Raw genomic sequence first — 57671 nt, 5'->3', positions numbered from 1 at the left:
CGATACGTGCTGCCCAGATCGACAGCATATCGACCTCTTCGGACGTTGCGAGCTGGGTCGCCTGTGCGCCCGTCGCCCACTGAACACTGATATTCGGTTTGAGCGCAGACCATTTAGCCATCGCCCGGTCCATATCAACGGGATAAATCTTGTCCTTAGCCACGCCGTCGGCCATTAGGGCAATTTCCATATTCGTCGCTGGCGAATTACCCGAGATAGCGCGACTGCCGGGGAATTTTTCCGTGTCGAAGAAATCAGCCCAGTTTTGTGGTCCCTTGTCACCATAGACGTTCTTGTTATAGGCGAGGACCGACGTATAGGCGGTGACCCCTCCCCAGTATTTTGAGCGCAGGTGTTCCGGGATGCCAGCGGCATTGGGAAGTTTTGAATAATCGAGCGGAACCAGAAGCTCTTCTTTCCCCGCCAGATCACACAGACCGCCATAGAGCTCTGCCACATCGATGTCGACCGCATTTGCGCGTACCTTGGTGCGTATATCGCGGATACCACCAGCCAGAACATAATCAACAACCGTCATGCCATGGTCTTGCGGCAAGTGGTCGAGAATGGCTTTTCGCACACCTTCCTGATAAGCGCCGCCGTAGGACGCATAGCTGACCTTTTCTTCAGCCACAGCCGAACCGGCTACCATGGCAAGCACTGCACCCAGTATGAATGTCTTCTTCATTGTTCCTCCTCCCTATGCGGCTCCATAACCGCGTTTTTTTGTATGCAACAACCAGCAAGGGGCCTCCTCCAAAGCACCCTATTCGGTATTCCGCTGACCAAAGTCAGCTGGAAAATGCGTGTAACCCCCTTGTCATAGCAAGACGGCAATCGCTGACAATGCGCTCGATAAGCTCCTGACAGCTTGGTATATCCTTGATCAGCCCGAGCGTCTGACTTGCCCAGACCAGGCCGCTATCCAGTTCGCCGGTTGTCAATGCGTGACGACCTCGCTCTCCGGATACCAGCGGTCGAACGTCTGTAAACTCCGCACCGCCCGGTCGCCCCTCGATCGCCACGACTTCATCGGATATAGCATTCTTCAAAACACGCCCGGTGTTTCTGAAAGTTCGAAAGATCAGATTGGTGTCGCGTTCCCCGGCATGAACCAGCGCCTGTTTGATATTGTCGTGGATGGGGGCCTCTCTTGTGGCACAAAAGCGGGTACCCATGTTCACACCCTCGGCACCGAGCATAAAAGCTGCCGCCATGCCTTCGCCGGTGCCGATGCCACCCGAGGCGATCAATGGAATTTTCACCTGCGCGGCTGCGGCAGCAAAGAGAACCAACCCCCCAATATCATCTTCACCGGGATGTCCAGCCGCTTCGAAGCCATCGATGGAAATGGCGTCGACACCAGCCCGTTCGGCTGAAAGCGCGTGACGTACAGCCGTGCACTTGTGAACAACAACCGCACCGGCTGCCTTTATCTTCTCAATGAACTCTTTCGGACTGCGTCCAGCCGTCTCTATCACCTTGACCCCCGAATGCAGCGCGGCATCAAGATATTCTTCATATGGTGGGGGTGCTGTCGTTGGGAGAATGGTGAGATTGACTCCAAATGGCTTGTCGGTCATCTGGCGGCAGCGCGCGATCTCTTCGCTCAACGCTTTCGGGCTAGGCTGCGTCAGCGCCGTCAAGATACCAAGACCGCCCGCATTCGATACAGCTGATGCAAGCTCGGCCCGGCCAACCCATTGCATTCCACCTTGAATGATTGGGTATTTCGTTTTCAATAGCTCGGTTACTCGGGTCTTCACGCCTCACTCCCTGCCGCAAGTAAAACTGACGATCAAATACTGAAATTCGACGAGGATGAAGTCAAACAAAAAATTTGCTGAACGTCCAACTTTTTATTAACATACAGATATGCAACGATGTTTTTCATCGGAGCCCCAAAAAGAGGGCAAAATGGAGGGGAGTGACCTGAAACCGGGAAAGATCACGACATATCAAGGGCGTAGTATCAGTCACCGCTCAACATCGTCGAATTTGGCAACTCTCAACCTGCGCTCGAAAGCTCCGAATCTGGTTCCGTGGACAGATGATTTGAGAGCTGAGACGAGCCTCCGGGAGCGGCAATCTGTCGCCAGCATGGTGCATCGGCGTGCGTGAGGTAAGAACCACCACATCTGATCCTGATGTAATCGCTCTCCCGCACTGCGGGGACTTTACTTCCGTATATTTTCAGATCGCGTCCGACCTGGAGGAAGCGGCATGATACCGCTGCGTTTCCTCGGTGCTGCCCTTCTTTGTGTAAGCAGCTTGGCCTTTACCCTGAATGATACGACAACCAAATTTCTCATCAGCGACTATGATGTGTCATCGATCATTTTGATCCGCAGCCTGCTAGCCTTGCCGATTCTTTATCTGCTTCATGTCAGGTCAACTGGCCGAGGCACGATATGGTCGACCAGAATTGGGCTCCATGCGCTGCGGGGAGCTTTTGGCCTGATCGCCGCCTATTTGTACATCGCTTCCCTGCAAACTCTAACTGTGGCCGAGGCGACAGTCATTCTCTTCTTGACGCCTGTTATTATCACCGCGATGTCCCGTTTTCTGCTCAAAGAAGGCGTCGGCTTTCGTACATGGCTCTCGATCTGCTTCTGTTTCATCGGTGTCGTTGTGGCGATCAATCCACAGGCATCCAGCTTCAATTACGCTATGGGACTGGCGGGCACATCAAGCGTGTTTTACGCCATCAATGCTATTAGTTCGCGCTGGATCCCGTCGGAAGACAACTTGTGGACGATCTGCTTTTTTGGCGCATTCTTTTCAGCACTGTTTGTGGCCCCGTTAGCGCTTGAGCATTGGCGTGGACTACAGATCCCTCACCTTGCCCAGTTTGGCGCTGCGGCAGCATTCTCGAGCCTGGGCATCGGATTGAGCGCCGTAGCCTACCGAATGTCATCGCCTGCCCTCCTCGCCCCGTTCGGTTATTCGGGCTTGATCTGGTCGATCACGGTCACATGGCTGTTCTGGGGCATTCATCCGAGTTTCAACGCCATTCTCGGCACCCTCATTATTCTAGGCAGCGTCATACTGACTATCAAATCGGGCCCTATCGATCCGCAACCGCGTCTCCAGAATTGTACCAAGGGATCTACGTATGACGAACCCGATGCTTGACGACCTGAAAGCTTCGGCTTCGGAGCCGAAGGCCTCTTCGCTTCGCCCGTTGAAATGACGCTCTTTTTTTCGAGTGTTATTTTATCTCTCGGTTCTTCATGAATTTCTCCAATGAATACGAAAAATTGACCCCGGCGAAGAGCCGCCAATCCGGCCCTGTGCCTTTGCTTGCTACGGTCACCTGCGGCTCAACGAAGACATTCATTTTGACATCGTTCGTGAGATGAAACATCTTTCCGAGCCCCAGCCCCACCGGGATCGACCAATTGTCGCTTTCAAGGTTGAAGAACCAGCTCGCCGTGGATTGAAGATAGAAACCCTCTTTCAAATTGTAAAAAACAAAAGGCTGAAACTCGAGGCTCTTAACATCCTTGCGATCATTGTCGCCAGCGAAGCTCTGCTGGTATGTGGCAAGTCCTCCGACAAGACCCCAGTCTTGTGGGAAGACGGCGCCAGCTGCTGCTCCCGCAGTCCATTTCCCGTTGCCGAACCGATCCTCGCTCGCAGTGGGGACGCCAAGTACCGGCCCGACGCCCCATGCCCAGCCCCTCTGCTCGAATAACGCCACGTCGAAGATCACCAGATCTCCCCAGCCTGTCGTGTGGCCACCATCCAGTAATGTCGGTTCCGTGATTACCGGAATCGAAAACCGGACCAGATTGGGGATGTCACCGACCAAAAACGGAACCAGTCCGCGGAGGAAAAATGCATTCGCATTGCCTTCGAAAGGACCACCCAGATCCGGTACATAGAAGTTATGAAGATTGAGGGTAATCGCCGGGTTCAATGGATTGTTGGTGTCATTGAGATCATCGCTGGTTATTGGCTTTTTCGCCTCCTCGGCCTTCAGCACACCGCCGGAGATGGCGAGAAAAGCAACTGCAACTATTGGTACCAGTTTCATTAGACACCCCATTCAGGCACAAATTCATCATGAAAAACTGTCGGTGCTATGGATTCGAATTTGATTGCGTTGCGGATAACAATTCCGCATCGACCCTGTCCGTTTGTACGGAGAATTTCGCGCATATCTTGCTAAAACAGAAGTACGTAACTGTAAATTTGTCCGTCGTTACGGTTCTAGCGGTGAAATCATGTGTAATAGCACCAACAAGCAATGGGGCAATTTCTTTCTACTGCTGGCTATTTTTTCTGCTGCCGAGCACATAACAGCAGTCGGGCTCCAACTTGGTCTGGAACGAGCCTACGATCTCCATAGTTGAGAGGTTGATCTTGAAGCACTGGTTGCTGTCGACCGCAATGATAGCCGTGTTGGTGTGACTATCTATACAAGCAGCCGCCGGACGACCAGGAAGCTCGAGGAAATCCGTTTCCTCAAATGTATCCGCATTCACCGCCGAGACGCTGCGATTTTCGTAGTTGGCAACAAGCAGTCGGCCATCGGGCATGCCACAAATACGGGCCGGGTCGTCTCTCACCTTGGCTTCCCGCGTGACGGTCATCGTATCCGTCGCAATGGCCACGAGGGTATTTGAGACGCGGTTGCTGACAAAGAGCGTTTTTTCATCTTTGGTCAGGAACAGGCCCTCGGGCTTGACGCCCGGTGAAATGACAACAGGTGCGATGGAGGCATCTATCGGCGAAATTTTGCTGACTGTGTGGCTCAACAAGTTCATACAGAACGCCCAGCGACCGTCGCGGGTGAGCGCAAACAGATGGCTCTTCAGCCCACCCGTGGGGACACCACGGGTGGGAGCAGTCGCCGTGCGCGGTTCGTCGAAGCGTAGAATAACGGCGTCGGTCTCGCTCAAAACATGCAACCTGTCCTGTTCGTCCAAGCCGACGCCATGCAGACGACGGAACGGGCGGCAATCGATCGTCCGCTCCAGACGCCGGTTCGCAATATCAATGACGAAGACCGAGGAACCGCCAACATCATTTATGGCGGATGTCTTCACGCCATAGTGGCCGACATAAGCATATTCTTCCGCGGCATCTACGGTAAACTCGTGCGGATAATCCGGCAGCGCAATACTGTCCAAAAGTGTACCTACTTCAGTATCGTAGAAGCTGAGGCAATGGCTGCTCTTTTCGATGAGCAGCAGGGTCCGGCTGATATTGTTGGCATTGGGCAAAGTGAGCATCTCCGTCGAGATCATAGCAGATCGGGGTGGCGACGCCACCACCCCGACTTTGGTAAATACCGAGGCTTATTTTCCCCAGATTTTCTTGTACTCATCGCGATATCCGTTACCTGGATCGAAGACGTTCTTGTCGCCGCCGTCGAAGGCAATGTTATCCTTCGTTACAAGGTGGATACCCGGGATATAGCCCGACCAAGCCTGCTTGGCGAAAGCGCGATTGAGTTCGTCGACGACCTGCCAGCCCTGCATGGTCAGCGGTTCCGGCACGGTTGCGGCTTGGTACTGACCACTACGGATGCGCTGATAGGCAGATTCCGAACCATCGCCACCTGAAATATTGAACGGCGCGCCGCTACCTTCAATCCCTGCCGAACCGAGCGAGGATCCCATGAAATCGTAATAGAGGTCATTGATAGCCAGCGAATAGGTCCATTTGGCACCGAACTTCTGTAGCAGCGTGGTGGTTAGCTGCGGAACGCGGTTCGACGTGTCAGCGAGCGGTGTGTCTTGGAATTCCAGAACCTGGCATCCACTGCACTTCTTGATTTCTGCCTCCATGGCTCGACCCTTGGCGATGGCGATTGCGTAGGCAGAGTCGGCGAAGATCACCACTCCCGCCTTGCCATCAGAGTCGGCGATTGCCTTCATCGCGGCTATTTCAGCGACGTCCATCGCGTTTGTCGTGACGTTGACAAAGAGATGGGCGTCCGGCATCGGACCAGGAACCGGGCCTGCGTGCCAACCGGCGACGATGATGCCCTGAGTAGCCGCTCCTTCGAGGGCAGCCTTTTGCTGGACAGCATCACTGCCGCCAACGATAATAGCGTCAGGCTTCAGGGCTACGGCTTGGTTCAATGCGGCGGCTTGACCCGAAACCGTTCCTTGGCCATCGATGACACGGTAGTCCCAGCCAATCACACCCGCTGCTTCCTTTATACCATCGGAGACCCCAAGAATACCGCCGTTTCGCATGTCGCCCGCAACGTAAACAATGGTCTTGCGGCCCGTGGCCTTCGGTCCCGCTGTCGGACCATCCCACTTGTCAACACGCTTCGAGGCAGCAGCGACCTTTGCCTTCGCCTGGTCTACCAGCTCGTCGGCCCGTGCTATCGTATGGGTCATCATGGACCCGGCCAAAATGGCCGCAGTCGTAAAAAGTCTCGTCTTCATGCCCATGTTAGTCCCTCCCAGTTTGATAAATTATCACTTGTCTTTGGACTTGGTGGCCAGAGCAGGCGCCGTGGCCGATGTGGATCTGCGCCTCCTCTGCGCATACCCGGCAATGCAAATGGCGATCAGCAATGTGACGCCATTGAACAGTGGCTCGATGAAGAAGGCTCCGCCGAACTGCTGAATTCCCGAGATGCCAACGGCGAGAATAGTGACTCCCACCACGGTGCCCCACACATTAACGCGACCGGACTTGATCGTCGTCGATCCGAGAAATGCACCGACCAATGCTGGCAGCAAATATTCGAGACCGACACTTGCCTGACCAATCCGCAGCTTGGATGCCAAGATGACGCCTGCGACAGCCGAAAGAAGCCCCGAGGCGATAAAGGCACCCATCACATACCGCTGGACCGCAATACCGTTGAGAGCTGCGGCCCGGTTGCTTGCGCCGATCGCGTAGAGATAGCGGCCGATGGGCGTGTATTCGAAAAGCAGCCACAGGATGCAGGCCAATGCGAGCACATAGTAGCCGGTGATCGGCAGTCCGAGGAACCAGCTGTTGTTGATGGCATAAAAGCCCGATGGCAAATCACCGACCACCTGTCGGCCACCCGTGTGCCACAAGGCCAGCGCGTAGAGGATAGTGCCAGTACCAAGCGTGGCGATGAAGCTATCGATCTGTGCGACTTCGACCAGTATACCGTTAAGCATACCGACGAAAGCACCGAGGAACAAAACTATCAGAACGGCGACCGGCCATGAGAAGCCGAACTGAGTCTGCAAGCTGATGGCAAGAATATGCCAGAGGACAATGCCGTAACCGACTGTCAGGTCAATCTTACCCGTGACCATCGGGATCATTACTGCCAGCGACAAAATGGCGATAATCGCCTTATCACTAATGATCGAGCGGGCATTCAGCACGGTCGGAAACGTATCGGGCAGCGCAATCGAAAAAATGACGATGAGCAAAAGCGTCAGGATGACCAACCCATAAACGGGCAGCAGCTGCATGACCTTCTGGCCAAAGGATTTTCCCCGCAGATCATATTTCGTCGGCTCGACGGCATTGGATTTTATAGACTGCATGATAACCGCCTCCTCCCTTGATGGCGTTCGATTTAGTGGCGTGTGCGGTTTGACCCCGCAGAGGCGGAATGGATCAGGCGATCAATGTTGAGATCTTCGCCCGACAGTTCATCAACGATCGCACCTCGACTGAAGACAAGCGCGCGATGGCAGAGTTTCTCCACCTCCTCGAAATCGGTCGAGATGAGAATAATCCCCAAGCCTCGACGCAGCCCTTCCTTCATCAGTGCATAGATTTCCGCTTTCGCACCCACGTCGACGCCAGCGGTAGGCTCCTCGGCGATTAGCAAGCTGCATCCCATCGACAGCCAACGGCCGACGACGACTTTCTGCTGGTTGCCACCGGACAGTGCTTCGATCGGCAGATGCGGCATGTTGGGACGTAGTCCAACGCTGCGGCCAAGGGCTATCGCGTGATCGGCCTCGCGGCCCGGCGACATGACCGAGAACATCGCGCGACCGACCGAGCCGGGATTGACGAAAGCGTTCTCGCGAATGCTGAGCGCCGGAAAGATGGACTCTTCCGTCCTCTCACGCGCAATTAACCCCACACCGCTGGCAATTGCCGCGCGCGGATGCTCGGGCTTGTGTGCCGCGCCATTGAGCTGAACCTCGCCGTTGAAGGCATGGCTGCCAAAGATGGCCCGTCCGACATTTTCCTGGCCAGCACCACGCAAGCCCACCAGCCCCACAATCTCCCCTTGGCTGATTTCGAAATCGAGCGGGGCGCCGTTATCTATTCGCATCTCGCGAACCTTTAGCAGCTGCCTTCCCTCGGTCTTTTCAGCCTTTGAAAAGACTTTCTCCGGCGCCCGACCGACGATCATGTGAACGAGCTTATCGGCATCCATGGAGCTGACGAGACTGTCTCCCACCTTTTGCCCGTCGCGCAGCACCACCACGCGATCAGCGATCTGGAACACCTCGTCAAGCCGGTGCGAGACGAAGATCATTCCCATACCGCGGCTCCGCAACCGCTTAAGCGCGTCGAACAGGCGAAGAACCTCATCTGCAGGCAGGCTGGCCGTGGGTTCGTCGAGCACGAGAACATCCGCTTCGACGGCCAGCGCGCGGGCGATTGCAACCAGCGACTTCTCCGTCCGGCTCAGATCCTGAACGCGTCGATCCGGATCGATGTCGCTGCCGATGAGATTCAATGCGGAGCGGGCCACGCTCTCCGTGCCGGCCCAGGAAATGATGCCCGTCTTACGCGGGAACCCGACCGTCAGCGCGATATTCTCCGCCACGGTCATCCACTCCAGCAGACCGAGATCCTGATGGATGAAGGCAACGCGCTGCTTAGCCCCGCTTTTCGGCGGCGCATGGTGATAGCGCTTGCCGCGATACTGCACTTCACCCTCATCCGGTGTATAGACGCCCGCCAACACCTTGATCAGCGTAGATTTTCCCGCGCCGTTCTCACCGAGAAGCGCGAGGATTTCGCCGCTGCCGACGGTAAACGAGACCCCGCGAAGAGCCTGCACGCCACCGAACTGCTTCTTCACGTTTTCAAACCGGATCAACTCTTCCGGCGCTGCGAAATCCAGTGCTTCGGAAGAGCTCATGGCCGAATGCTTCCTTGCGTTGCCAACTCGATAGAATAAAGAGAGGTGCTAGCAGTAACGAAAAGTGTGGAGCGGTTGAGGCCGCCGAAGACGCAGTTCGAGACGACCTCGGGAACCATGATCTTGCCAAGACGGGTGCCATCGGGCGCAAACACCTGAATGCTGTCGGCAGAACTGGAAAAAACATTTCCGTTGATGTCGAGACGAAATCCGTCCGCGAGGCCCGGCTCAATGACGGCAAAGACACGGCCATTTTCGAGCCTGCAGCCATCAACAACGTCGAAGACGCGAATGTGGTGATTGCCGTCGCGATCGTGAGAACGCGAGGTATCCGAGATGTAAAGCAGCTTCTCATCAGGAGAAAAGGCCAGGCCGTTCGGCTTTTCGAAATCGTTGCGTGCAATCGTGATCACGCCGGTTTGCGGATCAAATCGGTACACGTGATTAGCGCCAATCTCGCTTTCGGCCAGTACCCCCTCATGATTGCTGATGATGCCGTAGGGCGGATCGGTGAACCAGATGGTGCCGTCGGATTTCACCACGACATCGTTTGGTGAATTCAATCTCTTTCCGTCATACCGATCTACCAGCGTGACAACGGTGCCATCTGCCTCCGTGCGGCTGATACGGCGTCCGCTGTGTTCGCAACTGACGAGCCGGCCTTCCCTGTCACGCGTATGGCCGTTTGTGTGATTGGAGGGTGAGCGGAAAACACTCGTCTCGCCGCCGGGCCTCCAGCGCAACATCCGGTTATTCGGGATGTCGCTCCACGTTACACTGCCATCTTCCCACGATACGGGCCCCTCACTCCAAACGGCGCCGGTCCAAAGCCGCTCGAGGCGCGCGCCGGGCTGCAAAAGGGGCGTCATGCGGGCATCTTCGATAATGATCTGTTCGTCCATGGCCTCTCTCCCTTCCATGGTCTTCAGTGATTTAGAAGATCGTCGTTCCAGAAGGTGGCCGGGAGCGCCCCGCCATTCTTGCCGCCAGCAGCAATGCTTCTTCACTGGCTCGTGGATTTGCAATACCTTTTTCGGCGATGTCGTAAGCAGTGCCGTGAGCTGGTGTACAAACCGGGAAAGGCAAACCGCCTAGCATCGTGACGCCGCGGTCGAAGCCCATCAGCTTCATGGCGATCTGACCCTGATCGTGATACATGGTCAGCACCGCGTGAAAACCCTCTTTCATTGCGCGGAGGAAAACAGTGTCAGCGGGGAAAGGGCCTTCCGTTGCCCAGCCCCTCTCCTGCGCTTCTGCGACTGCAGGCTCGATGATATCGATCTCCTCCATACCGAAGCTGCCACCATCCCCTGCATGTGGATTGAGCCCCGCCACAGCGATGCGCGGATTTTCAATTCCGGAGCGCTTAAGACAAGCAAAAGTCAGAGCGAGTTCCGATAGGATCGCATCTTTCGAAAGATGAGACGAGACCTCCGCCAACGGAATATGCGAGGTGACGCGCGCATTCCAGATATTCTCGAGCACATTGAATTCTCGCGCCTTACCGGTAAAGCCGATCTTTTCGGAAATGAACCGGATTTCGTCGTCATAACCGCTATAGGCATAACGCATTGCCTTCTTATTGAACGGTGTGAAACAGACCGCGTCAGCCTTGTTTTCGTTCGCGAGTTTAAGAGCCAGAGTAAAATTCGTCGAAGCAAACGTGCCGCCGGCAAGCGTTGCTTCGCCCACCGAAACGTCAGCTGGATCGAGATTGGCAAGATCAATGAAACCGGGCTTTGAGTAGTCGGCGGCGGGGATCGTTTCCACTGACGCCTCGCAAAGGTCGAGGGACAGACCCGCAAACCTTGCCCCTTTTTCCAGAATGCGACGATCACCGATGACAATGAGACGCGCAGCCGCATTGACCACCTCCGACGCGATCAGCTTGGCGGTCAGTTCAGGGCTCACGCCCGCCGGGTCGCCCATAGCGAGCGCGATTGTCGGCCTCTGCCGCAGATCAGTCATCATCTAATCTCTCCTCCCGATGCCGGAACAGACATATCTGCAATCATTTTTCCGGTCAAGTATTCTGTATGCAGAGTTCAGCATTTTACACGCCGTGTGTAAAGGACACTGTGGACATACGGTGTTTTAACGGCTATGGAAGGCGTTAAATGCCCACTTACGGAGAGATTTTTTGGCTGCAGTCAGCGATGAGGCCGGCGCAGATGCCGGGGAGAACCTCGAAAGCGGACGCATTTCGCGAGTTCCGCTTCACGATGCAATTGTGAATCGTCTGCGCGACATGATTGTCGAGGGTGAACTGAAGCCGGGCACGCGGATTCATGAAAGCCAGATTGGCATGCAGTTGGGCGTTTCACGCACTCCGCTGCGCGAAGCCATCAAGTTTCTGGCAAGCGAAGGCCTTGTTGAACTCGTGCCGAGCCGCGGCGCGATCGTTCGCGTGTTCGACAAGAAGGACGTGGAGGATATGTGGATCGTCCTCCGCTCCCTTGAGCGCCTTGCGGGCGAGCTTGCCTGCAAAAACGGATCGGACCGCGACATAGAGCATATCCGTCACCTGCATGATCAGATGCTGGAACATTATCAAGCAAAACGGCGTCTCGATTATTACAAACTCAACCAGGATATTCATACGGCAATCGTCAAGCTCGCGGACAATGAAACGCTTACCTACATGCACGGCACACTGCAAAGCCGATTGAAACGCATCCGCTTCATCGGACATGAAGGCCCGAACAACTGGGCGAATGCAGTGAGGGAGCACGAAGAGATGATTGCGGCTCTGGAAGCACGCGATGCTGCGGCCCTTGTCGAGTGTCTGGACCGGCATTTGGTGAACGGCTGGGAACGCGTTCAGGATATGATCTGAACGCTATGGTCTAGCGACTGGCGTCTGCGCCGCATGCGCGTGAATTGAAGTGCAAAGAAATAGCCCGTGGCAAGTTGCCGATATTGGTCAGTCGGCGAACGCCACCCAGCCGCGGAAAGACAAAGCGGCATAAAAGAGCGAGGGTTCGGCGAAGCCGGCCTCCAACAGCATCTTTTCTTCTTCAATTGGACTGAGCAACGTCAAGCGCTCTGCCATGGCTTTGGCCGATGCCGCCGCGCTCTCTGAATTTTGACCATCTGGCACAGCGAAAGCAGCTGAGCGCGCCAGCCATTTTTGCGGGTGACCATCAGGATTGGCATGATGCGCAATGACAAGTGCGCTACCTGCTTTCAGGCGTTGGCGTATTTCGATTAATGTCCGCAATCTCTCTGTGCGGTCGAGAAAATGCAGCGTAAGCAAACAAGTGGCCCCATCGAAACTATCAAGAGATAGCTGATCGACAGTACCTTCACAAAGCTCAATCTGGTCGGAATAAGGTTCCGTTACGTGCCGAGCAACATCCAACATGGCGGATGATGGATCGACACCGGTAAACTTCCAGTGAGGGCGCGCCTGCGCCATGGCGCTCAGCTCGAGACCGCCTCCGGCACCGACCACCAGAATGTGAGCGTCAGGCTTTGCCCGCTCAGACAATAGGAATGTGGTCATCCGGTGCAAGTCCGTCAGCCCAGGCACTTTCTTGGGCGTTTGTTCCGTATAAGAGGCTACGGTAGCCGGGTCGACGAAAGGGAGAAGACTGGATTTCACGTCGCCACCTCGGTGGAGCTTTCTTTGCATGGGCGGACGGTAATGTACAATTTGAAGTTCAACAACAGCTTTGATCTCATGTAACATCAACAATAACTGGAGATTTTTGCCTGTTCGGTTCGATAAACTCTGACCATGAACAGCAGACCGAGAGGCGGGCGTTTTGATTTGGCACTCTTTTTAACGCCTTATACGGGTTTCACATCTATTTGGCGGCACTTCCATCGTGATCAACATATTCCACAACCATCCCATCAGCGTGCTGGAAACGCATTTTTCGGCCCACGGGCGTCTGCTGAATTTGTTCCAATTGCACTGCGCCAATGCTCATCAGAACTTCAATTGCGTTTTCCAAACGATCAACTTTGACCGTTAAACGGGTCAATTCAAAAGGCGCACGTTTGTCGTAATGTCCCGCAATAATGAGCACCGATAGCTTCTGCGAACTTATTGCGACGAGTTCGAGCTCATTTCCTGGATCGACAAAGTGCAGGCTGACCTCGCCAGATAAAAGACTTCGATAAAAAGCGATTGTATTCTCCAACGCGGACGGATCAACAAAGACACGCAAGTAAGTTTCAAGGATCATAGCTTCTTCATCCAGCTGAATAGCTTTTGGTTTTATGAAAGCCTGTTTAGATGGTCTTCTGAATTTTCCCGACATCCACTAGATGTGAAACGCCGACGGTAACACCCGCTTTATACTACAGTTTGGGCCTTCCTCTGGTCCCGTCAAGCCAACTCTCGTAAAGGTGATGAACGCGACCCGGCACGGCAGCAAACAATGTCTTCGTGCAAGCTGTTTAGAAAATGCGCGCCACGGGCCTTCTACCGTTGAATATCGCTCGCTTTTATCAGCTGTATCGAATAGAATCATCCAGTGCCATCGACGCAACTTTCTCATAAAAATTGGAATAAACTATGGATAGTGCAGTGCTTTTTCTGCATGCACGAGGTCAATCGGCCGAAGAAATTCGCGCGTTGGACTGGAGCCGAAACCCGATTGGAGTGCCGGAAGGTTGGCCGATACCTCTGATCACAGCAGTGCAGATGATGTTGGCCTCGAAATTTCCCAAGGCGATCATCTGGGGGCCAGAGTTCACCACGATCTATAACGATGCTTTCAGGCCTATTCTCGGTGAAAAAGAGAACTGCATGGGAGCATCGTTTCGCGATATTTGGTCAGAGGTGTGGGATGAACTCCTGCCAATGGTCCAGAAAGCTTATGCTGGAGAGGCGACGTTTATCGAAGACTTCCCGCTGATCATTGACCGGCATGGTTACGATGAACAGTGTTACTTCACTTTCTGCTATAGTCCGATCTTCGATGAACAAGGTCGCGTTGGCGGAATGATTGATACAGTCATTGAGACAACGGGAAAAGTAGAAGCAGAGAAACACGCCAAGATACTCAATGCCGAGCTCGCCCACCGTATTAAAAATACTTTTAGTGTGGTATCAGCCATTGCGAGCCAAACCTTCAACAACAATGTTGAAGAAGACGTCATCAACACTTTTACCAAGCGCCTTTTTGCGCTGGGGAACGCTCATGACGTTCTCCGGCTTGGCAAGAGTTCGGAAGGCTCGTTGCGGCAGATCGTGTCGGGAATCACGACAGCTCTGGCTGTCGCCGATCGCATTCATATGAGCGGTCCCGATGTTTCAATCGGACCGAAAGGAGCATCCACTCTTTCGCTTTTGATTCACGAACTGACGACCAATGCGATCAAATACGGCGCTCTTTCCAACGATACCGGACACGTAAAACTGAACGTTGCCATATCTAAAAAACAGGTCGATCCGATTTTTTCGCTGAACTGGACCGAGGTAGATGGGCCTCTTGTCGTTCAACCGGTAAAAACGGGTTTTGGTTCCAAACTCATAAGAATGGGTCTTGTAGGTTCAGGTGAAGTCAAATCCGAGTTTCGACCCGAGGGCTTTATTGCAGAGTTTTCCGCACCGCTTCGGCAATTGCAGGAAGAAGGGCGGCTTTTTGGCTCGACCTGATCGTTTGGTGGAATGGTAAGACGATCGGCGATCTTGGAAACGTAGTTTGGGCTTTGTCACCACTCATTTCTTGAACGCATTCCCAAAAATGCGAACCGGTTTTCGGGATGCGCGTTAAAATAAAGAAATAGAGCGCCGATCTGATCCAATCAGATCGGCGCTCTAGCTGGTGGTAATACATTCAACAGCATGCTCGGCTGCCAGAAAGCCAACAAGATACCGGCCGGAAGGAAGTGGCCGCGGTTAGGATCCGGTTAGATTGCCGTTTCTTCCGGCCTATCATTTTGATTAAGATCAGCTTTAATGAATTCTGCCGTTTGCTGATAATGCTGTTGCAGGAGCGAAACAGCTTGTTCGGAGTTCCGTTCAAGCACAGCTTTCAATATAACTGCATGTTCTTCGTTTACCCGGCGCACCCGAAAGGCTTTCCGGCTGGAAAGTGATCTATACCGAGATAGACGTTCGGCCAGTTGTTCACAGAACGCGACAAGAGGACGCGACCTGCAGTTGCCGATCAGCAATGCGTGAAACATCCTGTGATGATGTTCCCATTCTGGATTATTCTCGAACTTTTCTGGATCAAGTGACCGCGGTGTTCTATCGAGCCTGTGATTGGCGACCAGCAGCGCTTCTTCCCAAGCTGATGTGGCATTGATGATGGATTCTCGCAGCGCAATGCCTTCGACCCAGCAGCGCGTTTTGGTCAACTCCGCCAATTCTTCAATACTGATCGATTGCACGTAAAAGCCGCGTTGTTCCTTTCCGACGACAAGCCCCTCTGTCGTCAGTCGGTTGAGCGCTTCTCGCAGCGGAGTCTGCCCGGCTGCATAATTTTCCATAAGGAATCGAAGCTGCAGCTTTCTGCCCGGTTCTAACGCAGCAGACAGAATGTCCGCTTTCAGCTTTTCATAGATGCTGGTGGCCAGGGTTGCGGCAGGTTCAATCCCCTTATTGATCACGTCCAAGCTCATGAATCTCCTGCTCCGCCAAGATACTGCTTTATATACACATGTTTGCGTCTGGGCAAAATTTATAAATTTTTATATTGCAATTAAAAATTTGCACATTAAACCTGTCCGCCGAGGAGAACGTGAATGGGTGGACCCTATAAATCACCGGCAAGGCTTGGATCAGGATGCAAATGCTGCGGCGTGGATATTCACTGCCACGTCGTTCCTTCGCGCTTTCCGGCGCCCCCAGGCGGCGTTGCGATGGCTGGCTGGCCGAGCATGCAAAGTGCCGACCCTTGTCATGCAACCGTCGTCATCGACGACAAGCCTTATCGCACCGTGAGTGATGCGTGCTGGGTAGCGGAGCGGCGTTTGGCCGAGATGGACCGCGCCGGGATCAAGGTTCAAGTCCTTTCACCGATGCCGGAGCTGTTCGGCTATTGGCTTGATCCCCGCCCCGCCCACGATCTCGTTCGTCATGTCAATGATACGATTGCGTCTCTGATCGCGGAAGGCCGAGGGCGTTTCGCAGGATTTGGTGGAGTGGCACTGCAGAACCTCGACCTTGCTATCGAAGAACTCCATCGGCTCGTCAAGGATCTAGGCTTTTCAGGCGTCGAAATCGGTAGCAACATCAATGGTGTTCCAATTGGGGATCCGCGCCTACATCCCTTCTTCGCTGAAGTAGAGGCTTTGGGTGCGGCAGTTTTTGTTCATGCGGTGAGGCCGGCTGGCCTGGATCGTCTGGTGGGGCCGACATCCCTGCAACAGGTCATAGGGTATCCCACGGATGTGGGCCTCGCGCTTGCTTCCACCATTACCGGCGGGCTGCTTTTGAAGTTTCCGAAACTGCGTATCGCCTTCAGTCACGGTGGGGGTACATTTGCTTCTCTTTTACCGCGGCTGCAGCAAGGGTACGAGGTTTTCCCCGCTTTGAAGGAAACCATGCCCGAGGCGCCCGAAGTACAGGCAAGACGTCTCTATGTTGATTCATTGGTCTTCAATAGCGAAACGCTGCGCCGTATCGTTTCAATATTCGGCGAAGACAAAGTTATGATCGGCACTGACTATCCGTTTAATTTTCAAGATGCAGATCCCGTTGCAAGTGTTCAGGCTTCCTTCACGGATCCCTTTCTCCGCGAGCGACTGATTTCTGGCAACGCGCTTGATTTTCTAGCTTTCAACAAGGTCTCAGCAGATGAGCAATTTTCCCATTGTGGCGCTGCGCAGCGTTGAGCTGTCAACGCCCGACATCGACCAATCTGTCGATTTCTACACCCGTGTGTGGGGGCTCGACGTCGTTGCCGAGTTGGACGGAAAGGTTTTTCTCGCCGCGAGCGGGGATGATTTCCACGTGCTGGAGCTAAAGCCGGGCGAACACGTGGAACTGAGGAAAACGACGTTTCGCACCCAATCCTCTCATTGCCTTGATGCTCTATTCCAAAGGGTCAAGGAAGCCGGATGTACCGTGCTGCGCGAACCAGGCGAAGCCGATGCACCGTCAGGTGGACGACGCTTCGTCATCCGCGAGAAACAGGGCGCGGTGCTGGAATTCGTGCACGGCGACCTCCGTAAGACCGCGTCTCAATCCAGCAACCGCCCGACAAGACTGGCCCATGTCAACATCAACAGTACCGATATTGAAGCTCTTTCGAGCTTTTACCAGGACGTTCTCGGCTTTCGCCTGACCGACCGGTCAAAACTCATGGCCTTCCTTCGCTGCAACGATGACCACCATGCGGTCGTGTTGGCTGAGGCCTCCCAAAATGGACTGAACCATGTCGCTTTTCTGATGCCTGATCTTGAATCAGTCATGCGCGGTTCTGGACGTGTGGTCGATGCCGGATATCCAATTGGATGGGGTGTCGGACGCCATGGTCCAGGCGACAACGTGTTTGCCTATTTCGTCGACCCGATGGGCGTTGTCGTCGAATATACTGCGGAGGTTCTGCAAGTCGATGACGATTATCGCGTGAAGGGGCCGTCCGAATGGACCTGGCCGCCTGGACGCACGGACCACTGGGGCATCGCACCCCCAAAGAGTGACGCCTGCAAGAAGGCGCAGCTCGCCGTCGGCTTTGCCCGATAGACCGATCCATCGAACAGAAAGTTTGCAGAGGCCTACCAGTGCATTATGAAAGCGAAGTCTCCAGTCACGTCGATGTCCTTGTCGTCGGCTTTGGCCCGACCGGCGCAGTTGCCGCGGGCATGCTGGGCCAGAAAGGCCATTCCACGCTTGTGGTCGACCGCCTTACCAGCATTTATGACAAGCCGCGTGCGATCGCGATCGACCATGAGATTCTGCGCCATTTCGACAATATGGGGGTGGCAGATCAGGTGTTGCCGCATGTTGCACCGTTCACCGCCTCCCAACATTTCGGCGCAAAGGGTCAATTAATCCGGCGTATCGACATGGTCGCCGAGCCATATCCGCTGGGATATACGCCGAGCATGGTCTTTACCCAGCCACCGGTTGAGATTGCCCTGCGCCAACATGCGCAAAGTTTCGACTGTGTTGCGATTGAACTGGGCACCGAGTTGATCGACCTTGTCGATACCGGAGACGAAGTGCTGGCCAAGCTCAAGGACAGCGCCGGCGCGATACGTACGGTCTCTGCGCGTTACGTCATCGGCTGTGATGGTGCATGGAGCACGGTGCGTCAGCTTGCCGGCATGAAACTGGACGATCTCGTATTCGACGAACCCTGGCTCGTCGTCGACGTTCAAGTCAAGGAAGACGCGCTGCCGAAGCTCCCTTCAACCTCGGCACAATTCTGTAATCCAGCGCGACCGACGAGCTTCATAATCGGGCCAAAACAGCATCGCCGTTGGGAGATCATGCTGCTACCCGACGAAGATCCGCGTGAGATGGAGAAGCCGGAAAATGTCTGGAAACTTCTCGCTCCCTGGCTGACGCCCGCCGACGGGGAACTATGGCGTGCCGCCGCCTACAGATTCCATGCCCTTGTCGCCGACGAATGGCGGCGCGGTCGTATCACGATTGCAGGAGATGCGGCTCATCAGCAACCGCCATTCATCGGTCAGGGCATGTGCCAGGGATTGCGGGATGTTTCAAACCTCGTCTGGAAGCTTGATCGTGTTCTAAAAGGGCAATCCTCGCCGGACCTGCTCGACACATATACGGTTGAACGTCGTCGCCATGTGCGGACATTAACGGGCAAGATCAAGGCGATCGGCCAGTACATTTGCGAACGTAATCCAGAGGCAGCTGAAGCCCGCGATGCGCGCATCCTTGCCGAAGGCGGAGGCCAACCTCTGACCATCACTCGCCAGGATATCGTGCCGCCCATCGAAGAGGGACTGATCGCAGCCGAAGGAGCCCCGGCAAGGGGTTTGCTCTTTCCGCAGCCTTCGATCGTGGAAACAACGTCCACGCCATTACTCGACAAGATCACAGGGACCGGCTGGCGGGTGTTTCTGGACGGACGCAAGATCGCCTCCGGCGAAAGCGCTAATCTCAGTTCTCGCCTTGGGGATATGGCCGTACACGCGATTGTCCCTGCTTCGGACAAAATTGAGGGGACAGCGCTTCTTGCGGAAAAGGATCATGTCCTCGCCGACTGGTTCGACCGCCATGACGCGGTGGCCGTCATTGTGCGGCCAGATCACTACGTTTTTGCAGCAGTCGAGTCGCTCGCCGATCTTGATGAACAGCTTTCGGATCTGCGGCAGCGTCTCGCCTGAGACATGACGTGATCCGCTAGAGACTTTTAATCCGGTTTTGGGAGGGAACACATGACCGATTCAACTATCCAGAGAAGGAGTCCTTGGCGGCCGTTCGCGGTCCTCGCCATGCTCTTCCTGTTTCAAACACTGAACTTCTTCGACAAGCTGGTCTTCGGCCTGTCTGCAGTGCCGATGATGAAGGAGTTACAGATCACGCCGCAACAATTCGGCCTGATCGGCAGCAGCTTCTTCCTGCTATTCTCGATCTCAGGCGTGCTCGTCGGTCTATTCATCATCGGTCGCGTGCCCACCAAGTGGATTCTGGTCATTCTCGCTGCCATCTGGTCGCTCACACAGATTCCAATCTATTTCACCAGTTCGGTAACTGTGCTGGTGGTCTGCCGCATTCTGCTGGGGCTTGGTGAAGGCCCTGGCCTACCGACGGCGCTGCATGCAACGCATAACTGGTTTAGTCCGGAGAAGCGAAGCGTGCCGAGCGCAGTTGTGTTGCAGGGCATTAGTGTTGGTCTGCTGGCAGGGGGACCTATCCTCACCTACATCATCGTCCAGTATGGCTGGCGGACCGGCTTCCTGTTTTGTGGCGTGATCGGCATCTGCTGGATCGTAGCCTGGATGTTAATCGGAGGCGAAGGTCCCTATGCGGCAAGCAACGAGAAGAATGCTGCAAGTCAACCTTCCGAAGCACCAATTCCGGCTCGCAAGCTCTGGCTCGACCCAACAGTCATTGGCGTCATCATCATGTCGACGATGTCCTATTGGATTGTGGGGATGTCGGCCACCTGGCTCCCACCATTCCTGCAGCAAGGCTTGGGCTATAGTCAGGTGCAAACTGGCAGTGTCATCTCAGCCGTCTATATCTTCCAGTCACCATTGTTGTTGCTCGGCTCCTGGATTGCTCAGCGAATGCTTCAGCGCGGCGTCAGCAAACGCACCACGTTGGGCAGCGCTTCGGGTTATGCCTTGCTTGTCAGTGGTCTGGCCTTGGTCGCCTCCGTCTACGCCAGTGGTATACTTCAGCTTGCTCTGATCGCTATTGCATTCGCTGCGCCAAGCCTGACCACCATATATGGTCCGATTACGCTTGGGGCCGTAGCTCCAGCCGTTCAGCGTGGCAGACTTATCGTGGTGATCTATTCTGCGAATGCAGTTTCTGCCCTCGCCTCTAATGCAATTACAGGAATGATTGTGCAGCGGTCCGGTCCCGAGCATCTCTCGGACGGCTATGCCAATGCGATGATGTTCACTGCGGCAATTCTCATCATCGGAGCCATAGCAGCTTTCGCTCTGATTTTCCCCGACCGCACAATTCAACGTTTCAACGAACGCCATCGCGTTTCCGACAACATGCAGCGGGCGTAAGCGCCCGCACCTTCCAAGTATCCAAGGAGAATGAAGTATGAGACTATCCACCGTCAGAATAGCCGGGCGCACGACTTGGGGCGTCGTTGAAGAAGCTGGATTTCGCGACGTCGGTGCTGCGTTGGCAGGCCGCTATGCCGATCTTAAAGCTGCCATCAGCGCCGGTCTGGCGGGCGTAGCCGAGGCCGCTGCTTCCACTGTCATTATCCCTGTTGCCGAGCTAGAATGGCTACCGGTTATACCAAACCCGGATAAAATCCTATGCGTCGGTTTGAATTACGAAACGCATCGTTTGGAAACTGGTCGGTCCGAAGTGGAAAACCCGACAATCTTCGCCCGCTATGCCAACTCGCAGATCGGGCACCTTGCACCTATCGTGCGCCCTAAGGTTTCGACTGACCTTGACTATGAGGGGGAACTGGCAGTCATCATCGGTAAGGCCGGGCGTTATATTTCGCGTGCCGATGCAATGAGCCATGTTGCGGGTTATGCGATCTATAATGATGGCAGTATCCGCGATTTTCAACGCCACACGCACCAGTTCACGCCTGGCAAGAACTTTCCAGATACCGGCGCCTTTGGTCCGTGGATGATGACCCCAGACGAGCTCGGTCCCCTGTCGAACCTGCGTATACAAACAAGGTTGAACGGCGAAGTTGTTCAGGACACAACATTCGATCATATGATTTTCGATATTGCTCGCCAGATCGAATATTGCTCGACATTCACACGCCTCGAAGCGGGCGATGTGATCGCTAGCGGCACCCCCGGCGGCGTCGGTGCGAAGCGAAATCCACCTCTTTGGATGAAGCCCGGAGATGTCGTTGAAGTCGAGATCGACAAGCTCGGCATTCTGCGAAATCCGATTGTGGACGAAGCATAAAATCCACGTATAGCGATATGAACGCCAACTTATTTGGCGTTCGTTGAGCCGCAAGTTGTCGATGTGAGCCACCTCTCGCATGATAGGATCGGTCTGTGGGGCTGCAAGTGAGAAGCCGCCTGCGCAGACCTTGATAACGAGGTATATCAAACTATTAGGAGTTGAATGCACATAAACATGCGCATATAATCTTCGCGGAAAAGGAGCCGGTCTCATGCCACATCAAGAGCCTACCCGCGCATCCAAGCGTGCAACAAATCTTTCAATCGATAGTGAACTTCTTTCTGAAGCACGTCGCCATAAGATAAATATTTCGCGTGCAGCGGAGATTGGCATCGCACAGGCGTTAGCTAACGCCAAGTCAGCACTCTGGAAAGAAAGCAACCGCGCGGCGATACAAAGCTCCAATGCGTATATCGACGCAAACGGCTTGCCTCTCGATCGCTATCGTCAATTCTAATGGCGAGATATGACGTTTATTCCAATCCAGGTGGCGGCTATGTGCTCGATGTACAGGCTGATCTACTGGATGAGCTTAAAACACGTATTGTTATCCCGCTGATTGTCAAGCACTGGCACCCATTCCCGCAAAAAGGCTTAATCCGAGCTTTGAGATCGATGGTGAGGAACATGTCTTAGCCACACAATTCATGGCCGCTGTTCCCGTGTCAGTCTTGAAGAATCCAGTTACGAACCTCTCTTCTTCGCACGACGAGATCGTATCGGCACTTGATATGGCTTTTCATGGATTTTGAAACGTGCGGATTGTTCATGCCGTCCGTGTGACAACCTTCCCAGCTTGATTGCCCAGTTGGGTCCGGTTGGAATGAACAGGGTGTCGCGCAAGGTATCTTCCGTTGGCGAAAAATTCGGCTGCTTTTCTCTCAAGGTTCAAGTGCACTATTTGCCGTCGAGAAAAATGTAGAGCCCATTTTTCTCGAGCCGCTTTCAAAAAATTTCCGGCTGCACTTGTAAAAAGATGACCAAGGACATAGATATAGCAATATCGATTTTGTCATCGAACGACGCGGCTTTAATTTAAGCCCTTCTTTTTCTTTCAAATCGTAAAACTCGCAACGAATTCATTTTCGTTATTATTAACCGTTCGATTTGAAGGATATTCAATATGACCAACGGAACAGTAAAATTCTTTAATAGCACAAAGGGCTTTGGATTTATTCAGCCTGATGATGGTTCTCCGGATGTGTTCGTTCACGTTTCGGCTGTTGAGCGTGCAGGCATGCATTCGCTTAACGAAGGCCAGAAAGTGAGCTTTGAACTGGTAGCAGATCGCCGCTCAGGCAAGAAGGCTGCAGATAATCTTCAGGCTCTTTGATCTGAGTGAACACCTTGTCTCCGAACTTTGACCACGGATGTACTGGCACTGCTCGTTGAGGCAATCGGAAGGTCGGGCTCGCCCGGCCTTTTTTTCATTTGGGCCTATTTTTGGCTCAATTGGGGAACCATCAGGCCTTAAGGGAGTATATTTATGAGCGCGCTTACAAAAGAAACGCTCTTCAAGCAGCCTCTCTCGCGCATGGAAACAAAGCACGCCGTCACCGACAGGACGGCCAAAACTATTCTGGAAAGCGAGAAAGCGGCCGTCAATGCAAAGACTGAGCGGCTTCGCGCTGCGCGACTTGAACGCGAACACATTAAATCATCATAAGAGTAGGATAGAAATTGCAGGTACTCGTCCGAGATAACAATGTGGATCAAGCGCTCCGCGTACTCAAAAAGAAACTGCAGCGCGAAGGTGTCTTTCGTGAAATGAAGGCGCGTCGTGCTTACGAGAAGCCATCTGAAAAGCGTGTTCGCGAAAAAGATGAAGCGATCCGCCGCGCGCGTAAGGACGCAAAAAAGAGGGCTCAACGGGAAGGGCTTTTGCCAAAACCCAAAAGAAAGACGGTTCCTTCCCGGCCGCGAAACCAATCATCCGCTACAACCACCTGAATTTTCGTGAGAGCACCTTTTAAAGCTATCAATCTCTGAGCAGAAAGAAAATGGCCCGCCGCTCTGACGGGCTACGCAGTATTAGTCGTTTTGAGGGATGTGCTGGCCAGCTTTCACTTGCTGATCGTGGTTCCGTCGCGCTGGCCTCAGCCATTTCTTATTTTGATTATCGCGTCCAGTGTGGCATTGGTTTTCCTCGTGAAGGGTGCTAGGTCGACGCTCATACCAAAAAGACCACCGAACCTTCTGTTTCCAGAAGCAGATGGGAACCTATCTTTTTACGCTGATGGCCATTGAGGCGACCTATTTTCCCATAAGTTCAAATCCGATAACCGTGGTCGGTACAGCGTCTTTGCGACAGCGAAAACACCGCCCTTCAACCCCAAAAATCTCCAAGATTGCCCATGGTTGTGTCGGATGGACAGGCGAACGTCCCCCATGCGCGAACTTTGCTTGCCACTGATTCTATCCTTTCTTTTAAGCTCCTAACGCCAACAACTTGCGTTCAGTATTGACTTTTGTCAGAAGCATTGACTAATGTCAGAATATCCAACGAAAGAACCTCGATGCCCGTCCGACCCCACGACCAGATTATCCACAAAGCCGCCTGGCTCTATTATACGCACGGCCTGCGTCAGGACGAAGTAGCCCAACGGCTTGGAATCTCTCGCGCCTCAATAGCGATGTATCTGCGCAAGGCCCGCGAGATGGGGATCGTCACAATCTCGACCTCTTCGGAGCTGTTTTCTGACGATGTTCTGGCACGCGAACTGGAAGACGCGACGGGCCTGAACACTGTCTGGTTGGTGCCGGAAGATCGGCAGGCAATGGACCCGGCTGCTGAAATGCCAGTCGTCGCTGCTTCTGTTTTCCTTGAACTCCTCAACAAAAGTGATCGGGTTGGCGTCGCGTGGGGCCGTACGGTCTATCACATTGCCGACGTGATGCCTTTTGCGGATCTGAGCGGCGTTACCGTTGTTCAACTCTGCGGCAATCTCGGTGCGCCTTATTCTTACCGGCCAGACCAGTGCACGACGGAAATCGCCCGCCGTCTCAATGCGGAAGGCATCAACGTCTATGCACCGCTCGTGCTTTCGTCCGAGCGCCTTGCCGATGAACTGCGCTGCGAGCCTGTTATCAAGGAACAGCTTGCAACGATCTCAGACTGCAATCTGGCGCTCTATTCCGTTGGCGGTATCGAGGATGACAGCCATCTCGTCAAATGTGGCGCGCTTTCTGCCGCAGACATGCATGCCATGGGGGAGAAAGGCGCTGCCGGAGTCATTGCCGGTCAGTTGATTGACCGCGATGGCCAATGGCTGGATTGCAATCACAACAGGCGCTGCATTTCCGCCGATCTCGATTCCATTCGCGCCATCAGGAAACGCATGCTCGTCGTGCAGGAAGACAACAAGTTTGAGCCACTGGTGGCGGCATTGAAGGGTGGCTTTGCTTCCCATCTCGTTATTACGGCCTCAATGGCACGTCGAATTCTGGATCGCTGGAGCAAGGATGGGCTCGGCAATGGTGGTTCAAGCAAGGCTTGAGCCAACACAGTTAGGGTCCGCCGATGCCGGCTGGGCCGGTTTATCGGGAGGCTGAATACCATGGAAAATCTCTGGCGCGATGACGTAGCGGAAAAGATCATCGCCGAATACGCCTTGAAAGGCATCAACCGTGATCTGGCGCTGCGTACCTATACGACGCGGCTTCTGGGCGGCGAGCCACGACTGGTGCTGCATGGCGGCGGCAACACGTCGGTAAAAACCGAGCTGACAGACCTCGTCGGCGACACTCATGCGGTGCTCTGCGTTAAGGGCAGCGGATGGGACATGGGCACCATCGAACCTGCAGGCCTGCCTGCGGTGAAAATCGACGCACTCCTCAAAAGCCGTAAACTCGACAAGCTTTCGGATGAGGACATGGTGACGCTGCTGCGCGCCAATCTCATCGATCCTGCTGCTCCGAACCCTTCGGTGGAAGCGCTGCTGCATGCCTTCCTTCCGCACAAGTTCATCGAACACACGCATTCGACGGCTATTCTCGCCATTGCTGACCAGGCCGAGAGCCAGGCGATGTGCACAGAACTCTTTGGCAGGAAGATGGGCTTTGTACCTTATATCATGCCAGGCTTTGCTCTCGCCAAGGCAGCCGTCGAAGTATTCGAACGGGACCCGAAGGTTGAGGGCCTTATACTCGACAAGCATGGCATCTTTACTTTCGGCGACACCGCGAAAGAAGCCTATGATCGGATGATCTACTATGTCACCGTCGCGGAAAATCACGTCAGGAAAAACGGTCGTAACCCTTTCACGCCCGCTGTCCTTCCCGCTTCGCTGGTAACGCCCGGCGATATCGTCCCGATGCTGCGCGGCGCAGTTGCCGTCGACAAGGGAGAAGGCCGCTACGACCGGATGGTCACTGTTTTCCGCACATCCCCTTCTATTCTCGATTTCGTCAATGCCCGCGAGGTCAAGGACATGGCGGCGCGCGGTGTTTCTACGCCGGATCTTTCAATCCGCATTAAAACCGGCCCGATGGTGTTGCCTGCGCCTACTGCGGATGATCTCGCCGGTTATCGCACGGTCATCGACCAGCACGTTGCAACCTTCGTGGCCGATTACACCGAATATTTTCGCAGCAATGATGTGCGCGATGACGTCAAGCGCACCATGCTCGATCCCATGCCGCGCCTGACGCTGGTGCCCGGCCTTGGCATGTTTGGCCACGGACGAACCTTCAAGGATGCCACCATTGCCGTTGATGTCGGTGAGATGTGGATCGAAGCAGCCCGCGATGCTGAATCCATAGGGCGGTTCGAGCCAGTCAGTCGTCCCGATCTCTTTGACCTTGAATACTGGTCGCTTGAACAGGCGAAGCTTGCGGGCGCCAAACCGAAGCCCTTCACTGGGCAAGTCGCTGTCGTCACGGGGGGCGCGGGCGCCATCGGTGCTGCCGTCGTCAAGGCCTTTGCGGCGGAAGGCGCTCATGTTGTTGCGCTCGATCTCGACGGCGAGAAGGCGACGACAATTGCCAAGGCCGCCGGTAACAACTCCATCGGCATTGCCTGCGACATCACCGATCCAGCCTCTGTGCGCGCCGCCTTTGACAAATCGGTCGCAACATTTGGCGGCGTCGATATTGTGGTGTCGAATGCTGGCGCGGCCTGGGAAAGCCCTATCGCCACGATGGACGATGCGTTGCTTCGTAAGAGTTTCGAGCTCAATTTCTTCGCTCATCAGAGCGTCGCGCAAAATGCAGTGCGTATCATGAAGATGCAGAAAACGGGTGGGGTGCTGCTGTTCAATGCCTCAAAGCAGGCTGTCAATCCGGGCGCAAAGTTTGGCGCCTATGGCTTGCCAAAAGCGGCAACGCTCTTCCTCTCGCGGCAATACGCGTTGGAACACGGTGCCGACAACATCCGCGTCAATGCGGTTAATGCGGATCGTATCCGTTCCGGTCTGCTCAACGACGAGATGATAGCCAATCGGGCCGCCGCCCGGGGTCTTTCCGTGAAAGACTATATGGGTGGCAATCTGCTTGGCCTCGAAGTGACAGCGGAAGATGTCGCCCGTGCCTTCGTCCACCATGCGCTTGCAGAACGCACGACCGCCGACGTAACGACCGTCGATGGTGGAAATATCGCTGCGGCGATGCGCTGATCTTTCACGCCTCGGGCAGACAAATCCCAGTCGTTCAGATATACAAAAAAGGGGCGGTCCAATGGACCGCCCCTTCTTCATTCAGTCATGCCTATATTGGCCCCAGTCAAAACGCGACCGCAGGAAATGCTTTTTATTTATGGCTTCGGCATCCACGCGGGCATGGCGACTTCAGCATGGGCGAACTGCGGCAGCTTCTTGCCTAGCTCTTCCATATTCTTGATGTCCTGATCGTTAAGGTCTTTCTGAGTGATCAGCGTCGGCGGCACGATGACCTGCTTGCCGGGATCTTCACCGGCCAAAAGCATGGCGAGCGAGCGCACGGAAACCTGACCGACTACAGCCGGGTTGGTCGCTGCAGTCGCAACCCACGCAGAACCGGATTCACGCATGGCGGCGATATCTGAGGTCGAGATATCCGCCGAATAAATTTTCACATCGGAAGACATGCCCGCTTCGTCGACCGCGATCTTCACACCCTTGGCGAATTCGTCATAGGGTGCGAACATCACGGTGATGTCGGGGTTGGCAGAGATCACCGATCGCGCTTGATTGGCGACCGAATTGGCGATGGGATTATCCATTGTACCAAATTGGGCAGCTTCCTTGATGCCAGAATATTTCGTCTTGAACTCTTTCCATTTCTCGTCACGACGATCGAGCGGCGCGATGCCTGCAACATAGACATAGCCAGCCTTGAAGCTCTCGCCATTGTCCTTGATCGCCTGCTCGAGTGCCAAGCGAGCCAGGTCATGATCGGACTGCTCGACTTGCGGAATCTTCTCGTTCTCGACGTTCACATCGAAAGCGACGACCTTGATGCCAGCATCGACCGCACGCTTGGCAGCTTCCTTCATCGATTCCGTCAGCCCGTGCTGGATAATGATACCCTGCACACCAAGCGCGATTGCCTGGTCCACCATATCAGCCTGCAAGGCCGCATCCTGACGGCTGTCAAACACTTGAAGCTGAACGCCCAGCGCCTTAGCCTGCGCTTCAACGCCCGCAAGGTAAGACTGGAAGAAGTCGCCGGTCGATAGATAGCGCACGAGTGCGATCTTCACGTCACCCGGCTTGTCGAAGGGTTTCGGCATATCGGCCGCAATGGATGGTGCGGCAAATGTTGCTGCGGCCATCAGCCCGAGCGTCAGCTTGCCCAGGGTTCTACGCGTGAAATTCATGTCAGTCTCCTCCACTGATCAATATTGGTAGCCCGCTGAAGGTTCCCGCTTCAGCGTTTGCCTCTTTTCGAGAGCGCAAAGGTGAAAATCAGGGCGATGACGAGCACGGCGCCCTTGACGAAATCCTGGGTGTAATAAGGCGCATTCATCATCGTCAGGCCCTGCAAAAGGATGCCGACAAAGAGCGCGCCTACGGCGGTGCCGAACGCATTTGGCTTGGCTGCGCCGAGTACTGCGAAACCAATGAGGGCCGCGGCAACAGCATCGAGAAGCAGATTATTGCCAGAGGCGATATCGCCGCGCCCAAGACGGGCAGCAAGCAGAATGCCGCCGATAGAGGCAAAGACGCCGGAGATGACATATGCCGAGATCTTGTAGGCGTTCACCGGCGCGCCTGCGAGGCTTGCCGCACGCTCGTTGGAGCCGACAGCATACATCATCCGGCCAAAGCGGGTATATTCCAAAAAGAACCAGATGAGGATGGCCAGCACGATCAGCACGACGACCGAAACTGGCACCAGATTTGGCAAGATGAAATCGAAGCGGTGGCGACCGAGCGCCAGGAAGGCCGGGCTGAAAGCGCCGGTTGCTGTCGAACCGTCAGGAAGCGTCATGCCCGTTGCGATTGAACGCCCCTCGGTCGGGATGCGCTGCAGGCCGAGCAGCAGGAACATCATTCCAAGCGTCGCCAGCAGATCTGGAACGCGCATATAGACGATGATGATCCCGTTGATCAGACCCACGATCACGCCCACCGCAAGACAGACGAGCGTCGCTGTCAGAGCATCACCGCCCAAGACCACCATCACATAGGACGAAGCCATCATGGCCGTGGTGGCAACGGAGCCAATGGAAAGATCGAAACCGCCCACAACCAATGTCGCCGTGACGCCGAGCGCAAGAATTCCCGTGATCGACACGGACTGCAGGATAAAGACCGCGCTCTGGGGCGAAGCGAAACCACCGGTTACAGCTGAGAAATAGAGCACCATGCCCGCAAGCAGCACGAGGAAGCCATATTTGATCACGATTTCCCGTATGTTCAGGGACGGGGGCTGAACTGCAGCGGTTGCGGCTGATTTACTCTTTTCACTTATCATCATGCACTGACCTGTTGATGGGATTGTCCGGCAATCTGAGAGAGCAGCCGCTCGACATCGATGTCGAGATTACGGTGCTCGCCTACGATGGTGTGTTCCGACATCACCAGGATGCGGTCGGCAACTTCGAAGGCTTCATCCAGCTCCGTGACGAAAAGAATTGTGGTGCGCCCTGCCGCAGAAGCGCGCAACTTCTCACCTATGTCGCGACGCGCGGCGATATCGACGCCCTGGAAAGGCTCATCGAGGATGAGCAGCCGCGACGGCTCCGAAAGCCAACGGCCGACCATCACCTTCTGCTGGTTTCCGCCTGACAGTGTCTGCATCTCGTCGCGCTCACTGCGACAAACGACACCGAGCGAGGAAATCTGCCGGCGCGCGGCTGCCTTCTCTGCCCGGCGGCTGGCAATACCGAAAGACGAAAGCCGGCGCAGGAACGGCAAACTGATATTCTCGTAGATATTGAAGTCCGGCACGATGCCGCTGATGGCACGGTCCTTGGCGACAAGGAAAACGCCTCTGGCAATCGCTTGACCGGTCGTCGTCGGTGCGTAATTCACGCCATCAAGCGTCATTTCGCCAGCTGCCGCAGCGCGCGCGCCAAACAACGTTTCCGCAAGCGCCGTCTTGCCGACACCGACAAGACCCGTGACGGCGACGATCTCGCCATCGCCGAGATCAAAATCGAAGGGCCGCGTCTGTTCGGAAAGCTTGAGGCCTCGCACACTGAAGACCGGGCGACCGGCATCGCGGACGACAACGGTGCCAGCCGACATCTTGCGCCCCAGCATGGCATTGACTGCGCCCTCATAATCGAGCTTCGGTCCCTCGAAACGGCCAGTGATGCGACCGTCGCGGAGCGAGACGATGCTGTCGGCAAGGCGACGAATATCCGACATGCGGTGAGAGATATAGAGAATGGCGACGCCCCGCGCCTTCAAACGATCGACCAGGTCAAACAGACGATCCGCCTCGGCACTGGAAAGCGACGATGTCGGTTCGTCGAGGATCAGCACTTTCGGTTGATGCGCCATGGCACGCGCTATCGCCACCATCTGCCGATCCGCAAGGGTCAGGTCATTGATATTGGCCGCAAGATCGATGCCAAGGCCCATGCGCGAGGCGACCGCTGCCGCTTCGCGACGGACCCGGCGCGGATTGAAAAATAGCCGCGCTCCACGCCCGTTCAACCGATCAAGCGTGAGATTGGTCGCAACATCGAGATCGGCAACGACCCCATCATTAATATTCTGGTGCACAGTGACGACGCCAGCCCGGATCGCCTCGGCGGGCGTTGCCGGTTCGAAGGTGGCATCCGCCAGCGTGATAGTGCCAGCACCGCGCGTATAGACGCCGGAGAGGATACGCACGAGCGTCGATTTTCCGGCGCCATTGGCACCCATCAAAACCGTCACTGCGCCTGCTTTGAGGTCGAGGTCCACACCCTGCAGCACCGTCACAGGGCCAAAGGATTTGCGCACGCCCTCAATGCGAAACACTGGCTGTTCGCTCATAAATTCCTCCCAATGACGCCACGTTAAGATAGGCTTCCATCAAATGTCAAGGCCATTGACATTTGACAGAATGATGCCTTAGCTGTCGGAAAGACGGCATGGAGACGCATGGTGGAGGCGGCCATGCGCAGGAGGAGAGCAATATGGACAGCCACGTCTTCGAGGCGCTGAGTACAGATACATTGCCGGTTCGACTTGGGGGCAATGCCGCCCTCAAAGAGAAGGTCGGAAGCGATTCGTCGCGCTGGACCATCAGAGAAGTCGGCGACGGTAACCTCAATCTCGTCTTCATCGTCACGGGCGAGACCGGGGCCGTGATCGTCAAGCAGGCGTTGCCCTATGTGCGCCTCGTCGGCGAAAGCTGGCCGCTTCCACTGAAGCGCTCATTTTTTGAATATCATGCGCTCAAGCGTCAGGGCGCACGTGATCCTGGCATGGTGCCGGAAATCCTGTTCTTTGACGAAGCGCAGGCCGTCATCGTCATGGAGTTTCTAACGCCGCACATCATTTTGCGCCGCGCATTGATCGACGGTCGCGAGCTTCCCAAGATCGGTCGTGATCTCGGCCTATTCGTTGCTCGTACCCTCTTCCGTGGTTCCGATCTTTCCATGGCGACGCGCGAAAAGAAGGCGGATGTCGCCCTGTTCTCCGACAATGTCGAGCTTTGCGATATCACGGAAAACCTTGTCTTCTCCGATCCATATTTCGAGGCCAAGCTCAATCACCACACCACGCCGCAACTCAATCCAATCGTAGCGGAACTGCGTGCAGACCGCGAACTCAAGGTTGAAGCGCAGCGGTTGAAGCACCTCTTCTGCGCCAAGGCTGAGACACTCTGCCATGGTGATCTGCATACCGGTTCGGTCATGGTGACCGACGACGAGACGCGTGTCATTGATCCTGAATTTGCCTTTTACGGTCCGATCAGCTTCGACGTCGGTATGCTGATCGCCAATTTCTGGATGAGCTATTTTTCCCAGGCCGGTCATGAGACCGCCCCCGGCGCTCGCGACAGTATGCGCGCTTATCTGCTGGATACGATCGACACGCTTTGGGAAACGTTCCGCGTCGAATTCGCCGATCTGTGGCGGACCGAGCGGAAGGGTATCCTCTATCAGGCAAGTCTTTTCGAAGATCGCCAAGACCCGCTTGCCGCCGAACAGGCGCTCAACATCGTCATTAATGAGATATGGCACGAAATGCTTGGGTTTGCCGGTATCGAAACCCACCGCCGCATCCTGGGCCTTGCTCACAATGCCGATTTCGAAACCATCACCGACCCCGACCGCCGCGCCTCTTGCGAGAGCAAGGCGTTGAAGTTCGGGCGTCACCTCGCCGTCAACCGGCAACGCATCCATAGTCTTCGGGATATCCGGGAGACAGTGGAGCGGCTTGAAAAGGAGATCCTTGCGTGAAAGTCGGAGAACGCCACTACCATACGATCTGGCTGAACGAAGACGGTCGCTCTGTTGACATTATTGACCAGCGCTGGCTGCCGCATGAGTTCCGTGTGGTAACGCTGAAAACCGTCGCCGATGTGGCCGACGCTATCCGCGACATGTGGGTGCGTGGCGCGCCACTGATCGGTGTCACGGCTGCCTATGGCGTCGCCATCGCCATGGCGAAAGATTCATCCAACGCACATCTCGATGCCGTCTGGGAAGAGCTCAACGAGACGCGCCCGACCGCCATCAACCTGCGCTGGGCGCTGAATGCAATGCGTGAATTTCTGCGCCCTTTACCAGAAGCTGAACGTGCGGATGCTGCTTATAAGCGCGCAGCCGAGATCGCCGATGAAGATGTCGAGCTCAATCGCGCAATCGGCGCGAACGGCCTCGATGTCATCCGCAAGATTGCCGCAAAGAAGAAGCCGGGAGAGCCCGTGCGCATCCTTACTCATTGCAACGCTGGCTGGCTTGCTACCGTCGATTATGGCACTGCGACCGCACCGATCTATATGGCCGTCGAGGAAGGAATCCCGGTCCACGTCTATGTCGATGAGACGCGTCCACGCAATCAGGGCGCTTATCTGACGGCCTGGGAAATGAACGGCCATGGCGTGCCACACACACTGATCGTCGACAATGCCGGAGGGCATCTGATGCAGCACGGCGATATCGACATGGTGATCGTCGGCACGGATCGCACCACGGCAAACGGCGATGTCTGCAACAAGATCGGCACCTACCTGAAGGCGCTTGCAGCGCGTGACAACGACGTACCCTTCTATGTCGCGCTCCCCTCACCGACCATCGACTGGACGGTGCATGACGGCGTCAAGGAAATCCCCATCGAGGAGCGGACAGCCGACGAAGTGAGCTTCGTCCAGGGCCGCGCAGCCGATGGCTCCATTGCGAGCGTCCGCATCTCGCCGGAAGGTAGCCCCGCAGCCAATCCCGCTTTCGACGTCACGCCCGCGCGCCTTATTACGGGTCTCATCACGGAGCGTGGCATCGCGACGCCATCACCCGAAGGCCTGAAAGCGCTCTTCCCGGAAAGGAGCTGAGACGATGGCTTTGACCAACCAAAAATCCACCGAGGATATTGCACTCGGTATTCGTCGACGCGTCTTCTTCCATACAATGAAGAATAATGGCGGCTATCTGAGCCAGGCCTGTTCCGCCGCCGAAAGCCTTGCGCTGCTCTATAATGAGCTGTTGACACTCGGCGAACCGACCCTACCGAAAGTGCCGTTGCCTTTCCGTGGCGTACCCTCGGCCCACAATCCGGATGCCTTCACGGGTGCCGGATATCATGGGCCCGTCGGTTCGAGCTTCGACCGCTTCTTCATTTCGCCCGCCCATTATGCACTGGTCATCTATTCCGCGCTGATCGAGACGGGGCGGATGGACGAACATGCACTCGACCACTTCAACAAGGACGGTGGCTCGGTCGAAATGATCGGCGCAGAGCATAGCCCCGGCATGGAAGTGACCACCGGTTCGCTGGCGCAGGGACTTTCCATGGCGTCTGGCGTCGCCTGGGCGCGACTGCGGAAAAAGGAACCCGGCAAAGTCTGGGTCTATATGTCCGACGGCGAATTCCAGGAAGGCCAGACCTGGGAATGTCTCGCGGCAATGAGCTATCATAAGATCGACAACATCCGCGTCATCGTCGACGTGAACCACCAACAATGCGACGGCGCCATGTCTTCCGTACTTGACCTCGGCGATCTCGCGACCCGTGTCGCATCGTTCGGCGTCACCTGCCGTTCGGCGGATGGCCATGATCTGGGTGCGCTGCGTGATGCCGCTGAAAGCGCAGAGGCTGGCAAGCCTCTCGTCATCCTCGCCAACACTTCGCCTTACCAGGGCATGGATTTCCTGAAGAAGCGTTTCCCGCGCCTGCACTATGTCCGATTCAAAAGCGCGGAAGAGAGGCTGGAAATGCAGACGGCACTTGCCGCCGAACTCGGCATCGATCTCACTGCGATGGAAGGGGCCTGACCATGGTCGAAATCGTCAACCGCCCCTATGCCACGGCTTTCGAAGCCTTCGCAACCGCGCGTCCGGAAGTTTTGTGCCTTTCGGCTGACCTCACCTCGTCCTGCGAGGTCGACGGTTTTCGCGACCGGCATCCAGAGCAGTTTCTCACTCTTGGCATGGCCGAACAGAACATGTTGTCCTTTGCTGGCGGCCTCGCCATGCAGGGTTACCGGCCTTTCATTCATACCTTCTCGGTATTTCTCTATCGCCGTCCCTATGACCAGCTGATCAACTCGATCGCCTATTCCAACCGCAAGGTCCGGCTGATGGGGTTCCTTCCCGGTATCACAACGCCGGGCGGCATAACGCATCAGGCAATCGAAGATATTGCCGTATTGCGCGCGGTACCGAATATGACGATCCTTGAAACCGGCGATGCGACGGAAGTCGAGACCGTGCTGGAAGTCGCCGATAGCATTGACGGCCCGGTCTATGTGCGTATCCTGCGCGGGGAAGTGCCGCGTCTATTTTCGACGCCCTTTGTGTTCAACAAACTGCGTACGCTTTCGGAAGGTGAAGACATTCTCGTCGTCTCTTCCGGCGTATGTACCGAAGAAGCGCTGCGGGCCACTGGTCCGATCGCCGCGCGTGGTGTCGGCATACACCATCTTCACGCCTCGACACTGAAGCCATTCGATAGGGATGGCCTTCTGAAAGCCGCACGCGGTAAAAAAGGCATCGTCACGCTGGAAAATCACACCATCGTCGGCGGACTCGGATCTCTGGTCGCAGAAATCCTCGCAGAAGAGGGGCTGGGCATCCGCCTAAAGCGTCTCGGTCTTAACGACACTTTTGCCCATGGCGCTTCGAAGCCATATCTCATGAAGAAGTATGGTCTCGATGCGGGGGCGCTGGTTTCGGCAATTGAAGGGCTTGTCGGCAAGAAGCTCGCCATCGGCCAAGAAGAGTTGGCAGAAATTCGGCTCGATCATGTGCATTCCGCACAAAAGGCCGAGGCCCTCTGATGGCGGCGCGCTTTACGGTCACCTATTTATTGCGCGCTGCTGACGAAATGGAAGCCCGCGCGCGGGCGCTTGAAATCGCACTGGAACAGACCGTGGAAATCCCGCGCAACGTCGTGCCGAAAGGTTATGTTGAAGACGAGATACTCGGTCGACTGGAAAGCCTTAATAGGGCCCCTGAAGGCAGGCCGGGATTTCTCGCCGCAATCTCCTATTCGGAAGATGATGTCGGCGGGGACTTCCTGCAGTTCCTCAACATCGTCTTCGGCAACAGCTCCATCAAGCCGGGCATCAAGGTAGAAGACATTGGCTTGTCGCCGGGTTTGCTCGATCTATGCAAGGGACCGCGCCACGGCATCAATGGATTGCGGGCCCGGGCCGGTGTCGGTCAACAGCCATTGCTGATGTCGGCCATCAAGCCGGTCGGTCTTTCAACCGTAACTCTTGCCCGTCTCGCTCATGATTTTGCGCTGGGCGGCATGCATTTTGTCAAGGACGATCACGGCCTCGTCAACCAGAAGAGTGCACCCTTTGAGGAGCGGCTGAAGGCCTGCGTCGAATCCGTTGGCGAGGCGAATGTGAAGAGCGGCGGTCGCACGAGCTTCGTTCCCAACATCACAGGCCCGGCAACTGCCATCATAGAGCGAGCAAAACAGGCTCAAGAATGGGGCGCGGGTGGGATCATGATCGCTCCGGCGCTCGCAGGCTACGACGTCGTGCGTACCCTTGCGGCAGATCCGGACTTTTCCTTGCCAATCGTCTCGCATCCCGCCTTTTCCGGTGCCAATGTCGTCTCACCCGATTGTGGCTTCTCGCACCGCGCCTTTTTTGGCACGTTGCACCGCCTGATGGGTGCCGACGCAGTGGTCTATCCAAATTTCGGTGGCCGCTTCGGCTTTACACGCGAAGAATGCCTGTCGATTGCAAAAGCCTGCGCCGTCGATATGGGCGGTCCAGAGGCCATCGTCGCGGCACCCGGTGGGGGCATGACTTTCGCTCGCATCCCGGAAATGCGCGAGGTCTACGGCAACGATGTCATGTATCTCGTTGGAGGCGCTTTGCTATCGGAACCTGACCTAGTCAGCGCCTGCAGACGGCTTGTTGCAGCAACGCAGTGACAATTCGACCGGCTCATTAAACTGGGCATGGGTGCGACCCGATGAAGGCAGACGGGTATGTCTATTTGCGCGACGAATGCCTGAAGCCATTCGTATCGGAAAAACACTGCATGGTTTTAGGATTCTTCTCGCTTTGGCTCCAGCGGTGCATTGGCAACCGTTTGCTTATCCACGTCGCTGCTTATCCCCTCGATCCCATATGCTACTCGAACAGGCCTGCCGATACACCCGTTTGGCGGTTATGTAACCGTATCATCATCTGATAAGCACTGTCTTAAGTATTCCAGCTCTGTACAAGCTGAGATAAGGTCGAGCGTTCCGGCACCGTTTTCAAAGAGTAGAAGACGGTCTTGTCTCTATTGACGGTAAACAGCAATGAGATTGCTCACCTCGCATTTTTCTCGTCTTCGGCCAGATTTGATGAGGAGGACCCTCCGACCGACGGCGCATGATCAGTTCCAGAATCAGCATCCCAGTACTTCTCAAGGAGGCCCGCCGACGATTCTTCCCATTGTCCGCAAGCTTTCGGCACTTATTATCTGATGCTCTTCACACCAAGGATTAATCCATGAGCCAATTAGTTCATCCCCTCTTGCGGCTGCGAGACGGTCATCACGCGCATGTTACCTATGAAGAGCTCTTCTTCGATCTCGTTTATGTTTTCGCAGTCACGCAGCTCAGCCATACGCTGCTTCATCATCTGACTGCGTGGAGCGCGCTTGAAACACTCGTGCTATGGTTCGCGGTTTGGCTCGGCTGGCAATATACTTGCTGGGTCACCAACTGGTTTAATCCCGAACAGCCAAAATTACGCTTTGTTCTGTTCGTCTGCATGGCGCTGGCGTTGGTCATGGCAGCCTCGATCCCTGACGCTTTTGGCGAAGGCGGTCTGATATTCGCCGGGTGCTATGTCACGATGCAACTGGGGCGAACAGGGTTTATCGTGTGGCAATTGGGGAGTGATCACCCGCTGGCGGCCAATTATCGCCGCATGCTGGGTTGGCTTGCGATTTCAGCCTGCTTCTGGATCGGCGGAGCCTTTGCAGAAGGCGAGGCGAGGCTCGCACTTTGGATCGTGGCAGTGCTTTGCGAATATGTTTCACCCATGATCGGATTTGCCTTGCCGGGAATGGGTCGCTCACGCGTCAGCGATTGGACGATTGAAGGCGGGCATCTCGCCGAGCGTTGTCAGCTCTTTGTAATCGTGGCGCTGGGTGAAAGTCTGCTGGCGACGGGAGCCACGCTTGCAGGCGCAGAAAACTGGAACGCCGCTGAACTGTCCGCCATGCTCGCGACTTTCCTCGGCACGATTGCCATGTGGTGGCTCTATTTCGGCACATCCGGCAAGGATGCAACGGCCCGCATCACGCATGCCCGTGATCCTGGGAAGATCGGCGCCTATTTCCACTACGTTCACGCCATACTGATATTCGGTATCATCGTTAGTGCGGTGGGTAACGATCTTGCCATGGAGCATCCCGCCGGCCATGCCAGTCTGGCGCAAATTGTCGTCATCGCCGTCGGCCCCGCTATCTATCTGATCGGCAGTTCGATCTATAAATATGTCGTTTATGGTCGCCTCCCCCTTTCCCATCTCGGGGGTGTCGTTTTGATGGCTCTCATTGCGCTTTTCGCTCAGAGTGCCGATCTTCTAACGCTTGGATGGCTCACAACCACGGTTCTTTTCGGTATCGGCTTATGGGAAAGCCGGACGAAGAGCCCGATTTCGTTAAATGAAGGCGGCGCCCACCCTTGAGCGGGCGCCAGCTCTTCCTTTTCGCGGATAGGTTTCTTGCCGCGTTGGGCGGCGTATCAATGGATGCGCCGCAGCAGTCTTTCGCGATAGGTATCGACAATCACAGCAAGTATGATCACCGCACCGATGATGATCGGCTTGTAATTATCGCCGATGCCAAGCAATTGCAGGCCCGTCGCCAGAACTTGTAGAATACACGCGCCTGCGAGCGTACCGACGATGGAGCCCTTCCCCCCAAAAAGGCTCGTCCCACCAATAATGACTGCCGCAATCGCATTCAGTTCATAGCCGATACCGGCGATCGGGCTGCCAATATTCAAACGCAACAGATAGACGATTGCGGCGATACCGGCGGTGACGCCCGAAATGACAAAAACAGCAATTTTATACGTGTCGGGATTATGCCCCGATAGACGGACGGCCTCATCATTGGCCCCAACAGCGTAGATCATGCGCCCGAAAACGGTAAATCGCAGGATGAACCAGCCCACAAAAATGACCGCCACTGCCACCAGAAAGATCGAGGGCAGAAAACCGCCGATAATCAGGTTACCGAAATCGACGAAGCCCTGTGGCAGTCCGGTAATGGTTGAATTGTTGGACACCACCCGCGCCGCGCCAGCGGCAATGTTCAACATGCCAAGCGTGACAATGAAGGATGGTATCTTCCAGAACGTCGACACTTTTCCGTTTATGTAACCGCAAAGTCCTCCAACTGCGATGCAAGCCAGCGCGGCAAGCGGTATCGACAACCCGGGTTCCAGACCTGATGTCATGATGAGCGCGCCGATCACCGTGCAAAGCGCCAGCACCGAGCCAACGGATAGATCAATGCCGCCGGTCAAGATGACGAAAGTCATACCCGCTGCAAGAACCGTATTGATGGCGATCTGGACGAATATCTTCAACGCGTTGCCCGGCGTGGCGAAATAAGGCGCGGTGAAGGAAAATACCAGTGTGATCAATAGAAGAGCTAGAAAAACACCAGCATCGCGCAGTAAGAAGCGTTTCAACTTCTGTTGGTCAGCCACTGCAGCTTTCTCGGGCACAGACGGCTTAGCTGTCATTGAACATGCTCCTGATAGGCCAGCGAGAGAATACGCTCCTGATCAAATTGCGACCGAGGCAGTTCTCCTACCAGCTTGCCGTTGGAGAACACGATAATACGGTGGCACATGCCAATGAGTTCAGGCAAATCCGAAGACACCATGATGATGGCTTTCCGGTGAGCGGCCAGCATCCAGAGTAATTGATAGATCTCGCGTCTGGCGCCGACATCGACGCCGCGCGTGGGCTCATCCAATATCAACGTTGAGGAACCGCGAAAAAGCCATTTTGCTAGCACCACCTTTTGCTGGTTGCCACCGGACAAATTGCGTACCGATGTGCCGATGGAAGCTGTTTTGATCCGCAACCGTTCGACCAGTTCCGTAACGGATTTCTTTTCCTCGCTTTTGTCCAGCAATCCGCCTTGGGAGATTTTCTTCAAATCCGTGATCGTCGCGTTTATGTCTACGGGCATATCGAGCATCAGCCCCTGCCCCTTACGATCTTCGGTCAGGAAACCGAGTCCATTTCTGACTGCATCTTTGGGATTGCGAATATTCACTCGCTTGCCATTCACGCGGATGTGGCCCCCACCTTTTGGATCGGCACCAAAGATTGCGCGCATGATTTCGGTTCGACCCGATCCAACCAGACCCGCCACCCCAAGAATTTCACCCTGGCGCACTGAAAAGGAGACCTTTTTAGTTTGTGTCACGCGCGTAACGTTCTCAACCTCCAAGGCCACTGAGCCCGGTACGATCGTTGGATCGAAGCTATATTCATCTGCAATATCCCGACCGATCATCATACGGACCAGATGGGGCACGCTCAGCCCCTCAAATGCGCGCGTTTCAACGAGACGACCGTTGCGCAGAACTGTGACCCGGTCGCCAATTTCAAAGACTTCATGCAGGCGGTGCGAGATATAAATTATAGTCACGCCCTTGGCCTTCAATCTCTTGATAATAGCAAAGAGCCGCTCAATTTCAGGCGGGGTTAACGTCGCCGTTGGCTCATCAAGGACCAGCAGTTTGCTATCGTAGCCAAGCGCCTTTGCAATTTCGACCAACTGCATTTGCGCGACCCCCAATTCGGAGACCAGCGTGCGGGGGTCTATCGCTAGCCCGACCTGGTCCAGCAACTCCGCAGCCCGTCGGTTTAGCGCAGCCCGATCCATGATGCCGTAACGCCGTGGGAGGCTCTCCAGCATCAGGTTTTCCGCTACGGAAAGGGGTGGAAGCAGGTTGAGTTCCTGATGCACGATGCGGATGCCCTGAACTTGCGCATCATGTGGCGTCTTGGGCCGATATGGCTGGTCATTCAGGAAAATCTCGCCTGTATCTGGCTGATATATCCCCGCAAGCAATTTGATGAGCGTTGACTTGCCAGCCCCGTTCTCACCAAGAATGATATGCGTTTCGCCGCGCAGCAGTTGCAGATTGATACCGTCCAAGGCGATCACGCCCGGAAAGATTTTGCCGACATTTTCAAGCTTCAAGATCGCGTCGGCTGACTGCATCGCTGTTCCTGCCTGCCGGAGTAACGGAAGGCCGCAAAGGAGCGCGTCCTATGCGGCCTCGCTATCTTGCGAGTTCCTAGAGGTCCTTCGCGGTAATCAGCTTGATATCCGTTTTGACCCAACCGGAGAATTTTTCACCGGCCAGTTCCTTCAGGCCATAATCGATCCCCATCGCCGCCATCTGAGCGCCGAACTGGTCGATCGTAGCCAGCATCTTGCCGTCCTTGATCAGAGGCTGGACGGCGGGAATATTGTCGAAACCAACGACCTTGATCTGGCCCGCCTTGCCTGCAGCATCAAGCGCCTTTACCACGCCGAGCGCCATCGAGTCATTGGCTGCCATAACGCCTTGAATATCCTGATATTGTGTGAGGAAATTCGTCATAAGCGTGTTGGCTTCTTCCGTTTCCCAATGTGCGGTTTTGGAATCCAGCAGCGTCAAGCCGCCTTCGGCTACAGCATCGTCAAACCCCTTCTTGCGCTCCTTGGCATTATCGGCCTCTGGATTGCCTTCCAGGATAACCACCTTGCCGCCCTTGCCCAATTCTTTGGCAAGCGCCATGCCGGACAGTTTTGCGCCTTCGCGATTGTCGGGACCGAAAAAGGCCAGATCGACACCGGCCTGCTTCTTCGCCTCTTCATCAAGCGCAACGTCGATATTGATGACCTTGATGCCAGCTTCCAGCGCCTTCTTCACCGGTGTGACCATAGCCTTGGAATCGGCGGGCGCCAGAACGATTACATTGAACTGCTGCGTGATGAAGTTTTCCACCGCATCGACCTGGGCGGCAAAATCACGCTCGTCTTTCATGCCAACAGCAGCAAAACTGAACTTATCTGTATTCTTGGCCGCATATTCTTCAGCACCAGCCTGCATTTGCTTGAAAAACTCGTTTGCGAGCGACTTCATGACAAGACCAACTTTGGGTTTGTCCGCTGCAAAAGACGGTAAGGACGGCAAAAGCAGAGCCCCTGCTCCAGCCGCGCTGGTCGTTAGAAACTGGCGTCGCGAAATTGAACCTAGACCCAGCCCATTCAATAGTGAACCTTTAGTCATGAATTCCTCCCCTCGCTTCAGCATTAAGCTTGAGCGTGAATTCAAGGTAGAGCCGGAAATGGAAAACTGTCAAGACGACAGAAAGTGGGAGTTCGTAAGTATCGCTCCAGCGTTGATTAAATCCGGCAAGAAGCAACGGAGTCCATGATTATCATAGCCATACTACTGCGTTTTCCTCGAAAAGCGACTGCCCGTTGCCGGTGAGAGGGGAACTTCCATCCTTCCAACTTCGCCAAAGAACGATGCAGAGTTGGATAGTTCTTCGCCGGTGCAGCAATTCGTAATGTGCGCCACGGAACGGCGCATACGAACCACTCAGTGCTCTACCAACTTGTCGAAGCTATCCTAACTAAGTTCCCGCTTGATCTTTTCAGGCGTGATCGGAAATTCATAGAAGCGCTTGCCGGTGGCATGCGCTATGGCGTTTCCAATGGCCGGAATGATTGGGATCGTCACGACCTCGGCAATGCCCTTTGGCGGCGAGGTGTCGGAAAGCGGCGTCAGATAGTCCGCGCTTTGTTTCCATACGGCCACGTCTTTCGACCTTGGCAATGTGTAGCGATTGAAATTCCATGTTCCATCGCCCGGACCATCATCGTAAAGCGGCAGTTCCTCCATAAGCGCGTGACCGATACCCATGGCGAGGCCACCCTGCTGCTGGCCAGATACCAGCTCCGGCACGATAATCTTGCCGGGATCGAGAATGCTGTGATGCTGCATGATCTCAACCGCCCCGGTAAAGGTGTTGACGTTCAGCTCCACAATGCAGGACGCTGGCGCATAGGTTGTCACGCCCGCATTGACGCGCTGTACCGGCGGGAAGTTGGCCTTGTTGCGTTTGATATATTCATAACCGCCTGTGGTCATCCGTCGTTTCGCCTCAGCGGAAGCGCCTTCGCCATACCGGACCGCCAAAGCGTCGACGGGAAGCTCGCGCATGCCTGCGCCGGGAACGGTGAACTGTGCGGTCGCCCATTGCCAGCGGCTGAAACAATGAAGCGCCACCCCTGTGATCAAGCCCAGTTCGTGCGCCTTTCGGGCGATGCGTTCAAAGGAAAGCGTTTCCATGCTGCCGCCGCCCACACCGCCTGGAACAATACGAATGTCGGCGAAAGTGACGTCGCCAGCCGATATTTGTCCGTCGGCTGGCCCTTCGCTCCAGATGGCCCGTGCTGCAGGCCAGATGGTGTTTTCCAGCAGGAACTGCGCGGCCTGCCGGGTGCCAAAGCTCAGAAAATAGGCGCTGTTGGAGGCGCTCATCGCAGGCAAAGTGGCAGGCACCCAGAAAGGGTTCTTCGCGGCTTCGTCCTGCTGCGCCTGCGTCATGGTATAGGGTGAACCGGTACTGGTAATCGGAAGCTGCGGAAAATCCGTCACACCGAATTCCACGTCATCCGGCACTTTGCCGATGATGTCGCGCACCAGAACCTGTTGCGCCGTTGTCGCTCCGGTGCCGATCTCCTGCACGCAATGCCGCATGGTCAGCCGCCCCTGCGCATCGAATTCCAGCGCAAGCGCGGAGGTGTCCGCCCCCGTGCCGTAATCCTTCTGCACCTGCGCAAAGCCGATACCGTAAAGGCGTCCCGGATGCGCCGCGTCATAAGCCTTCTTGGCTTGGTCGCGATTGACCCACAGAGGGTTACTGGCCGCCTTGTCGAGCATTTCGATGTTGCGCGGATCGCCAAGCGGTTGGGCGCCTTGCGTGTTCAGGTAACCCGCCTTGGTGGCATTGCGTCTGCGAAGCTCGATGGCGTCTATGGCGAGCTCATTTGCCAGCTCGTCGACCACAAGTTCGGTCACAGACATGACCTGAAGCGCGCCATAGCCGCGCATGGAACCTGCCTCCACAGCCTGGCTCGCCAGCGCGACCGAGCTGAAAACCGATTTTGGCAGATAATAGATCGATTGCGCCGCCGTTGCGGCGACTTGCGCGACGGAGAAGGAATAGTTGGCCCGTCCGCCGCCATTGGCGACATAGTGGCCTTTCATGATTTCGAACTGGCCCGTTTTGCGGTCCGCGACAAGCGAGACATCCATCTGGAACGAATGTCGTTTGAGGCCCATCTGGAACTGCTCATAGCGGTCATTGGCCAGACGCACGGCTTCGCCACCGCCGTAAAAAGCCGCCATCACGCAATAAAGCGGGAAAATCGAATGGTCCTTCGAGCCATAGCCAACCGTCGTGCCGGATTGGAGCTTGATCTCATCCACCGGAAAAGTCTTGTTGCCCTTGACGATCATGGCTGCGAACCGCGCCGCGTCGTAAGGCGATTGCACGGCGGCAATGATATGCAGTGTCCGCGTTTTCGCATCGTACCATGCATTGCCATTGTCCGCTTCCAGCGCCGAAGGATCGACCGACTGGGAGAAGGCCTTGCGGTCAAGAACAATCTTAGCCGGGTTCTGCCGCGCTGCGTCAATCTCTGCGCCGAGTTGGCGCGCCGCATTCATGCCCCGGCGCATGGGCTCGTAAGTCTCTCGCGCCACCTGTTCAGGATCGCGCGCGCCACCACCCCGGTTCCTGGTCTGCACGGAGCGCGGAACGAAAAGGCCTGTCTTGCTTTCATCCGGCCAGACGACCTCGTTGCCATTGAAATTGCCGTAGATCGTCGCATCCTGAAAGGATGAATAAACAGACGGCGATGTCGGGGTTTCTCCGCCAATACTCACATAGCGTGCCGCGCCGAAATTCTGCGGCGGCTTTGGGCCGGTTTTGGTGCCATAACGGACGACATCCGTTTCAAAGCGCAGCAGACGCTTCGCCAGCTCGAAACGTTCGAAATCGTCGTAAACAAGCAGCGCCACCGGATGGCCGAGCAAAGGCGGTGTTTCGCCCTTCGGGACGAGGAAATTCTTGCCAAAAAACACCTCCGCCAGATCCGACACTTGCGGAATGCGAATGCCGTCCCGCTCCAAATCCTCATGCATCACTAGACGGTCAGGCTGGAGTTCCTTTCCCAGCAACGACAAGTCCAGCCCTTCGAATGTACGGTCGGCTTTCGTCGCCTTGATGAAGAAAGCGTGCGCCTGATCCTTCGTCCAGCCAGGAATATCGCGCGCGCGATAATCGCGAGCAAAGGTTTTCCCGCCCGTCACTTTACGTATGGCGTCCCAGCGATGGCGCGCTTTGCCCTTGGCGTCGAGCCAGTCCGCAGTTGTCGGGCCCGACTGCACCTCCAGTGCATAAGCAGTGGGAAGACGCGCAAAGAGAACGGATATGCCTGCAAACGTACCCAACTTGATGAAATCACGGCGTGACAATCCGGCAGCCATGTATCTATCTCCTTAAGCGACCGTGTAAGAATGCCATTCACGACGCGGTCAAATCAGTTCCCAAATTACCGAACAGAGCGCTGGAACGCTTTGACCTGCCCGGCAGTAACAGGACGACCGCCCCGCCCGCCCCATTGCGCCCGCATCCAGCTGACCAGCGCTGCAATCTCGTTCTCCTCCATCGTGTCGGCAAAAGCCGGCATGGCGTACATGCGTTGCTGGTTCGTGAATGCCTGGGTGGCGATGCCGTTCAAAATGGCGCTGATCAGCGCGTTCGGTTTATCCAGCGCCACAATACCGTTGCCTTTCATGGCGGGCGCGACATTCGGGGTGCCTTCGCCGTTCAAACCGTGGCAGCCCGAACAGGCCGAAATATAGGACATACGTCCCTTGTCCATGTCGGCATCCAGCGGCAGCGTAACGGCCTGCGGCAAGGCTTCGGGCGCGGGTTTTGGCGGCGGAATATTGCCGTCATCATCCGTCAGCAGATAGGTGGCAATCGCGCGAATATCGTCATCGGACATGATATTGGTGGAAAAATGCGTCACCGTATTCATGTCAGCGAATGACGTTCCCTGTGGAGCAATCCCCGTCTTCAGATACTGGCTTAAGGCGCGGAGATCAAAGCCCTGTCGCGCCAGACTGGGCTGCGTAATGTCGGGCGCAACCATGCCCTCCAAGATGCCCCCTTGCAGATTGCGCGCAAAGTCAGGCGCCATCATAATATTGAGCGGCGTGTGACATCCACCGCAATGGGCCAGCCCTTCAACCAGATAGGCCCCCCGGTTCCAGTCAGCAGAGCGCTCGTCGTTATGCGGCGCTTCACGTTTCGGGAAATTGAGAAGCGCCCAGAAATTCACAAAAGGACGGACCGGAAGCCGAAAAATAGCGCTATTGGGTTTATTCGCGACAGCCATAGGCGGTATCGTCCTCAGATAGGCATAGAGCGCATCGATATCATCTGGCGTCGTCACCTGCGTGAAAAGATAGGGCATCGCCGGATAATGCGATGACCCGGCGCGATGCCATATTTCATCAGCCGATGAAAATCCGCCCGGCTATATTTTCCAATGCCATATGTCGGATCGGGCGTGATGTTGGTCGAATGCAGGGTACCAAACGGGGTGGCGATAGCGACGCCTCCCGCTGCCATCGGACCTTCGGGCAGGGAATGGCAACCGAAACAATCGGCAGCACGCGCCAGTTCCTGCCCCCGTGGAACAAGCGCATGCATCTGTTCGGCTGAAAGGGGCTTTTTCACCTCTGGACTGACGGATGAAGTCCGGAACAGCCCCAGCAGAACCGACAGTCCGCCCGCGATGACAATGAGCGTGACGGCCAAAGCAATGTAGTAAAGACGCTTATGTTTCATGCCCCCGCTCCGCCCCATTAACCGATGACGCAGCCGGGTGTCGCGAGAGCGACATCGCGGATCGCCTCATAATAACGGACGTAGCCGGTACAGCGGCAAATATGCAAATCGAGCGCATCCCCGATCGCCGATTCCAGATCAGCGCGCTTCACCGGGTGCCGTTTCAGCTGTTCGATAAACACCGTGGCACCCGCTACGAAGCCCGGTGTGCAATAGCCGCACTGAAAGGAAAAGTGATCAATGAATGCCTGCTGTACGGGCGTCAGGCTAAGGATATGACCGTCGCTGTCACGCCGCGCATGGCCCTCGATGGTGAGGATGGATTTGCCGGCAAAAAAATGCGCATCATAGATGCATGTGCGGCTTTCGGCATTAGTGCCATCGGGCTTAACCTCGATAACCGTACAGGCATGGCAGATACCCTGGCCGCAGCCAAAATGCGTCCCCGTCAGATCAAGATATTCATGTAGAAAGTCAATCATCGGCATCCCGAGTGGAACATCCACGGGTCCGACCGTCGTACCATTGATCGTCAGGGTAAGCGGTCGCTTTTCCATAATCTATCCCGAAACCTGTTGTTGATCAGCCGCTTGAACATCATAGTGCACTATAAATTCTACTCTTATCTTTCATCTATCTAATTTAAATAAAGGTAATATTACTCAAATAAATAGTAATCGAACTTCTATTAACGCACTATGAAACTAAATTCGAGTGATTATCAATTCAACAGCCAACGAATAAATGATTTCTCCAAATCGGTATGCGTTCTCTCTCAAGAAAGCTTTCCGTGCCCGAGCCCGTTTGTCGTGAACGCCGAACACCAGCGTCAGTAAACGCAGAACGGCCATTTCCAAGTAAAAAGTTATAAAATTGTTATAAAATTCTTTTCGGAATCTGGACAGATAGGAAAACTGAATTATTATATTAGCCAAGCGTCAATAATAGAATATAAACTTGTAAGCTTGGGGGTCCGCATTGTATTTTCTCACTGACCCCGTGGTGGCGCTTTTTGTTTCCCTTGCAATAGGTTATCTCCTTGGCCGGTTGCGCATAGGCCCGGTTCGATTGGGCGGAGTTTGCGGCACTTTGCTGGCAGCGCTGGTGATCGGACAACTCGGCGTTCGCATTTCACCGGACTTGAAGGACAGCGCCTTCACTCTTTTCATTTACGCGCTCGGTTTTACGGCAGGGCCTCAGTTCTTTGCCAATATTCGCGGTGGGTGGCGTTATGGAATTTTTTCGCTCATCGAAGTTATGTGCGTCACATTTCTGGTTTCGATGGCGATTGTTCTGTTCAAGCTGGATATAGGAACCGCCACCGGACTTTTCGCCGGCTCCGCGACGGAATCTGCGGTCATCGGAACAGCGTCGCAAACAATTTCCCGCCTGCCCCTCGCGCCGGAGCAGATTGAACAGTTACAGGCCAATGTCGCCACAGCCTATAGCCTCACCTATCTGTTCGGCCTTTTGGCGATCGTGGTGTTTACCACCCAGCTTGCACCGATGTTTCTGAAGGTCGACCTCAAAACCGAAGCGCAGGCGCTCGCCAGAAAACTTGGTTCGGAAGACAATGATGACGATCAGGTCGAGGGACTGCCTATGTTCGTCGCCCGTGCTTTCAGAGCCGGTTCGCTCGGTGGGCAGACAGTCGGGGAATTGGAGAAAAGCTGGAACTGGACGGTCACGATTGAACGTGTACGTCGGCATAAGAAAATTATTCAAACAGACCCTACGTTCCTTTTGAAGCCGGATGACGTTGTCATTGTGCATGGACGCCGCAACGCGGTTATCGCCATTCAGGACTCATTCGGAGACGAGGTTCCCGTGCCAGACGGCACCAGTCTGGCACTCGTTACCCGTGAAGTCGTCCTCATTCGATCTGAAGCTTTTGGACGCCAGATTCGTCAATTGCGCCACTCGGCTTCACCAGAATTGCGGCGGGGCGTATTCATATCGAATATACGGCGGTTAGGGGAGAAAATTCCCGCATTGCCCGGTACGGTTCTCCATGAAGGAGATGTCCTGACACTTTATGGGCAGGAAGAACCGGTCACGCGCGCCATAGAAGCATTGGGCAAGCCTTTACCCAAAGTAGGCAGCACGGATTTTGTCTTTCTCGGTCTTGGCATTGTCGCCGGTCTTTTGCTGGGCAACTTCTCTCTCAATATACGCGGCTGGGAGCTGACGTTAGGGTCAGGCGGCGGCGCCTTGATCGCTGGCCTTGTCTTCGGTTGGCTCAACATGCGAAATCCGGCGCGCGGCGGGTTTCCGGTTCCTGCCGCAGAGTTCGCAAAAGATTTCGGGCTCGCAACATTCATCGCTGCCATAGGACTGAGCGCCGGACCCGAGGCTATCGAACTCGTCCTTCAATATGGGCTTATTCTCCCCATCCTCGGCCTGGTGGTTTCCTTTGTGCCTGCTCTCGTGTCGCTTTTTGTTGGCGCGAAACTGATGAAAATCGAGACGCCAATCCTTCTTGGCGCAATCGCCGGTCAGCATTGCAGTACGCCAACGATCAGCGCCCTCGTGTCCCAAGCCGGGAACTCGACACCTGTCATCGGATACACGGTCACCTATGCGATCTCCAATGTGCTCCTACCCCTTATGGGACCAGTGATCGTAGGGATTGCTGCAGCACTGGGAAGCTAACGAGCTTCAACATATTTTCCGGTGATGCTGGCCCTTTTTATGCGGTCGGCAATCCCAGACGAACCGCGTAAGCCGTCAGCTCGGCGGAGCTGTGGAGGTTAAGCTTGCGCATCAGGTTTTCGCGATGCTTGCGTGCGGTGAGCGGACTGATCCCCAGTCGCGTTGCCACATCCCGCGCGGTCAGCCCCTGCGCAACCAGCGCCAGAATTTGACGTTCACGGCGCGTCAGCGGGATCGGCGACACTATATCTGGCGCGGGCCTAGAGCTGCTGCTGCCCATTGACCCCGTGATCGCAAAACGGATGGACTGCGCCAGATAGGTCTTGCCATTTCTGACGGCGTCGATGGCTGCACCGATTTCTTCCGGATCACCATCCTTGGTCAGATAGGCGCTGGCCCCGGCTTCCATTGCAGCGCGAATTGTTCTGGGTTCAACATTCGCGGTCAGAATCAATATCTGCAGCTTAGGCGCAACCGTCTTTATTTCCGAGATGAATTGAATCCCGGCCACCCCCGGCATACCGAGATCGAGAATGAGCAGATCGGCCCCGGCACTGCGCACTTGCTCCATAACGGTCGTTCCATCGCTCGCTTCTGCGACGACGGATATGTCGTCCATCACAGAAATCAGGAGCTTCAGCCCCTGACGCACGATCGCGTGGTCATCGGCAAGAATGGCGGTAAGGGGACGGGTCATCCGGCTGTCATTCACCTTGCTTTGGCGCCAATTGGCGCAAATCGTTCAAATCACAACTTATTGGCGGCAAGTTACTGATCGATCAATCATTTAAGTATAACACTGGGCAGTGAACGACAATGCAACATATTGGGAGGCCGGATGCAGGAAGATCGGATACGTCAGGCTCTCACGGAACTTTTGTACCGAAATTCCTATGGCGTCATTATCTCGAATGTCGTCATTTCTCTCGGTGCAATCTATGTTCTGAAGAATGCCGTGCCCGCGAGCTGGCTCGTCGGATGGCTCGGCGCGCTTTATTTGCTGACCACCATCCGTGTCTTCGCATCGCGCCAATTCTTTAGCCGCCAGAGGGACTCGCAATCCATTCAGCGCTGGGCCTGGCTTGCCGCGAGCTTTTCCTGGATATCCGGGCTTCTGTGGGGCGGGCTGGGCTGGGCCGGATTTCTACCGGAAGCGCCAATCGTGCTGTCTTTTACCGTCATCGTCCTGACCGGTCTTGTCTGCGGCACTGTCCCCTCGCTTTCGGCGTTTCCGCCAGCGCTCGTCGGCTCGATCATCGCGACCGTCATTCCGATCGCCGTGCGTTGCATCCTGACCGAAAGTGAAATTTCCGGTGCCTTTCTTTTTTTGCTGGCAGCACTGGTCGCCATCAATCTCTATTATTGCCGGATCACCTACCGCATGCTGCATGAGACCATTCGGCTGCGGCTGGAAAACGAAAACCTCGTTGCGCATTTGCAAGAAGAAACAGACCGTGCACAGCACGCAGACCGTGCCAAGACACGTTTTCTGGCCGCGGCAAGCCATGATCTTCGCCAACCAATCCATGCATTGAGCCTGCTCATATCCACGCTTGGCATTCTCGGACAGCGGGGCAATGTTGCATCCAGCGATGCGCGCGACCTGGCCGCAAAGGCAAAATCGGTCGTCCACGATCTGAGCGGGCTTTTGAACGAGCTGCTCGATATTTCGCGGCTCGACGCTGGTATCGTAACGGTGGTGAACGAACCCGTGGCTTTGTCGGTATTACTCCACGATCTGCATGACGAATTCGCACTTGACGCAGAGCAACGCGGACTTCAATGGCATGTCGTCGAAAGCGATCTTTATGTCGATAGCGATCCGATGATGCTCAAACGCATTCTGAACAATCTTCTGACCAATGCCTTTCGATATACGAAGGCGGGGCGCATCCTCCTTGGCTGCCGCAGACGCGGCGATGCAGTCGAAATTCAGGTCTTCGATACGGGCCCCGGTATTCCAGCCGATCAACAAGCAAAGATTTTCGAAGAGTTTGTCCAGCTGCAGAATCCGGCGCGCGACCGGTCGCAAGGACTGGGACTGGGGCTCGCCATCGTCCGGCGCACAGCCATGCTTCTTGGGCATCCGTTGAAACTTGTGTCCAATCCCGGCAAAGGCTCGATGTTCTCGCTCACGGTTCCCAGAACCCGCGACAAGGGCCTTGAAATCCCGCGCATGCATGTACCGCTCGAGGCGGAAACATCTCCTGGTATCATCGTCATTGATGACGAGAAAGATGTTATCGACGCCATGGAGCAACTGCTTCAGCTTGATGGACACCGGATTTATCCGGGGCGCTCAGCCGAAGAGGCTCAGGCATCCTACGCGGCGGCCCTTGAGAGTGGCGACGCGCCGGTCGATTTGATCATTGCCGACTATCGGCTGGGCGGTGGCGTTACAGGGCTCGACGCCATTCAAACTCTGCGTTCGGTGGTCGGGCGACCTCTGCCAGCAATTATCGTCACCGGAGATACCTCTCCCGCGCGATTGAGGGAGGTCAATGCCAGCGGGGCACTCATGCTGCATAAGCCCATCGATGTCGATGAACTGCGCAAAGCCATTGCCGCCGCGATTTCCGCCCCGGTCAAAACCTCACCCTGAGCACGGCATTTACGCCCTGCTGATAGGCGTGAGAACCAATCTGGCCAGTATAATTGACGCCGAGCGTGGCGCTTCGAGAAAGATCGAAGTTCAGACCAGCCTCGATGAGCGCTGCATCCTTCGCGATAGGCGCTCCGTAAACCGTGAATGCGGATGAACCTATGAAACTATTCGTCGAGCTTGTTTCGATATCGCCATAAGCATGGCGCCAGCCAATAGACCCGTACGCATTGGCCGATATATTTCCCAGCAGGAAATGGCGTGAAGCCCGCAAGCCGATGGTTGTGAAAGCCGTGTCCATCGTATCGCTGTCGAAGTTGAGCCGCACCGCCGTTCTTCCCGTTTCATTGAAGCCATCTGTATGGTGATGGACATAAGCGAGATTGGCAAACGCTTCCAATGGAGCATCTTCCCTGCCCCATTGATAGGCAAGTTCGCCAAAAGCCTGAAACGTGCTGGCATGATAGTCGCTGTTTAGACTATCGGAAAAGCCCGGAAAAGTGACGGATCGATCAAGCTCGATTTCATGCCACGTATAGGCAAGCCCGGTGCGGAAGGCGATAGCATTGCCATTGTTCAGTTTCCAGGACGAACCGGCATAGGCGCCCAATGTATAATTGTCGCTTTGCCCGGAAGATGCGCGCCCATCCACATCGAATGTTGTCCGGCTATAGCCCGCCAGCAATCCAAGACGCCAATTGTCGAAGACTGTACCGTCTACTCCCACAACGAAGCCACCGGTATTGTAGTCGAGCCGCGCTGTGTTTCCACTGCCGTCGATTGAAGCCCAGTTACCATAGCCCTGAATCCAGGCATTATAATTTTGCTCGCGAGACGTGGATGTCGTGGCCGCGAAGGCACCGGGTGTGTCGGCAATTTGGTCATTCTCAGGACCATAGGAAAGAAGAGTTGCAGACGATGGCAGCACGAAGCTCTCGGTTGAGCGCAAGCGATTGTTCATGGCGTCGCGAATGACGGCACCTCCTTCGATAAGCGCTGCTTTCGTTGAAGCATAGGCTTCACCGGACAGAAGGTTAAAGGCACCCCTTGCCTCAACCGCGCTGAGCATCAGCAACCTGTTGTAAAGTTCGAGAGGCGGCCCGGACTGCTGAAGCGTATCCAGCGCCTTTGCTGTCGCCGTCTGGTTCCTCGTTTCGGAAACAGTTTCGAAGAGCGCTGGCGGCGGTGGGCCCGAAATTGGGCCAACACCTCCCCCACCTGTCTGGCCGACATTTTTGACAGCAATTGTCAAATGCACGCTGTTGAGATCATAGGTCTCGTTCGCAGTAATAAAGGCAGACTTCGAGACTGTATCCTGAAAAGCCCCGTTTATTCCACCATCCGATGTGAGGATCGTATAGGTTTGACCGTTCTGATAGCTGGTCGCGGGATCGAGAGCGGTCACGTCGATATTTCCGCCCGAAATCGTGGTTTTACCGGAAACCCGCGTCAGATCGCTCAAACCAGCGTCCGCGATATCAACGGCGTAAGTCGATCCACGTTCGAGTGTCAGGTCACCATTGATTGTCAATGTGCCAATCGAATTCCCCGACGAAAGCGTTGCGCCAGTCAGAACGTCGACCATCGAACCACTGCCGGAACCGATGGTACCATGACCGCCAATCAAGCCACCGTCTGCAATGATAAAGGAGCCGCCCAAAACCGCATTGCTGTGGCTATCATCCGACCCGACGATCAAGCCACCTGCGGATACGGCTGTCGTTCCTGTAAATGCGGGGCTTTTGCCGTTGTAAGCGAGCGTTCCCAAACCCGCTTTGATGAAAGTCCCCTCCCCCGTCAACAGGCCGGTAAACTGCGCGCTGGTCACCTGATCAAATGTAACAGCGGCAGGGGCTGCAATCGAAACATCTCCGGAAAAACGTTCCGCGCTGGAAGTCAGATTGCCATGCTGTACGATCCAATTGAGACCTGACGTGCCACTCAACATAAGACTGCCAGATCCTTCCTTGATCATCGTTCCGGCAACCCCGCCTGCGCCCGCTATGTCGCCGGCAAAATTGCCATCCGCCGCCTGCGCGAAAACGACGATACCAGCATTTGCAATATTGCCTTTGATGGTCTCCGAATTGCCCACGAGACGACCTGACCCAACGATCGTGTCGCTATAGCGATTGCCAGTGTTTGTAAGTTGCAGAACACCAGTACCCGTCTTCACAAGATCACCCGGCCCCGAGAGCGCGCCGTTCAATATAAGGTCGGTATTATCCGCAACATCGAATATCCCTGCCTGCGCCAACGTAATTGATCGGGCGGTTTGAAAACTTGCTGTCGTTGCCAATGTCCCGTCATTGAGTATCAGACCGCCTGATGGATCGCCGAGATTAACATCGCTCGACACTTGCAACACACCGCCAGTTATCGTGGTGCCGCCGGTGAAACTGTTTGGCCCGCTCAACGTTAGCGTACCGCTATTGAGCTCCAGAGCCAACCGACCGCTACCGCCATCCTGGATCACGCCGGAGAATAGCGAAGGGCCTACAGACGACCCGTCAATGGTCAAGACGCTGCTTGTCGCCGCGCCATTTTCAATGAGACCAGCGCCTGGGCCAATACTGTTGATAGCTCCGACGGTTGTACTAAACCCATTGAGTTTGATGGTTCCCCCAACGCCACCCGGCAGATTGTCGAAATTCACGCCAACACCTGACGTCACTGCGTTAGTGGCGAGAACATTAAGCGTGCTATTGCCATAAAAGGTCTGAGCGCCACCACTCAGACCGCTGGTGGCGGAAACGTTGAAAACGCTGCTATCGTGAAAATCCCGAGCGCCACCATTGACAGCATTGGCCGCCGACGCATTCAAGGCGCTGAGATTGTAGAAATATTGCGCGCCGCCACCCACCGCACCACCAACGCTAACATTCAATGCACTGTTGCCATTAAAATATTGCTCACCACCACTCAGCGCATTGGCAGCTGTCAACGCCATGACGCTGTTAACGTAAAAACTCTGCGTTCCGCCGTTGACTGCGCTTGATGCGGTCGCATTCAGGCGACTGCTACCATTGAAAAACTGCGAGCCGCCAACGATGGCATCCGCTGCCGATGCGTTCAATGTGCTGGTATCGTAAAAAACCTGCTGGCCCCCGCTGAGAGCTCCTGCTGCTATAACGTCCAGCCTGCTACTGGCATTGAAATACTGAAAGCCATTACTAACGGCATTGGATGCCGATGCATTCAGAGCGCTGGCATCGTAGAAGCTCTGTCCGCCTCCACTGATTGAAAATATCTCCGAAGCATTGAGGCTGCTGCTGCCGTTAAAGTACTGAGAACCACCGCTAACGCCATTCATCGCAGTGACATTCAGCGCGCTCGAATCATAGAAAGCCTGCGTGCCGCCGCTGATTGCGTTGGTTGCCGTCGCGTTGAGCAAGCTCGTGTCATGAAATAACCACGTGGGACCTGATATGTCGGGAAAATAGTCAGCGGAGTTGGCGTCAATTATGGTAGAGCCCGTACATGGCGATGCTGTGCACGTGGTCTGAGCTTGTGCCGGCGCAATGATGACGAGACTAGCGACAACCGACGATACTACCTTGATTATGTCGCGGTGTATGGCCGATGCCGGACCGATCTTCTGGGGTGTAGCGGCGGCCCCAACAAACAGTTCTCGTTCGCCCCTATTGGGAGCCGCTCGTGTTCCATCCCACCTGACGAAATACGCTATCAACACACTTCCCCCAAAAAACCAGTCCGCGAAACGAAAGACAGCCAATCACTCAAATTTGAGGTTTGAGACCGCAACTAGCCTGAAACAGGAAAACTGCGGATCGCGAACTTCGTTCTGTTTATTACTGGGGTAGATTATGCGTACCGTCAGAGGAACATGCCTAATATACAAGGTGGCCTAAGCTAATCGACGGTTAAGGGATGAATATTACCTCATTTTGGGTATCGAACGACGACGTTTAACTAACGCAGAGATTCATATTGGAGATCGAACTTTGAGTGATAATTGGCCGGTAAGCAGCTCACCTCCCCAAAAGCGTAAGTTCCGCACTGAACACCGTTCCTGAAAGAGCCATGAGAATTCTCTCACGCCGTCCATTCGAAGGGATCATCATGCCCCAGTTTATGAGCTACGAAAACGCACTTTGCAGTGCCTCGAGCGAGCACAGCTCTAGATTTTTCGGTGTCAATCAGGTATGGTACCTTCTATTCAATATCGCAGCTGCACGCGACGGATTCGAACCGAAAATCTTCCCTAAAAAATGAAACGCAAACAATCGCTCGAGCGAAACTTAAGCTCGAATTGACTTTTGTTTGATAAATTTTTATTCATATTTCCAAAGCTTTAGCGGGATGATCTTGACTGCTCAAAAATAGGTAAACCGGGTAAGCGGGGCAGATTTGGTGGCTGTTCCATTTTACCGGACAATTGTACGCCTGATGGGAATTTATCCTAATCTGATCGATGACAGCAGACCGCTTCCATTGGCATAATGAGGAGGCGCGAATGACTGAGATCGATATTGATAGTCTGGATGAATCAATGCTGACGGCGTTGAACCGGCGGATCGTGGAACGCCTGCAGTTTTAGCATTAGCAGAAGACAACTGCTGCCTTACAGGATATCAAGATCGGTGGCGGCGTGACGTTTGAAGGGCCGGACGGAGCCATGGGTCGGGGTTTTGTTATCCGCTGCAATTGCAAGACGGTGACGGTACGCACGGATGATGACAAACAGTGGAACGTTTCGCCGTCGTTACTGACACTGACAGGTTATCATATTATGGATGAGGTGCCGGCAAAAGCAGGGCAGATGGTCCCATTCTCAAAGCCTGGCGGTCGCAAGTAAGCGTGATCAGGCTTTTGCGATGATGAGCTTGCAAGTTCCGGGGTGGTTGGCTGTTGATTGGGAATGCCAAGCCGGTTGCCGAGGTGGTGCCAGAAGGACAGACCAAGCTTTTTGCAGGTCTTCATGAGGCCGAGCATGGTATCGCTGGCGACACGCCCATCCCGGCTCATGGTGCCGCCGGAGATTTTGCGTTTGATGACGCAACTGCGCAGATCGTTCTCGGACGCATTGGTGCGCAACGGGATTTCGGGTCGTTCAAGAACCTTGAGCCGTTTTTCCTTGCGGCGCAGCAAGCGGGCTAGCAGCTGGTCGAGATCGACATAGCCGGTGCGGATCGAGAAGATGCGCTCAAACCGTTTCCTAAGGCTGCGATCATCCCGATTACGGGCTTCTGTTTGAACCCTTTCAGCGCTTTATAAAAACTCCAGATGAGATCGCGTATGGTTTCCACTACGCGCACCTACCGAGAGGTTGCAGGTATCAGCTTTTGCGACAACCGCTCCGCATGCACCTAGCACAAGGCATGATCACCGATACGGAATTGTCCGGCATCATCACAGACAATAACGGCATTGCCCAACAGGTCATGATAGCGAATTGAACCCCAGATACCCGCTTCTGCGACTACACGGACCGTGTCCTTATCGAAGATGTCGACACCTTTATGAGCCAGGTGTTCCAGAAACAGTACCCGATTGCAAAATCGGCACCCTGAAAAACTTCACGATCGAGACATGCTCGATATCCTGCGTGCAACTACGGCCGATCTTCTGGCGCCCATCAACCCACCGAGTATCCATCTAACCTCATTCGGCTAACCAAACTGGTGTTACAGCTGCTTAACTAGGTAGTACGAGCGCGTCATCGATTTGAGGCCAATTTCCAAAGAAGCCCGAGCTTCCCTGCAGAACAAGCTATTCATCAGCTCGCGCGAAAAAACCTCAAGCACTCATAATTCTGAACGAGGCAAAGCAAGACAGTAATCTCCCGATGCCTCTTCTAAATGAGAGAGGGGGGGAGG

48 protein-coding genes and 2 pseudogenes (1 of these 50 running past the window's edge) are annotated in these 57671 nt (G+C 55.1%); 24 read left to right on the top strand and 26 right to left on the bottom strand.

All coding sequences use genetic code 11. From position 1 onward, the window contains the following. Together JAU75_RS21495 and JAU75_RS21490 are read right to left on the bottom strand one after the other, a co-directional pair. Window positions 1-688: the 5' portion of an ABC transporter substrate-binding protein gene (locus tag JAU75_RS21495; RefSeq protein ID WP_199058539.1), read on the bottom strand. Its footprint begins 344 nt before the window's first position; the window shows 688 of its 1032 coding nt (coding positions 1-688); its start codon is at window positions 686-688; its stop codon lies beyond the left edge, outside the window. A 103-nt stretch (window positions 689-791) separates the two neighbouring features. Beyond that, complete coding sequence (locus JAU75_RS21490) at window positions 792-1766, bottom strand: nitronate monooxygenase family protein (protein ID WP_199058538.1); 975 nt, start codon at window positions 1764-1766, stop codon at window positions 792-794. A gap of 457 nt (window positions 1767-2223) precedes the next feature. On the opposite strand from JAU75_RS21490, the gene JAU75_RS21485 reads away from it, so the two are divergent. After that, window positions 2224-3135 carry a DMT family transporter gene (locus JAU75_RS21485; protein WP_199058537.1) on the top strand — a complete coding sequence of 304 codons (912 nt, stop codon included), beginning with the start codon at window positions 2224-2226 and terminating at the stop codon, window positions 3133-3135. A gap of 76 nt (window positions 3136-3211) precedes the next feature. Here JAU75_RS21485 and JAU75_RS21480 read toward each other — a convergent pair whose 3' ends face one another. From JAU75_RS21480 to JAU75_RS21450, 7 genes are all read right to left on the bottom strand, one after another. Then, window positions 3212-4039, bottom strand: coding sequence for a hypothetical protein (locus tag JAU75_RS21480; protein ID WP_199058536.1), 828 nt, complete (start codon window positions 4037-4039; stop codon window positions 3212-3214). A gap of 229 nt (window positions 4040-4268) precedes the next feature. Then, window positions 4269-5231 carry a YncE family protein gene (locus JAU75_RS21475; protein ID WP_199058535.1) on the bottom strand — a complete coding sequence of 321 codons (963 nt, stop codon included), beginning with the start codon at window positions 5229-5231 and terminating at the stop codon, window positions 4269-4271. Between the two features lie 75 nt (window positions 5232-5306). Then, window positions 5307-6410, bottom strand: a complete 1104-nt coding sequence (locus tag JAU75_RS21470) for a substrate-binding domain-containing protein (protein ID WP_199058534.1) — start codon at window positions 6408-6410, stop codon at window positions 5307-5309. A 33-nt stretch (window positions 6411-6443) separates the two neighbouring features. Then, a complete protein-coding gene (locus tag JAU75_RS21465) occupies window positions 6444-7502 on the bottom strand; it encodes an ABC transporter permease (RefSeq protein ID WP_199058533.1) in 1059 nt (352 codons plus the stop codon). 32 nt (window positions 7503-7534) lie between these two features. After that, a complete protein-coding gene (locus JAU75_RS21460; RefSeq protein WP_199058532.1) occupies window positions 7535-9067 on the bottom strand; it encodes a sugar ABC transporter ATP-binding protein in 1533 nt (510 codons plus the stop codon). Then, a complete protein-coding gene (locus JAU75_RS21455; protein WP_199058531.1) occupies window positions 9064-9969 on the bottom strand; it encodes an SMP-30/gluconolactonase/LRE family protein in 906 nt (301 codons plus the stop codon). Before JAU75_RS21455 ends, JAU75_RS21460 begins: the two co-directional genes overlap by 4 nt. 31 nt (window positions 9970-10000) lie before the next feature. Further along, entirely contained in the window at window positions 10001-11038 is a 1038-nt protein-coding gene (locus JAU75_RS21450) for a 4-hydroxythreonine-4-phosphate dehydrogenase PdxA (RefSeq protein WP_199058530.1), read from the bottom strand. Between the two features lie 169 nt (window positions 11039-11207). On the opposite strand from JAU75_RS21450, the gene JAU75_RS21445 reads away from it, so the two are divergent. Then, window positions 11208-11903: a GntR family transcriptional regulator gene (locus JAU75_RS21445; protein ID WP_247880577.1), complete on the top strand. Its 696-nt coding sequence runs from the start codon at window positions 11208-11210 to the stop codon at window positions 11901-11903. A gap of 87 nt (window positions 11904-11990) precedes the next feature. Here the strand turns inward: JAU75_RS21445 and JAU75_RS21440 are convergent, their stop codons facing one another. Together JAU75_RS21440 and JAU75_RS21435 are read right to left on the bottom strand one after the other, a co-directional pair. After that, window positions 11991-12758 carry a class I SAM-dependent methyltransferase gene (locus tag JAU75_RS21440; protein ID WP_247880576.1) on the bottom strand — a complete coding sequence of 256 codons (768 nt, stop codon included), beginning with the start codon at window positions 12756-12758 and terminating at the stop codon, window positions 11991-11993. A 118-nt stretch (window positions 12759-12876) separates the two neighbouring features. Next, window positions 12877-13335, bottom strand: coding sequence for a hypothetical protein (locus JAU75_RS21435; RefSeq protein WP_199058529.1), 459 nt, complete (start codon window positions 13333-13335; stop codon window positions 12877-12879). Between the two features lie 257 nt (window positions 13336-13592). Here JAU75_RS21435 and JAU75_RS21430 point away from each other — a divergent pair, with 257 nt between their 5' ends. Beyond that, complete coding sequence (locus JAU75_RS21430) at window positions 13593-14678, top strand: HWE histidine kinase domain-containing protein (RefSeq protein ID WP_199058528.1); 1086 nt, start codon at window positions 13593-13595, stop codon at window positions 14676-14678. Between the two features lie 254 nt (window positions 14679-14932). Here JAU75_RS21430 and JAU75_RS21425 read toward each other — a convergent pair whose 3' ends face one another. After that, window positions 14933-15649 (bottom strand): GntR family transcriptional regulator, encoded by a 717-nt coding sequence (locus JAU75_RS21425; protein ID WP_199058527.1) that lies wholly within the window; start codon window positions 15647-15649, stop codon window positions 14933-14935. 123 nt (window positions 15650-15772) lie between these two features. Between JAU75_RS21425 and JAU75_RS21420 the strand changes: the two genes are divergently transcribed. The 12 genes and pseudogenes from JAU75_RS21420 to JAU75_RS21365 all read left to right on the top strand — a co-directional run bounded on the left by JAU75_RS21420 (window position 15773) and on the right by JAU75_RS21365 (window position 27193). Continuing rightward, window positions 15773-16864, top strand: coding sequence for an amidohydrolase family protein (locus JAU75_RS21420; protein ID WP_199058526.1), 1092 nt, complete (start codon window positions 15773-15775; stop codon window positions 16862-16864). Continuing rightward, a complete protein-coding gene (locus tag JAU75_RS21415) occupies window positions 16827-17717 on the top strand; it encodes a VOC family protein (RefSeq protein WP_199058525.1) in 891 nt (296 codons plus the stop codon). Before JAU75_RS21420 ends, JAU75_RS21415 begins: the two co-directional genes overlap by 38 nt. 38 nt (window positions 17718-17755) lie before the next feature. Then, a complete protein-coding gene (locus tag JAU75_RS21410; RefSeq protein ID WP_199058524.1) occupies window positions 17756-19333 on the top strand; it encodes a bifunctional 3-(3-hydroxy-phenyl)propionate/3-hydroxycinnamic acid hydroxylase in 1578 nt (525 codons plus the stop codon). A 51-nt stretch (window positions 19334-19384) separates the two neighbouring features. Then, a complete protein-coding gene (locus tag JAU75_RS21405) occupies window positions 19385-20695 on the top strand; it encodes an MFS transporter (RefSeq protein ID WP_199058523.1) in 1311 nt (436 codons plus the stop codon). Window positions 20696-20732: 37 nt separating this feature from the next. Further along, window positions 20733-21578 (top strand): fumarylacetoacetate hydrolase family protein, encoded by an 846-nt coding sequence (locus JAU75_RS21400; protein WP_199058522.1) that lies wholly within the window; start codon window positions 20733-20735, stop codon window positions 21576-21578. A 214-nt stretch (window positions 21579-21792) separates the two neighbouring features. Next, on the top strand, window positions 21793-22038 hold the full coding sequence (locus JAU75_RS21395) for a type II toxin-antitoxin system CcdA family antitoxin (RefSeq protein WP_199058521.1): 246 nt from the start codon (window positions 21793-21795) through the stop codon (window positions 22036-22038). Beyond that, window positions 22038-22333, top strand: a pseudogene (locus tag JAU75_RS21390) (CcdB family protein). The gene JAU75_RS21395 and the pseudogene JAU75_RS21390 overlap by 1 nt, the downstream one beginning before the upstream one ends. Window positions 22334-22704: 371 nt before the next feature. Further along, entirely contained in the window at window positions 22705-22914 is a 210-nt protein-coding gene (locus JAU75_RS21385; RefSeq protein ID WP_199058520.1) for a cold-shock protein, read from the top strand. Window positions 22915-23067: 153 nt separating this feature from the next. Then, window positions 23068-23247: a hypothetical protein gene (locus tag JAU75_RS21380; RefSeq protein WP_199058519.1), complete on the top strand. Its 180-nt coding sequence runs from the start codon at window positions 23068-23070 to the stop codon at window positions 23245-23247. A gap of 14 nt (window positions 23248-23261) precedes the next feature. Next, window positions 23262-23531 carry a 30S ribosomal protein S21 gene (gene rpsU, locus JAU75_RS21375; RefSeq protein WP_199058518.1) on the top strand — a complete coding sequence of 90 codons (270 nt, stop codon included), beginning with the start codon at window positions 23262-23264 and terminating at the stop codon, window positions 23529-23531. A gap of 566 nt (window positions 23532-24097) precedes the next feature. Beyond that, window positions 24098-25078 carry a sugar-binding transcriptional regulator gene (locus JAU75_RS21370; RefSeq protein ID WP_199058517.1) on the top strand — a complete coding sequence of 327 codons (981 nt, stop codon included), beginning with the start codon at window positions 24098-24100 and terminating at the stop codon, window positions 25076-25078. Window positions 25079-25138: 60 nt separating this feature from the next. Then, entirely contained in the window at window positions 25139-27193 is a 2055-nt protein-coding gene (locus tag JAU75_RS21365) for a bifunctional aldolase/short-chain dehydrogenase (protein ID WP_199058516.1), read from the top strand. Between the two features lie 137 nt (window positions 27194-27330). Here JAU75_RS21365 and JAU75_RS21360 read toward each other — a convergent pair whose 3' ends face one another. The 3 genes from JAU75_RS21360 to JAU75_RS21350 are packed head-to-tail and all read right to left on the bottom strand — an operon-like array spanning window position 27331 to window position 30988. Further along, window positions 27331-28374: a substrate-binding domain-containing protein gene (locus JAU75_RS21360; protein WP_199058515.1), complete on the bottom strand. Its 1044-nt coding sequence runs from the start codon at window positions 28372-28374 to the stop codon at window positions 27331-27333. A 50-nt stretch (window positions 28375-28424) separates the two neighbouring features. Next, entirely contained in the window at window positions 28425-29474 is a 1050-nt protein-coding gene (locus JAU75_RS21355; RefSeq protein WP_199058551.1) for an ABC transporter permease, read from the bottom strand. Continuing rightward, complete coding sequence (locus JAU75_RS21350) at window positions 29474-30988, bottom strand: sugar ABC transporter ATP-binding protein (RefSeq protein ID WP_199058514.1); 1515 nt, start codon at window positions 30986-30988, stop codon at window positions 29474-29476. The genes JAU75_RS21355 and JAU75_RS21350 overlap by 1 nt, the downstream gene beginning before the upstream one ends. 143 nt (window positions 30989-31131) lie before the next feature. Between JAU75_RS21350 and mtnK the strand changes: the two genes are divergently transcribed. The 4 genes from mtnK to JAU75_RS21330 are packed head-to-tail and all read left to right on the top strand — an operon-like array spanning window position 31132 to window position 35438. Beyond that, window positions 31132-32403: an S-methyl-5-thioribose kinase gene (mtnK, locus tag JAU75_RS21345; RefSeq protein WP_199058550.1), complete on the top strand. Its 1272-nt coding sequence runs from the start codon at window positions 31132-31134 to the stop codon at window positions 32401-32403. Continuing rightward, entirely contained in the window at window positions 32400-33494 is a 1095-nt protein-coding gene (gene mtnA, locus JAU75_RS21340; RefSeq protein WP_199058513.1) for an S-methyl-5-thioribose-1-phosphate isomerase, read from the top strand. Before mtnK ends, mtnA begins: the two co-directional genes overlap by 4 nt. A gap of 4 nt (window positions 33495-33498) precedes the next feature. Then, window positions 33499-34434: a 1-deoxy-D-xylulose-5-phosphate synthase N-terminal domain-containing protein gene (locus JAU75_RS21335; RefSeq protein WP_199058512.1), complete on the top strand. Its 936-nt coding sequence runs from the start codon at window positions 33499-33501 to the stop codon at window positions 34432-34434. Window positions 34435-34436: 2 nt separating this feature from the next. Then, window positions 34437-35438: a transketolase C-terminal domain-containing protein gene (locus JAU75_RS21330; protein WP_199058511.1), complete on the top strand. Its 1002-nt coding sequence runs from the start codon at window positions 34437-34439 to the stop codon at window positions 35436-35438. Between the two features lie 124 nt (window positions 35439-35562). Here the strand turns inward: JAU75_RS21330 and JAU75_RS24310 are convergent, their stop codons facing one another. Further along, window positions 35563-35622 (bottom strand): hypothetical protein, encoded by a 60-nt coding sequence (locus JAU75_RS24310; RefSeq protein ID WP_371836226.1) that lies wholly within the window; start codon window positions 35620-35622, stop codon window positions 35563-35565. 124 nt (window positions 35623-35746) lie between these two features. On the opposite strand from JAU75_RS24310, the gene JAU75_RS21325 reads away from it, so the two are divergent. Both JAU75_RS21325 and JAU75_RS21320 read left to right on the top strand, forming a co-directional pair. Continuing rightward, complete coding sequence (locus JAU75_RS21325; RefSeq protein WP_371836225.1) at window positions 35747-36553, top strand: RuBisCO large subunit C-terminal-like domain-containing protein; 807 nt, start codon at window positions 35747-35749, stop codon at window positions 36551-36553. Window positions 36554-37121: 568 nt separating this feature from the next. Further along, a complete protein-coding gene (locus JAU75_RS21320; RefSeq protein WP_199058509.1) occupies window positions 37122-38309 on the top strand; it encodes a low temperature requirement protein A in 1188 nt (395 codons plus the stop codon). Between the two features lie 56 nt (window positions 38310-38365). Here JAU75_RS21320 and JAU75_RS21315 read toward each other — a convergent pair whose 3' ends face one another. The 7 genes from JAU75_RS21315 to JAU75_RS21285 all read right to left on the bottom strand — a co-directional run bounded on the left by JAU75_RS21315 (window position 38366) and on the right by JAU75_RS21285 (window position 47134). Beyond that, on the bottom strand, window positions 38366-39376 hold the full coding sequence (locus tag JAU75_RS21315) for an ABC transporter permease (protein ID WP_199058508.1): 1011 nt from the start codon (window positions 39374-39376) through the stop codon (window positions 38366-38368). Continuing rightward, window positions 39373-40875, bottom strand: a complete 1503-nt coding sequence (locus JAU75_RS21310) for a sugar ABC transporter ATP-binding protein (RefSeq protein ID WP_199058507.1) — start codon at window positions 40873-40875, stop codon at window positions 39373-39375. The genes JAU75_RS21315 and JAU75_RS21310 overlap by 4 nt, the downstream gene beginning before the upstream one ends. A 76-nt stretch (window positions 40876-40951) precedes the next feature. Beyond that, the gene (locus JAU75_RS21305; protein ID WP_199058506.1) at window positions 40952-41932 is read right to left on the bottom strand and encodes a sugar ABC transporter substrate-binding protein; all 981 of its coding nucleotides are present in this window, start codon (window positions 41930-41932) and stop codon (window positions 40952-40954) included. Window positions 41933-42277: 345 nt separating this feature from the next. Beyond that, window positions 42278-45205 (bottom strand): molybdopterin cofactor-binding domain-containing protein, encoded by a 2928-nt coding sequence (locus JAU75_RS21300; RefSeq protein WP_199058505.1) that lies wholly within the window; start codon window positions 45203-45205, stop codon window positions 42278-42280. Between the two features lie 65 nt (window positions 45206-45270). Beyond that, window positions 45271-46200: a cytochrome c gene (locus JAU75_RS21295; RefSeq protein WP_199058504.1), complete on the bottom strand. Its 930-nt coding sequence runs from the start codon at window positions 46198-46200 to the stop codon at window positions 45271-45273. Beyond that, complete coding sequence (locus JAU75_RS21290) at window positions 46176-46577, bottom strand: hypothetical protein (protein ID WP_199058503.1); 402 nt, start codon at window positions 46575-46577, stop codon at window positions 46176-46178. Before JAU75_RS21290 ends, JAU75_RS21295 begins: the two co-directional genes overlap by 25 nt. A gap of 17 nt (window positions 46578-46594) precedes the next feature. Next, a complete protein-coding gene (locus JAU75_RS21285) occupies window positions 46595-47134 on the bottom strand; it encodes a (2Fe-2S)-binding protein (protein ID WP_199058502.1) in 540 nt (179 codons plus the stop codon). A gap of 421 nt (window positions 47135-47555) precedes the next feature. Between JAU75_RS21285 and aspT the strand changes: the two genes are divergently transcribed. Further along, a complete protein-coding gene (gene aspT, locus JAU75_RS21280; protein WP_199058501.1) occupies window positions 47556-49229 on the top strand; it encodes an aspartate-alanine antiporter in 1674 nt (557 codons plus the stop codon). Window positions 49230-49266: 37 nt separating this feature from the next. Here the strand turns inward: aspT and JAU75_RS21275 are convergent, their stop codons facing one another. Next, window positions 49267-49926, bottom strand: a complete 660-nt coding sequence (locus tag JAU75_RS21275) for a response regulator transcription factor (protein ID WP_199058500.1) — start codon at window positions 49924-49926, stop codon at window positions 49267-49269. Window positions 49927-50067: 141 nt separating this feature from the next. On the opposite strand from JAU75_RS21275, the gene JAU75_RS21270 reads away from it, so the two are divergent. Continuing rightward, window positions 50068-51831, top strand: coding sequence for a hybrid sensor histidine kinase/response regulator (locus tag JAU75_RS21270; RefSeq protein ID WP_199058499.1), 1764 nt, complete (start codon window positions 50068-50070; stop codon window positions 51829-51831). Here the strand turns inward: JAU75_RS21270 and JAU75_RS21265 are convergent. Further along, window positions 51815-55225: an autotransporter domain-containing protein gene (locus JAU75_RS21265; RefSeq protein WP_199058498.1), complete on the bottom strand. Its 3411-nt coding sequence runs from the start codon at window positions 55223-55225 to the stop codon at window positions 51815-51817. The two genes, JAU75_RS21270 and JAU75_RS21265, sit on opposite strands and share 17 nt — an antisense overlap. 1083 nt (window positions 55226-56308) lie before the next feature. On the opposite strand from JAU75_RS21265, the pseudogene JAU75_RS24305 reads away from it, so the two are divergent. Further along, a pseudogene (locus JAU75_RS24305) lies at window positions 56309-56650 on the top strand (hypothetical protein). On the opposite strand, the gene JAU75_RS24140 reads toward JAU75_RS24305, so the two are convergent. Then, the gene (locus tag JAU75_RS24140; RefSeq protein ID WP_371836224.1) at window positions 56578-56985 is read right to left on the bottom strand and encodes a transposase; all 408 of its coding nucleotides are present in this window, start codon (window positions 56983-56985) and stop codon (window positions 56578-56580) included. The pseudogene JAU75_RS24305 and the gene JAU75_RS24140 sit on opposite strands and share 73 nt — an antisense overlap. Between the last annotated feature and the right edge of the window lie 686 nt (window positions 56986-57671).

This window comes from Ochrobactrum sp. Q0168 (genome assembly GCF_016427605.1).
In the GTDB taxonomy this organism is placed as follows: Bacteria; Pseudomonadota; Alphaproteobacteria; order Rhizobiales; family Rhizobiaceae; genus Brucella.
This window is presented reverse-complemented; position numbering and strand designations above follow the sequence as displayed.

Coding starts and splice junctions, on each gene's coding strand:
- JAU75_RS21485 (WP_199058537.1), top strand. CDS start 2,224: ATGATACCGCTGCGTTTCCTCGGTGCTGCCCTTCTTTGTGTAAGCAGC.
- JAU75_RS21480 (WP_199058536.1), bottom strand. CDS start 4,039: ATGAAACTGGTACCAATAGTTGCAGTTGCTTTTCTCGCCATCTCCGGC.
- JAU75_RS21470 (WP_199058534.1), bottom strand. CDS start 6,410: ATGAAGACGAGACTTTTTACGACTGCGGCCATTTTGGCCGGGTCCATG.
- JAU75_RS21465 (WP_199058533.1), bottom strand. CDS start 7,502: ATGCAGTCTATAAAATCCAATGCCGTCGAGCCGACGAAATATGATCTG.
- JAU75_RS21460 (WP_199058532.1), bottom strand. CDS start 9,067: ATGAGCTCTTCCGAAGCACTGGATTTCGCAGCGCCGGAAGAGTTGATC.
- JAU75_RS21455 (WP_199058531.1), bottom strand. CDS start 9,969: ATGGACGAACAGATCATTATCGAAGATGCCCGCATGACGCCCCTTTTG.
- JAU75_RS21450 (WP_199058530.1), bottom strand. CDS start 11,038: ATGATGACTGATCTGCGGCAGAGGCCGACAATCGCGCTCGCTATGGGC.
- JAU75_RS21440 (WP_247880576.1), bottom strand. CDS start 12,758: ATGTTACATGAGATCAAAGCTGTTGTTGAACTTCAAATTGTACATTAC.
- JAU75_RS21435 (WP_199058529.1), bottom strand. CDS start 13,335: ATGTCGGGAAAATTCAGAAGACCATCTAAACAGGCTTTCATAAAACCA.
- JAU75_RS21430 (WP_199058528.1), top strand. CDS start 13,593: ATGGATAGTGCAGTGCTTTTTCTGCATGCACGAGGTCAATCGGCCGAA.
- JAU75_RS21425 (WP_199058527.1), bottom strand. CDS start 15,649: ATGAGCTTGGACGTGATCAATAAGGGGATTGAACCTGCCGCAACCCTG.
- JAU75_RS21420 (WP_199058526.1), top strand. CDS start 15,773: ATGGGTGGACCCTATAAATCACCGGCAAGGCTTGGATCAGGATGCAAA.
- JAU75_RS21415 (WP_199058525.1), top strand. CDS start 16,827: ATGAGCAATTTTCCCATTGTGGCGCTGCGCAGCGTTGAGCTGTCAACG.
- JAU75_RS21405 (WP_199058523.1), top strand. CDS start 19,385: ATGACCGATTCAACTATCCAGAGAAGGAGTCCTTGGCGGCCGTTCGCG.
- JAU75_RS21400 (WP_199058522.1), top strand. CDS start 20,733: ATGAGACTATCCACCGTCAGAATAGCCGGGCGCACGACTTGGGGCGTC.
- JAU75_RS21395 (WP_199058521.1), top strand. CDS start 21,793: ATGCCACATCAAGAGCCTACCCGCGCATCCAAGCGTGCAACAAATCTT.
- JAU75_RS21385 (WP_199058520.1), top strand. CDS start 22,705: ATGACCAACGGAACAGTAAAATTCTTTAATAGCACAAAGGGCTTTGGA.
- JAU75_RS21380 (WP_199058519.1), top strand. CDS start 23,068: ATGAGCGCGCTTACAAAAGAAACGCTCTTCAAGCAGCCTCTCTCGCGC.
- JAU75_RS21370 (WP_199058517.1), top strand. CDS start 24,098: ATGCCCGTCCGACCCCACGACCAGATTATCCACAAAGCCGCCTGGCTC.
- JAU75_RS21365 (WP_199058516.1), top strand. CDS start 25,139: ATGGAAAATCTCTGGCGCGATGACGTAGCGGAAAAGATCATCGCCGAA.
- JAU75_RS21360 (WP_199058515.1), bottom strand. CDS start 28,374: ATGAATTTCACGCGTAGAACCCTGGGCAAGCTGACGCTCGGGCTGATG.
- JAU75_RS21355 (WP_199058551.1), bottom strand. CDS start 29,474: ATGATAAGTGAAAAGAGTAAATCAGCCGCAACCGCTGCAGTTCAGCCC.
- JAU75_RS21350 (WP_199058514.1), bottom strand. CDS start 30,988: ATGAGCGAACAGCCAGTGTTTCGCATTGAGGGCGTGCGCAAATCCTTT.
- mtnK (WP_199058550.1), top strand. CDS start 31,132: ATGGACAGCCACGTCTTCGAGGCGCTGAGTACAGATACATTGCCGGTT.
- JAU75_RS21335 (WP_199058512.1), top strand. CDS start 33,499: ATGGCTTTGACCAACCAAAAATCCACCGAGGATATTGCACTCGGTATT.
- JAU75_RS21330 (WP_199058511.1), top strand. CDS start 34,437: ATGGTCGAAATCGTCAACCGCCCCTATGCCACGGCTTTCGAAGCCTTC.
- JAU75_RS21320 (WP_199058509.1), top strand. CDS start 37,122: ATGAGCCAATTAGTTCATCCCCTCTTGCGGCTGCGAGACGGTCATCAC.
- JAU75_RS21315 (WP_199058508.1), bottom strand. CDS start 39,376: ATGACAGCTAAGCCGTCTGTGCCCGAGAAAGCTGCAGTGGCTGACCAA.
- JAU75_RS21310 (WP_199058507.1), bottom strand. CDS start 40,875: ATGCAGTCAGCCGACGCGATCTTGAAGCTTGAAAATGTCGGCAAAATC.
- JAU75_RS21305 (WP_199058506.1), bottom strand. CDS start 41,932: ATGACTAAAGGTTCACTATTGAATGGGCTGGGTCTAGGTTCAATTTCG.
- JAU75_RS21300 (WP_199058505.1), bottom strand. CDS start 45,205: ATGGCTGCCGGATTGTCACGCCGTGATTTCATCAAGTTGGGTACGTTT.
- JAU75_RS21295 (WP_199058504.1), bottom strand. CDS start 46,200: ATGCCCTATCTTTTCACGCAGGTGACGACGCCAGATGATATCGATGCG.
- JAU75_RS21290 (WP_199058503.1), bottom strand. CDS start 46,577: ATGAAACATAAGCGTCTTTACTACATTGCTTTGGCCGTCACGCTCATT.
- JAU75_RS21285 (WP_199058502.1), bottom strand. CDS start 47,134: ATGGAAAAGCGACCGCTTACCCTGACGATCAATGGTACGACGGTCGGA.
- JAU75_RS21275 (WP_199058500.1), bottom strand. CDS start 49,926: ATGACCCGTCCCCTTACCGCCATTCTTGCCGATGACCACGCGATCGTG.
- JAU75_RS21270 (WP_199058499.1), top strand. CDS start 50,068: ATGCAGGAAGATCGGATACGTCAGGCTCTCACGGAACTTTTGTACCGA.